Source organism: Pontibacter actiniarum (assembly GCF_003585765.1).
Classification (GTDB): domain Bacteria; phylum Bacteroidota; class Bacteroidia; order Cytophagales; family Hymenobacteraceae; genus Pontibacter; species Pontibacter actiniarum.
In genome coordinates this window covers 4,596,203-4,653,873 of the sequence record NZ_CP021235.1, presented here as the reverse complement: position 1 = coordinate 4,653,873, position 57,671 = coordinate 4,596,203, and the positions used below count along the sequence as shown (strand labels likewise).

At 54.9% G+C, this 57,671-nt stretch carries 47 protein-coding genes (2 of these 47 running past the window's edge); 23 read left to right on the top strand and 24 right to left on the bottom strand.

The features are described from left to right. Positions 1-36, top strand: partial view of an efflux RND transporter periplasmic adaptor subunit gene (locus CA264_RS20215; protein WP_036777641.1) — the end only. The gene continues 1,143 nt to the left of window position 1, outside the view; 36 of the gene's 1,179 nt are visible here — the last part of the coding sequence; its start codon lies beyond the left edge, outside the window; it ends in the stop codon at positions 34-36. Then, on the top strand, positions 33-3,110 hold the full coding sequence (locus CA264_RS20210) for an efflux RND transporter permease subunit (protein WP_211233416.1): 3,078 nt from the start codon (positions 33-35) through the stop codon (positions 3,108-3,110). The genes CA264_RS20215 and CA264_RS20210 overlap by 4 nt, the downstream gene beginning before the upstream one ends. A 265-nt stretch (positions 3,111-3,375) precedes the next feature. Here the strand turns inward: CA264_RS20210 and CA264_RS20205 are convergent, their stop codons facing one another. Continuing rightward, entirely contained in the window at positions 3,376-4,698 is a 1,323-nt protein-coding gene (locus CA264_RS20205; RefSeq protein ID WP_025609222.1) for a site-specific integrase, read from the bottom strand. A 312-nt stretch (positions 4,699-5,010) separates the two neighbouring features. Between CA264_RS20205 and CA264_RS20200 the strand changes: the two genes are divergently transcribed. Further along, a complete protein-coding gene (locus CA264_RS20200; RefSeq protein WP_025609221.1) occupies positions 5,011-5,892 on the top strand; it encodes a hypothetical protein in 882 nt (293 codons plus the stop codon). Positions 5,893-6,164: 272 nt separating this feature from the next. On the opposite strand, the gene CA264_RS20195 is transcribed toward CA264_RS20200, so the two are convergent. The 5 genes from CA264_RS20195 to CA264_RS20175 all read right to left on the bottom strand — a co-directional run bounded on the left by CA264_RS20195 (position 6,165) and on the right by CA264_RS20175 (position 13,244). Next, entirely contained in the window at positions 6,165-7,577 is a 1,413-nt protein-coding gene (locus CA264_RS20195) for a TolC family protein (protein WP_084196299.1), read from the bottom strand. A 19-nt stretch (positions 7,578-7,596) separates the two neighbouring features. Then, a complete protein-coding gene (locus tag CA264_RS20190; protein WP_025609218.1) occupies positions 7,597-10,695 on the bottom strand; it encodes an efflux RND transporter permease subunit in 3,099 nt (1,032 codons plus the stop codon). Further along, on the bottom strand, positions 10,692-11,753 hold the full coding sequence (locus CA264_RS20185; RefSeq protein WP_036777636.1) for an efflux RND transporter periplasmic adaptor subunit: 1,062 nt from the start codon (positions 11,751-11,753) through the stop codon (positions 10,692-10,694). Before CA264_RS20185 ends, CA264_RS20190 begins: the two co-directional genes overlap by 4 nt. A 501-nt stretch (positions 11,754-12,254) precedes the next feature. Beyond that, a complete protein-coding gene (locus CA264_RS20180) occupies positions 12,255-12,791 on the bottom strand; it encodes a hypothetical protein (protein ID WP_025609216.1) in 537 nt (178 codons plus the stop codon). 111 nt (positions 12,792-12,902) lie between these two features. Continuing rightward, complete coding sequence (locus CA264_RS20175) at positions 12,903-13,244, bottom strand: hypothetical protein (protein WP_025609215.1); 342 nt, start codon at positions 13,242-13,244, stop codon at positions 12,903-12,905. Positions 13,245-13,691: 447 nt separating this feature from the next. Here CA264_RS20175 and CA264_RS20170 point away from each other — a divergent pair, with 447 nt between their 5' ends. After that, on the top strand, positions 13,692-14,105 hold the full coding sequence (locus CA264_RS20170) for a BrxA/BrxB family bacilliredoxin (protein ID WP_025609214.1): 414 nt from the start codon (positions 13,692-13,694) through the stop codon (positions 14,103-14,105). 75 nt (positions 14,106-14,180) lie between these two features. Here CA264_RS20170 and purD read toward each other — a convergent pair whose 3' ends face one another. Next, complete coding sequence (gene purD / locus CA264_RS20165) at positions 14,181-15,470, bottom strand: phosphoribosylamine--glycine ligase (RefSeq protein ID WP_025609213.1); 1,290 nt, start codon at positions 15,468-15,470, stop codon at positions 14,181-14,183. Positions 15,471-15,649: 179 nt separating this feature from the next. Beyond that, a complete protein-coding gene (recQ, locus tag CA264_RS20160) occupies positions 15,650-17,830 on the bottom strand; it encodes a DNA helicase RecQ (RefSeq protein ID WP_025609212.1) in 2,181 nt (726 codons plus the stop codon). 66 nt (positions 17,831-17,896) lie between these two features. Between recQ and CA264_RS20155 the strand changes: the two genes are divergently transcribed. After that, positions 17,897-18,868, top strand: coding sequence for a KpsF/GutQ family sugar-phosphate isomerase (locus CA264_RS20155; RefSeq protein WP_025609211.1), 972 nt, complete (start codon positions 17,897-17,899; stop codon positions 18,866-18,868). Position 18,869: 1 nt separating this feature from the next. After that, positions 18,870-19,946: a mannose-1-phosphate guanylyltransferase gene (locus CA264_RS20150; protein WP_025609210.1), complete on the top strand. Its 1,077-nt coding sequence runs from the start codon at positions 18,870-18,872 to the stop codon at positions 19,944-19,946. A 111-nt stretch (positions 19,947-20,057) separates the two neighbouring features. Here the strand turns inward: CA264_RS20150 and rlmB are convergent, their stop codons facing one another. The 4 genes from rlmB to CA264_RS20130 form a co-directional block, all read right to left on the bottom strand. Further along, the gene (gene rlmB / locus CA264_RS20145; RefSeq protein WP_025609209.1) at positions 20,058-20,900 is read right to left on the bottom strand and encodes a 23S rRNA (guanosine(2251)-2'-O)-methyltransferase RlmB; all 843 of its coding nucleotides are present in this window, start codon (positions 20,898-20,900) and stop codon (positions 20,058-20,060) included. Further along, the gene (locus CA264_RS20140; RefSeq protein WP_237151148.1) at positions 20,873-22,108 is read right to left on the bottom strand and encodes a GWxTD domain-containing protein; all 1,236 of its coding nucleotides are present in this window, start codon (positions 22,106-22,108) and stop codon (positions 20,873-20,875) included. Before CA264_RS20140 ends, rlmB begins: the two co-directional genes overlap by 28 nt. A gap of 94 nt (positions 22,109-22,202) precedes the next feature. Next, positions 22,203-25,154 carry a glycosyltransferase family 117 protein gene (locus CA264_RS20135; RefSeq protein WP_025609207.1) on the bottom strand — a complete coding sequence of 984 codons (2,952 nt, stop codon included), beginning with the start codon at positions 25,152-25,154 and terminating at the stop codon, positions 22,203-22,205. A 123-nt stretch (positions 25,155-25,277) separates the two neighbouring features. Then, entirely contained in the window at positions 25,278-25,865 is a 588-nt protein-coding gene (locus CA264_RS20130) for a T9SS type A sorting domain-containing protein (RefSeq protein WP_036777632.1), read from the bottom strand. A 527-nt stretch (positions 25,866-26,392) separates the two neighbouring features. Here CA264_RS20130 and CA264_RS20125 point away from each other — a divergent pair. Both CA264_RS20125 and CA264_RS20120 read left to right on the top strand, forming a co-directional pair. Next, entirely contained in the window at positions 26,393-27,916 is a 1,524-nt protein-coding gene (locus tag CA264_RS20125; RefSeq protein ID WP_084196298.1) for a T9SS type A sorting domain-containing protein, read from the top strand. A 111-nt stretch (positions 27,917-28,027) separates the two neighbouring features. Beyond that, positions 28,028-28,600, top strand: coding sequence for a YceI family protein (locus CA264_RS20120; protein ID WP_084196297.1), 573 nt, complete (start codon positions 28,028-28,030; stop codon positions 28,598-28,600). On the opposite strand, the gene CA264_RS20115 is transcribed toward CA264_RS20120, so the two are convergent. Next, the gene (locus CA264_RS20115; RefSeq protein ID WP_025609203.1) at positions 28,597-29,346 is read right to left on the bottom strand and encodes a biotin--[acetyl-CoA-carboxylase] ligase; all 750 of its coding nucleotides are present in this window, start codon (positions 29,344-29,346) and stop codon (positions 28,597-28,599) included. The two genes, CA264_RS20120 and CA264_RS20115, sit on opposite strands and share 4 nt — an antisense overlap. Before the next feature lie 50 nt (positions 29,347-29,396). On the opposite strand from CA264_RS20115, the gene rsfS reads away from it, so the two are divergent. The 5 genes from rsfS to CA264_RS20090 all read left to right on the top strand — a co-directional run bounded on the left by rsfS (position 29,397) and on the right by CA264_RS20090 (position 34,194). Continuing rightward, positions 29,397-29,771 carry a ribosome silencing factor gene (rsfS, locus tag CA264_RS20110; RefSeq protein ID WP_025609202.1) on the top strand — a complete coding sequence of 125 codons (375 nt, stop codon included), beginning with the start codon at positions 29,397-29,399 and terminating at the stop codon, positions 29,769-29,771. Between the two features lie 69 nt (positions 29,772-29,840). Beyond that, on the top strand, positions 29,841-31,964 hold the full coding sequence (ftsH, locus tag CA264_RS20105; protein ID WP_025609201.1) for an ATP-dependent zinc metalloprotease FtsH: 2,124 nt from the start codon (positions 29,841-29,843) through the stop codon (positions 31,962-31,964). A gap of 11 nt (positions 31,965-31,975) precedes the next feature. Then, the gene (locus tag CA264_RS20100; RefSeq protein WP_025609200.1) at positions 31,976-32,629 is read left to right on the top strand and encodes a LutC/YkgG family protein; all 654 of its coding nucleotides are present in this window, start codon (positions 31,976-31,978) and stop codon (positions 32,627-32,629) included. Continuing rightward, on the top strand, positions 32,613-33,383 hold the full coding sequence (locus tag CA264_RS20095; protein WP_025609199.1) for a UDP-2,3-diacylglucosamine diphosphatase: 771 nt from the start codon (positions 32,613-32,615) through the stop codon (positions 33,381-33,383). Before CA264_RS20100 ends, CA264_RS20095 begins: the two co-directional genes overlap by 17 nt. Next, positions 33,373-34,194: a hypothetical protein gene (locus CA264_RS20090; protein ID WP_025609198.1), complete on the top strand. Its 822-nt coding sequence runs from the start codon at positions 33,373-33,375 to the stop codon at positions 34,192-34,194. Before CA264_RS20095 ends, CA264_RS20090 begins: the two co-directional genes overlap by 11 nt. On the opposite strand, the gene CA264_RS20085 is transcribed toward CA264_RS20090, so the two are convergent. Together CA264_RS20085 and CA264_RS20080 are read right to left on the bottom strand one after the other, a co-directional pair. Beyond that, positions 34,195-34,527, bottom strand: a complete 333-nt coding sequence (locus CA264_RS20085; RefSeq protein ID WP_025609197.1) for a DMT family transporter — start codon at positions 34,525-34,527, stop codon at positions 34,195-34,197. It abuts the gene before it with no gap. A gap of 99 nt (positions 34,528-34,626) precedes the next feature. Next, positions 34,627-35,496: a GNAT family N-acetyltransferase gene (locus CA264_RS20080; protein WP_025609196.1), complete on the bottom strand. Its 870-nt coding sequence runs from the start codon at positions 35,494-35,496 to the stop codon at positions 34,627-34,629. Between the two features lie 174 nt (positions 35,497-35,670). On the opposite strand from CA264_RS20080, the gene CA264_RS20075 reads away from it, so the two are divergent. Further along, positions 35,671-36,828: a zinc-dependent alcohol dehydrogenase gene (locus tag CA264_RS20075; protein WP_025609195.1), complete on the top strand. Its 1,158-nt coding sequence runs from the start codon at positions 35,671-35,673 to the stop codon at positions 36,826-36,828. Positions 36,829-36,864: 36 nt separating this feature from the next. On the opposite strand, the gene CA264_RS20070 is transcribed toward CA264_RS20075, so the two are convergent. After that, the gene (locus tag CA264_RS20070) at positions 36,865-38,289 is read right to left on the bottom strand and encodes a lipopolysaccharide biosynthesis protein (RefSeq protein ID WP_025609194.1); all 1,425 of its coding nucleotides are present in this window, start codon (positions 38,287-38,289) and stop codon (positions 36,865-36,867) included. 340 nt (positions 38,290-38,629) lie between these two features. Between CA264_RS20070 and CA264_RS20065 the strand changes: the two genes are divergently transcribed. From CA264_RS20065 to CA264_RS20055, 3 genes are all read left to right on the top strand, one after another. Further along, positions 38,630-40,081, top strand: a complete 1,452-nt coding sequence (locus CA264_RS20065; protein ID WP_036777626.1) for a PSP1 domain-containing protein — start codon at positions 38,630-38,632, stop codon at positions 40,079-40,081. Next, entirely contained in the window at positions 40,074-40,559 is a 486-nt protein-coding gene (locus CA264_RS20060; RefSeq protein WP_025609192.1) for a gliding motility lipoprotein GldH, read from the top strand. The genes CA264_RS20065 and CA264_RS20060 overlap by 8 nt, the downstream gene beginning before the upstream one ends. Positions 40,560-40,737: 178 nt before the next feature. Then, complete coding sequence (locus CA264_RS20055) at positions 40,738-41,838, top strand: endonuclease/exonuclease/phosphatase family protein (protein ID WP_025609191.1); 1,101 nt, start codon at positions 40,738-40,740, stop codon at positions 41,836-41,838. A 78-nt stretch (positions 41,839-41,916) separates the two neighbouring features. On the opposite strand, the gene CA264_RS20050 is transcribed toward CA264_RS20055, so the two are convergent. Next, the gene (locus tag CA264_RS20050) at positions 41,917-42,108 is read right to left on the bottom strand and encodes a cold-shock protein (protein ID WP_025609190.1); all 192 of its coding nucleotides are present in this window, start codon (positions 42,106-42,108) and stop codon (positions 41,917-41,919) included. A 430-nt stretch (positions 42,109-42,538) separates the two neighbouring features. On the opposite strand from CA264_RS20050, the gene CA264_RS20040 reads away from it, so the two are divergent. Next, the gene (locus CA264_RS20040) at positions 42,539-44,527 is read left to right on the top strand and encodes a hypothetical protein (RefSeq protein ID WP_157593752.1); all 1,989 of its coding nucleotides are present in this window, start codon (positions 42,539-42,541) and stop codon (positions 44,525-44,527) included. Positions 44,528-44,623: 96 nt separating this feature from the next. Here CA264_RS20040 and CA264_RS20035 read toward each other — a convergent pair whose 3' ends face one another. From CA264_RS20035 to CA264_RS20025, 3 genes are all read right to left on the bottom strand, one after another. Then, on the bottom strand, positions 44,624-45,499 hold the full coding sequence (locus tag CA264_RS20035; protein ID WP_025609186.1) for an SDR family oxidoreductase: 876 nt from the start codon (positions 45,497-45,499) through the stop codon (positions 44,624-44,626). Positions 45,500-45,612: 113 nt separating this feature from the next. Beyond that, complete coding sequence (locus CA264_RS20030; RefSeq protein WP_025609185.1) at positions 45,613-46,461, bottom strand: SdiA-regulated/phytase-like domain-containing protein; 849 nt, start codon at positions 46,459-46,461, stop codon at positions 45,613-45,615. A 221-nt stretch (positions 46,462-46,682) separates the two neighbouring features. After that, positions 46,683-50,633 (bottom strand): AAA domain-containing protein, encoded by a 3,951-nt coding sequence (locus tag CA264_RS20025; RefSeq protein ID WP_025609184.1) that lies wholly within the window; start codon positions 50,631-50,633, stop codon positions 46,683-46,685. Between the two features lie 472 nt (positions 50,634-51,105). On the opposite strand from CA264_RS20025, the gene CA264_RS20015 reads away from it, so the two are divergent. From CA264_RS20015 to CA264_RS19995, 5 genes are all read left to right on the top strand, one after another. Next, positions 51,106-52,188, top strand: coding sequence for an alpha/beta hydrolase family protein (locus tag CA264_RS20015; protein ID WP_025609182.1), 1,083 nt, complete (start codon positions 51,106-51,108; stop codon positions 52,186-52,188). Positions 52,189-52,250: 62 nt separating this feature from the next. After that, the gene (locus CA264_RS20010) at positions 52,251-52,730 is read left to right on the top strand and encodes an NUDIX hydrolase (RefSeq protein ID WP_025609180.1); all 480 of its coding nucleotides are present in this window, start codon (positions 52,251-52,253) and stop codon (positions 52,728-52,730) included. Between the two features lie 69 nt (positions 52,731-52,799). Then, positions 52,800-53,639, top strand: a complete 840-nt coding sequence (locus CA264_RS20005; RefSeq protein ID WP_025609179.1) for a class I SAM-dependent methyltransferase — start codon at positions 52,800-52,802, stop codon at positions 53,637-53,639. 113 nt (positions 53,640-53,752) lie between these two features. Beyond that, positions 53,753-54,046 carry a Bor family protein gene (locus CA264_RS20000; protein WP_025609178.1) on the top strand — a complete coding sequence of 98 codons (294 nt, stop codon included), beginning with the start codon at positions 53,753-53,755 and terminating at the stop codon, positions 54,044-54,046. A gap of 47 nt (positions 54,047-54,093) precedes the next feature. Continuing rightward, on the top strand, positions 54,094-54,279 hold the full coding sequence (locus tag CA264_RS19995) for a hypothetical protein (protein ID WP_025609177.1): 186 nt from the start codon (positions 54,094-54,096) through the stop codon (positions 54,277-54,279). A gap of 6 nt (positions 54,280-54,285) precedes the next feature. Here CA264_RS19995 and CA264_RS19990 read toward each other — a convergent pair whose 3' ends face one another. From CA264_RS19990 to CA264_RS19980, 4 genes are all read right to left on the bottom strand, one after another. After that, positions 54,286-55,230: a ComEA family DNA-binding protein gene (locus CA264_RS19990; protein ID WP_025609176.1), complete on the bottom strand. Its 945-nt coding sequence runs from the start codon at positions 55,228-55,230 to the stop codon at positions 54,286-54,288. A gap of 8 nt (positions 55,231-55,238) precedes the next feature. Continuing rightward, positions 55,239-55,397 carry a hypothetical protein gene (locus CA264_RS21990; protein ID WP_162912100.1) on the bottom strand — a complete coding sequence of 53 codons (159 nt, stop codon included), beginning with the start codon at positions 55,395-55,397 and terminating at the stop codon, positions 55,239-55,241. A gap of 5 nt (positions 55,398-55,402) precedes the next feature. Then, the gene (locus tag CA264_RS19985) at positions 55,403-57,055 is read right to left on the bottom strand and encodes a sodium-dependent transporter (protein ID WP_025609175.1); all 1,653 of its coding nucleotides are present in this window, start codon (positions 57,053-57,055) and stop codon (positions 55,403-55,405) included. Between the two features lie 155 nt (positions 57,056-57,210). Then, a protein-coding gene (locus CA264_RS19980) for an SDR family oxidoreductase (RefSeq protein ID WP_025609174.1) crosses the window boundary here: on the bottom strand, positions 57,211-57,671 show its 3' portion. 451 nt of this gene lie beyond the right edge of the window; 461 of the gene's 912 nt are visible here — the last part of the coding sequence; its start codon lies beyond the right edge, outside the window; the stop codon is at positions 57,211-57,213.

Sequence of the window (57,671 nt, the reverse complement as noted above, 5' to 3'; positions counted from 1 at the left end):
GAGCTGTTCGGAACCGAGTTTGGAGGTGGCAAATGATGCGCTGGCTGGTTTCTACGTCGCTGCAGCTCCGCGTGATTGTGGTAGCGCTGATGCTTGTGCTGTTGTATGCAGGGTATAACAGGCTGAGCAATACGCCTATGGATGTGTTTCCAGAGTTTGCCCCACCCTACGTGGAGGTGCAGACTGAAGCGCCTGGCTTGTCTACGCCGGAGGTGGAAGCGCTTGTAACCATTCCGCTGGAAAATGCCCTAAACGGTACCCCGCAAATGCAGAAGCTGCGCTCCAAGTCGGTACTGGGGCTCTCGTCGGTGGTGCTGTACTTTGAGAAGGGCATTGATGTGATGGAGGCGCGGCAGCATGTGCAGGAGCGCCTTTCGCGTGCGGCGGTTACCCTTCCGGCAGTGGCCCGCCCGCCTGTGATGCTCTCGCCGCTGTCTTCTACCAGCCGCATTCTGAAAGTGGGCGTTTCATCGGAGAAGCTCTCGCAGATGGAATTGACCACCCTTATCCGCTGGAACGTGCGTCCGCGCCTGATGGCCATACCCGGTGTGGCCAACGTGGCCATCTGGGGCCAGCGTGATAAGCAGTACCAGATCCTAATCAATCCTGAAAGGCTGCGCCTTCATAATATGACGATGGCCGAAGTGCAGCAGGCGGCAGCGGGGGCGCTGCAACTGGCCGGTGGTGGTTTCATGGATACGCCGAATCAGCGTCTGGCCATTGCTAATACGCAAAGTATAAACGAGGTGTCGGAGCTGGCGCGCGTGCCTGTCTCTACCAAAAGCGGGAACATCATCCGTTTGGGAGATGTGGCGGATATTACCATCGGCAATCAACCACCCATCGGTGATGCCATCATCAACGACGGACCAGGCCTGCTGCTGATCGTAGAAAAGCAGCCGGGAGCCAACACGCTTGAGGTAACACACAACGTAGAGGCTGCGCTGGAAGCCATGAAACCCGGCTTGCCGGACATGGAACTAGACTCCACGATTTTCCGACCTGCCAGCTTTATCGAAATGTCTCTAGCGCACCTGAACACCGCGTTGCTGCTGGGCTGCCTGCTGGTGGTGCTCGTGCTGGCCTTCTTCCTCTACGACTGGCGCACAGCCCTTATCAGCGTAACGGCGCTACCCTGCTCATTGGTGGGTGCGGCGCTGGTGCTACACTATACTGGCAAAACGCTGGATACCATGGTGCTGGCAGGACTTATTATTGCCTTGGGCGAGGTCGTGGACGATGCCATCATCGACGTGGAGAATATTGCCCGCCGGTTGCGCCTGAACAGATTGTCTGCCGTGCCAGAGCCGGCTTTTAAAGTGGTTTTGGATGCCTCGATGGAGGTGCGCAGCGCGGTGATCTACGGAAGTATGATCGTGGCGCTGGTGCTGCTGCCGGTGTTTATGCTGCCGGGGCTGTCGGGGGCGTTCTTTCAGCCGCTGGCACTATCCTACATTGTGGCGATACTTGTCTCGTTGCTGATCGCCCTGACCCTGACCCCGGCGCTTTCTTTGCTGCTGCTACCTAATGCACCGCTTCGAGAAAAAGAGCCGCCTGCCGCCAGATGGCTCAAAACAAAGTATAGAAGCTTCCTGCCGTCCATGCTGGCGCACCCGAAGCGTATTATAGCCACGCTGGCTATAACCCTGAGTGCCTCCGCCATGGTGGTGCCTTTTCTGGGAGAGGAGTTTTTGCCGCACTTCAAAGAGTATGATTTTCTGATGCACTGGGTCGAGAAGCCAGGGACCTCGCTGGAGGCCATGAAGCGCATCACCGTAAAGGTGAGCAAGGATCTGCGGGGGATTGAGGGCGTGCGCAACTTTGGGGCACATATCGGCCGAGCCGAGGTAGCCGACGAGGTGGTGGGCCCGAACTTCACGGAACTCTGGATCAGCGTGGACCCAAACGTGCCGGACTATGATGCCACCGTGGCCGAGATTCAGCATACCATCGACGGCTACCCCGGGCTTTTTCGGGATGTGCTTACCTACCTGCGTGAACGGATCAAGGAGGTACTCACCGGTACCAGCGCTTCCATTGTCGTGCGCCTTTATGGCCCGGACCTCGACAGGCTCTTCGCAAAAGCCACCGAGATAGGCAACGAGGTGAAGGGCATTGATGGCGTGGTGGACCTGAAAGTGCAGCAGCAAACACGGGTGCCCCAGATACAGGTGAGATTTAAACCTGCCGCCGCGCTGCAGTTTGGCGTGTCGCCGGGCGATGTAACCCGTGCGGTGTCTACCCTGATGCGGGGCACCAAAGTGGGCGAGGTATACCAGGAACAAAAGGTATTTGATGTGGTGGTATGGGGCGAGGTTGCTATCCGCAACGATATTAACGCCTTTCGGAATTTACTGGTGGACGTGCCGAACGGGGCCAAAGTGCCGCTGCGCGATTTGGCAGACATTCAAATAGTGCCGGCGCCCAATGAGATCACCCGCGAGAACTCCTCCCGTAAAATAGACGTGACCTGCAACGTGAAGGGCCGCGACCTGGGCAGCGTGGCCCGCGACATTGAAACTAAGATTGCAACGATGGACTTTGAGCAGGGCTACCACCCCGAGCTGCTGGGCGAGTATGCCGAGCAACGCGAATCCTCGAATACCCTTCTCAGTATTTCGCTTAATTCCATGATCGGTATCTTCCTGGTGCTGTATGCCGACTATAAATCATTTCGGCTGGCCGGGCTGGTGATGGGCAGTTTGCTGTTTGCGCTTACCGGTTGCGTCATCTCGGTTCTGCTGAGCGGAGCCGTTTTGTCGCTGGGTTCGATTGTGGGCTTTGTAACCGTACTGGGCATTGCGGCCCGAAACACGATCATGCTCATCAGTCATTACCGCCACCTGGAGCTAAAGGAAAACATTCCGTTTGGCCAAGAACTGATTTTGCAGGGTGCCCAGGAGCGCATCATGCCCATCATCATGACAGCCCTGACTTCGGTGCTGGCGCTGTTGCCCATCATTGTAACCGGCAACCGTTCCGGTCAGGAGATCGAGTTCCCGATGGCCGTTGTGATTGTTGGCGGGATACTGACCTCAGCCATCCTTAACCTGCTGTTTATGCCTGCGTTATACTTCCATTGGGGCAGAAAAAAGGAAGCTGAAGTCTAAACTGCAGCGCATTTAAAACTTGCACTACCCCTAATCTCTGTGTGACTATTTTACCCTATTTAAAAATATGATGTTAATTCTCCCTTATACTCGCCGCTCCAGAACGGACATACAGAAGGGAAGTGCAGGAAAAGCGAAGGACTGTGCAGATAGCAAATTGAACCATTATCTGTTTATCATAACACAAGTTATGATAAACAGATAAGTCAAAAGCGTAGCACGCTACATTACCTTTAACCTCTTACTTTACATAAGCAATCAAGCTTTATACATCTTTATTATTGTTATCAGCCACTCTAAAATCAGTAAGCCGCGCTGCGAATTGCTTCTTCACATCATCCTCAAAACTATCCAAATAGCTTTCTGTGGTCTTTAAATTAGAGTGCCCCAGAGACTCTGATATCAACTCTATAGGTGCTCCTGCACGTTTCAGAACCGTTGAAAACGAATGACGGGCCGTGTACGTACTTACGTTCTTTTCAATGCCAACCGTGGCGGCAACGCGCTTTATGTATTTGTTTATAGTTTTGGTGGCATGCTGAATCCTTGCCCGCTCCCTTTCCGCTGACAATCCTGGTTCAAGAAAAGGAAACACATAGTCATCACTATAGGTTGGCTTGTTGCCCCATCTCTCGATGATCTCATCAATCTCCGTAGTTCTCATGGCCGTGATGGCCTTAACATTCTGGCGGCTGGTCCGCTCCGTTTTGGCCCTGATAAAGGTTATTTTCTCTTGGTCGAGTTGCTTGTATTTCAGCCGGGCTATATCCTTCACGTTTATCCCGTTGCACAGGTAGGAGAAGATCCACAGGTCCCGCGCACGCCTTTCATTTTCGGTAAAAGGCTCATAGGAGAATATTTTTTCGATGTCTGCCAGCGTCAGGGCCTTCTTCACATTGCGGCCTGAGGGTATCTGGTATTTTCTCTTACCAAACGGGTACAGGTCCATGTTCACCTCCCCTGCCGCTATAGCGTTGTTGTAGATGGCCCGAAGCGCCCGCAGGTAGATGCCGATGGTGGTTATAGAACTGCCGTTCTGAAGCATCCACTTTTCATACCCCGACAGGAATTCAACAGTAATTGAGGCATAAGCCAAGGGCTTCCGTTTCTTCAATAGGTTTTCCTTTTTCTCGATTGCTTTAGCTCTAGACAAACCCTTATTTCTGGATAAAGGCTCCTTCAGCAAGTAAGCCAGCAGTGAGAGGCTCGCGCTCTCATAGCTACTGGCCGTCCCTACCCTGCCTTCCTCAACCAGCCTTTTGACTTGCTGCTCGAAGGCTGCAAAGAGGTCGTTCTTGACGGCAGCGTTCAGATACTTCTTCTCGAAATGCTCAAAGGTAAAGACTTCAAGGTCGCGAATGATACTGATGGCCTTCTGCTCTATTGCCTGAAAAGCTATCTGAAGCTCCTTAAATTTCCCTTTCGGCTTTTCCGTCTGAACTTTTGAAAACTCTGCCTCGCTCAAAGAGTAGCCCGTATTATAGTATTTACGTTGCCTTTGATGAGTAAGCCTTAGCCTTACCGGGAAGGAGCCATCTTTTAAAGCCCTTCGTGTATCCAGCATGATGGAAGTAAGTACAGGTATCATGTGTGTGCAAATAATTTATGTACACACAATTTGCACACAATCCATCAAAAAGTCAACTAAGATAGCTAACCATGACAAAACACAAACTGCTTATTTTGGCTTATAAGGCACATTTAACTAATACATAAAACTAGCAATAAACTGTATCGTTATGACTACGAATCAGAAGGTTAGGGGTTCGACTCCCTTCGCGACCACCTTAAAATCAGCCACTTACAGGTAAAACTGCTAAGTGGCTTTTTTTATTTGCATACATTTCTTGAATTATTTCGCAGTGCCGCTACTAAACTATAAGACACTAATTGCATAAGATTGGCCAAGACTAAAAATAACAAACCTAATGCATCCACTATTGAAGATGGACAAATAGAATCATCATGGCTACCTTACTTCTTCCAAGTTTGGTGGATAATTCCAATTGCGATAATACTAGCTTTCGCTATGGTTATAGTATTTACTAGACCAAGTTTTAGTAGCTTTTTTGATTTCACTCAGACAGGTCCTATTGGAGATACCATTGGAGGAATCACCGCTCCCTTTTTCAATTTACTTGCTGCGATACTCATTTTTATCTCCTTTCGTGCTCAGGTAAAAGCAAATAGCATTCAGTTCATTGCGCTGAAGGAAGAGAGAGAGAAGTCACGAAAGAGTGAGCAACAGCAACAACTTACTCAAGCTTTAAGCAAATTTGAATTCGAATTTAATTCAATTCAATTCTCTTACTTTCTTACAAAACTTACTTTTAATAGGGATGGGCACCCTGAAATCGACCGTTATGAAAGGCAAGATAAAGGAGCAAATGCCTTAAACATAATAAGTAGCATAATTCTAGAAGATGTTAGGACTTGGGAGAATTATAAAAGTGGTTTCACTAATAGCGTTGGCTATCTTGGAAGAAGTGAAGACACGTATTATGATTTTGAATGGGGGGTTCTAGAAAACTCTCTCAGAGAGGTGACATATGTATATTCAATACTTGCAACACTCATTGAGAACCTAAATAATTACGAATTTAACGATAGAGTATACTACTTTAATCAAACCAGAGCTTTTCTTGCTTCTAAGGCGGTTGCAGAAATGGCTGGTTTACTGGAAGCGTTGGAAAAGGCAAATAGGTACGAAGATTTTGCTCAAGAGTATCGTACTCAACTATCATCTGCATTGAGATTCTTAAACATAAATAGAAGCATTTGATCTTATCTCACTGCCACATGTATTTTGGCACTTTGCGTCAAGTGTACAACTTGTCATTAAATTTAATACTAAAATATTTATCAGTGCTACATACATCTATCTTCCTTACCTAACCTATAACATGATTAGTAGTAATTATTGTAGCTATTGGGTAACACAACTCCATTGACTTCTGAAATAAAAAAAAAAGTTAAACTAACAGAATGCTGGTTAATACAAAAAGCATCGGAGCAACTGAAAACTACATTGCCTAAGTAACTATTAAAGTACAACTACTGCTCTATTGCCTCCTGTGCGCTGGCACCGGTCATTGCCTGCAAATCCGATAAAGCCAGGCGGTACCCTAGCCGGGCGGCATACAGGTCGGCTTCTGACTTGGCCAGGGCTGCCTGGCTTTCGAGCACGTCCTTTTTCAGGATGAGGCCGGCATCGAACCTGTCTTGCTTCAGTTTCAGCTCCTGCTCCCGGTACTGCACGGCTTGCCGGGCCACGGCAACCAGCTGCCGGGCCTGTTGCACCTTCCGGTAAGCCTGCTCTACCCGGCCTGTTACGTCCTCACGGGTGTTCTCCAGGTTCAGCTCCGCCTGCCTTTGCTGCGACTGACGCTGCTTTAAAACAGCTTTTCTCCTCCCGAAGTCAATGATGTTCCAGTTAGCCTGCACCCCGAAAAAGTAGTTATTCTCAGGCAGCACGTTCAGTATACTCTGATGCGTATAGCCCCCGATAGCATTCACATTCGGGATGTAGTCTTTTTTGGCTGCATTCACACCATAAGCGGCTTTTTGGGAGGTATGTTCGGCAATGCGCACATCGTAGCTGACCGTTTGCGCCAGTTGCAGGTACTCCTCCAGCGGCTGGAGCGGCACCTCTTCCTCCTGCACGCCGTCCAGGCGCAGACCGGTATCCGTTGGCAGGCCCAGCAGCTGGTTCAGGTCATAGGTATAATCCGCAACCTGGTGCTGTATAACCAGGAGCTTTTGCTGCTCGTCGGCAAGTGCTGCCTGCAAGCCTATTTTGTTCACCTCATCCGTTTTGCCGGCCAGCAGTGCACTCTCTACATCATATAGTTTCGCTTCTGTCAGCTGGATGTTCGCCTGTGCCTCCTCCTGCTGCTTTTGCGCAAGCAGCAGGCCGTAAAACAGCTGCTCCACCCCTTGCTTTACCTCCTGCGCAGCCTGAGCCGCCTTTGCCTCTGCAATCTTCACATCGGTTTGCGCTATTTTTACGCCCGTTCGTATCTTTCCTAACTGCGTGATGGGCTGCATAGCCAGGGCACTCGCCATGATCAGGTTGTGCTTGCTTTCCAGGATCGGGATATCGGTTTGGGGAACAAAGATGTTACTGTTCGGGTAAACCCCCAGTGCCCCCATCGGCAGCACCACGTCTTCGGTAACGCCATTGTAGGTGTAGCCCCCCGTAGCATAGACCAAAGGATACTGCCTGCTCTGCGCCTCCTTTACTTTTTGCTCGCTTTCCTCCACTTGCTCCCGGGCAATGCGCAACAGGCGGTTCTGCTCCAGGGCCAGGTCCTGCGCCTCCTGCAGCGAGAGAGTGCGGATATCCTGCGCGGCGGCCACATTTGCTGCCGCAAGTACAAGTATAAAGCAGCTGCACAGGCGCTGACGAATAAGTCTAAGACCTCTCCTACTGTGTTTGATGAAAGAGATGCGAAACGGTTTAGGCATGGTTTGTTCTTTCAAGGGTTTAATGACTGGCTTCGGCAAGAACTTGTTTGTCCTGCGGCTTAATAAAGACGACGAACAGCACCGGCACCACCAGCAGGGCCATCACCATCGAAAACACAACCCCTACGGCGATCACACTGGCCAGCGGGCTCCACAAAGGCGAGCCAGACAGGATCATGGGCAACACCCCGATAGCGGCGGCCATAGCCGTCAGGAAGATGGGGCGGAGGCGGCGCTTGCCTGCCTCTGCGGCTGCCGTAGGGATGTCCATCCCGTGCCGGATGAGCTCGTTGGCATAGTCTACCAGGATAATGGCGTTGCGCACCACAATACCCGACAAACTGATCAGGCCGATAAAGGCGGTAAAGCCAAAGGGGTTGCCGGTGATAATCAGCCCCAGCAAGGCCCCAAACAGGCTCAGCGGGATAGAGGCCATCACGATCAGCGCCTCCTTCAGGTTGCGGAACTGGAACAGCAGGATCATGAAAATGGCCACCAAGCTAATCCCCAGTGCCACCACCATCTGACTGAAAGTAGCTTTCTGGTTCTCGATCTCGCCGCCGTACTCGATGCGGTAGCCCGCCGGCAACGGCAGTTCGGCTATTTTAGGCTGTATGTCTTTCAGTATCTCGGAGGCCAGGGCATCAGGAGCCACCTCGCTCTGCACCGTTAGCGTGCGTACGCCGTTGCGGTGCACGATGCGGCCGGTTTGCCATTGCGGCTGCAGGTTGGCTATCTGCCGGACAGGCACACGCGCCCCGGTAACCGGCGAGGAGATAAAGGTGTTCTCCAGGTTGTTGAAGTTCTGGCGGCTCTCCTCATCCAGGCGCAGTACAATGTTAACGGGGTTGTCTCCCTCCCATAAAACAGAAACCGGTGTGCCCGCAAAGCCTGTGTTGATAGACGAGGCCACGTCATAGGTGGTAAAGCCCAGGCGGTTGGCCTCACTTTTCAGCGTCAGCCCTACACCGTAGTAGTCTTCCCGGAAGTTGGTGTACACTTCGGCGCTCCCCGGTGCGTCTTCTATAATCTCCTGCACCTGGTTTCCGATGCGCTTCAGCTCCCCCAGGTCGTGGCCCACGATGCGCACCTCTACGGGTGTTACCGTTGGGGCTCCCTGCTGCATCAGCCGCACACGCGGGCGGCCTTCCGGCACCAGCTCATCCACCTGGCGCCTTAGTGCGGCGGCAAGCTCCTCTGTTTCCTCGTTGCTGTGCGTGTTAACCAGTATCTGCCCAAAGTTGGTTACCGGCGGCTCCGGCGAAAAATTGTAGTAGAAGCGGGGGGCGCTCGTACCGACAAAGGTGGCATAGTCCGCCACACGTTCATCCTGCTTCAGCACATCCTCTATTCTGTTGACGGCCCGCTCCGTTTTCGCAAGCCTGGCTCCGGTGGGCATCCATACTTCCACCACAAACTGGGCGCGCTCGGCTGCCGGAAAGAACTTCTGCTTCAGGAGTGTGTACATGCCCCCGGCCGCCGCCACGGATACTATCGCACCGAAAATAACCGTGCGGCGGTGGACCATGCTCCAGTCCAGCGACCGGTTGTACACGTGCTGCATCCTGTCGAGCAGGGACACCTTCTTTTTCCGGTTCTCCAGCTGCTCCTGCTCAGGCTGCGTAGGCTCGTGCAGCCCTTTTTTGATAAACTTGTAGCACAGGTAAGGCGTCAGGAACATAGCCACCACAAAGGACGAGGCCAAAGCAATGGTGACGGTGACAGGCAAGGCAAAAATGAATTCCCCGGTAGAGCCGGTCAGGATAACCATCGGCAGAAAAGCGGCAATAATGGTGGCTGTAGCGGTAAGCACAGGCACTACCAGATCGCTGGCGCTGCGCCAGGCCGCCGTCCAACGCTCCACCCCCTCATCCAGCAGCTCCACATAGTTGTCGGCTATTACAATGGCATCGTCCACCACCATGCCCAGCACCACGATCAGGGCCGCCAGCGACACCTGGTGCAGCTCTATGCCAAAGGTATGCAGCAGGGCAAAGGTTACGGCAACGGTTACCGGTATGGCCATGGCGGCCACGGCGGCAATACGGAACGGCAACAGCAGCACCGTCACAACCACAACGGCAATAATCGCCAGGAAAAACTCCCGGATAAAGTGTGAGATGCTTTCGTCTACCACCTCGGGCTGGTCTACAACGGTGGTGAGCTGAACAGAGCTCGGCAGGTTCCGGGAAATCTGCGCCAGCTTGGCCTTGATGGTTTCGCCGAAGTCCACGATGTTGTTCCCTTCCTGCATCTCTACCGAGATCATCAGGGCCTTGTGTCCGTTTACACTAATCTCGGTGGTAGGCTCGGCATAGTCGCGCCGCACGTTGGCCACGTCTCCCAGGCGAATCACCTGCCCCGTTTGGGAGGTTCCCACCACCTGGTTCCGGATCTCCTGCACCGAAGTATAAGTGCCCTCTGCGTAAAGCGGCACTTCAGCACCTTCCGTTTTCACATTGCCGGTCGGGCTAATGGCGTTCTGTGCCTGTAGCACCTGCACTACCTGCGGCAGCTTCAGGCCGTACTGGGCCAGCTTTTCGGACTGCGAGGTAACCACAATCTGCTCCGGCTGCTCACCGTAGCGCTTAATTTTCGACACGCCCTCCACTGTTCGCAGGGCATCCTCTATGCTGCGGGTATACTCCTTCAGTTGGCTATAGCTCAGGCTGTCCGACTCCACCCCTATCAGCATGGCAACGGTATCCCCGAAGTCCGTGTTCACAATGGGCCCCTGCACCCCGCGTGGCAGGGCCAGGGCTTTGGCCACGTTCATCTCATGCCGAAGCTTTGACCAGAACACGTCCGGCTCCTCCACCCACTCCTCCAGCTCTACGTTTATCACCACGGCTCCGTCGCGGGTAGTCGAAAAGGTCTTTTCTTTGTTTACCTCCGCAAACTGAAAGAGGTACTGCTCCAGCTTGTTCGTGACCTGCTCTTCTACCTGAGCCGAGTTGGCCCCCGGGTAAAAAGCCAGCACCAGGCCTGCCCGGATGGTGATTTTCGGGTCTTCGCGGCGCGGCATGTTCAAAAGCGAGTTCAGGCCTACCAACACCACCAGGAACAAAACTGTAAGCGTTATCTGCGGATACCGTAACGAGGATTTGATGATGTTCATGCTTGTACCCTTTCAACAATTCTGATTGGTGCCGCATCGTTCAGGCGCTGCTGGCCGCCTGTCACCACGAGGTCGTTTTGCGTTAGGCCGGAGGTGATTTCTATGTTGTTGCCAAAAAAGCTGCCCACCGTTACGTTGCGCCGGAAGGCCTGGTTCTTCTGCCGGTCCACCACAAACACGTAGGTGTTGCCGCCTACATCGCGCAGGATAGCCTCACCCGGGATTACCAGCACTTGCTCTGTACGGTTAGAGGCAACCGTTGCCTCGGCCACCATGCCCGGACGGATCAGGTGCTTCGGGTTTGGCACGTTTATCTTGACGGTGTAAGCGCGGGAAGCAGGGTCTGCCACGGCCCCGATCAGCGCGACCTTACCGGAAAAAGTAGAGTCCAGGGCCGGTATGGTTACCTGCGCCTCCTGGCCCAGGGCCACCTGCCCCACTTCCGCCTCCGGCACCGAAGCCCGCACCTGAATCGGTTCTATACTTACCACCGAAAACAGCGGCAAGCCTTGTGATATGATCTCTCCGGGATCCGTACCGCGCCGGGCCACTACGCCGGAGATGGGTGCGTAGAGCTTTGTTTCCTGTAGGTTTTTGACCGCCAGTTGCTGCCTTGCCTTTACCTCCTGCAACGCTGATACGGCCTTTTGGTAATCAGCTGGGGCTATGCTGCCACGCTCGTGCATAATGGTCAAACGCTCATACTCGTCCTGCACCCTGCTCAGGTTGGCGTTGGCAATGTCTACGGCCAGGCTGTAGTCTCTGGGGTCCAGGCTGGCGATCAGCTGCCCTTTCTTTACCCGCTCCCCTTCCTGCACCGTTACCCTGTTCACCTTCCCGCTCACCATAAAGCCCATGTCCACAGCCGTTTCGGCCTCGGCAGAACCGCTTAGCCGTACCTGGCCACTTTCGTCTGTGCTTTTAACAGGCGTTACCACCACCGGAACAGCTGCAGCAGCTTCTTTTTCGGCATCGGTTGGCTCTTGCTGCCTGTCGCAGGACAGCAGCAAGGGCAGCCACAGGAATAGTAATAAAGCGCGAATGGAGAGGTGTTTCATGCGTGCACTTCAATATATTGTTTAAGAGTCTTTCTACGGACTACGGATAACGTATTGTTATCTTTTCTTTGCCCCAGGCACAAACCTCTGAATTACTTTCAGCTGCTCGGCAAGGCGCCGGCGCAAGAACACAACTACCCTGAAGCACTGCTTTGATGGCATTGCCACACATCTAAAGGCGAAGCGGCGGCAGGCGCGTGTTAGGTAGGGAAGGGATAGGGGCAGCAGTAGCAGTGTAAGCCTTCTCGCTTACAACCACATACATACTCCTGACACAAAAAGTTGGATTGCGGAGAGAACTGGTGGCCTCTCCTCAGCTTCGAGAGAGATGACACCTGTTTGCTTGGGTGTTCTGGTGTACCAGCGCGCGTGTAGAACTTACTGGTGCAGCGGTTAAAGAAGGCAGGCAGATGATGCAAATGGTGTTACAGGTGCTTTCGGGGGCCATGCTTCTATAACAGGAGCGGCACGGGAACGCCATTCCCCAGCCCGGTGAGCCCCCTATCCTACTGCGACAGCCGCAGTTAGTTTCAGAAGCTCCTCCTCCACGCGGGGAGACAGAATTGTGATAAAGATCTCGGATAGAGTGGGGTTAAGAACGGGCTTGTCATCCATCAGCGCAATAACCCCCAGGCGGTTTTCGTCAGGGTCACTCAGGGCGATGCCCATATAGCTCTCGATGCCAAAGCGCTTCAGCTCCTCGTCGTCAGGAAAGTACTTTTGTACCCCGTACGGGTAATAGCAAATCTGGTGGAACAGTGTGCTCTCGCAGGGAGAGCCTTTTACTTTGTAAGTATACACAGGCAAGACAGCGCCCTGATAGGTAAAGCCAAGGGTCTGTATTTCGTCATACGCATCAGAGGTAACCCGGCCAATGAGGGCATGCTTTACTCCCAGGCTACTGCTAATAAAACGGCAGGCATCATTGAAGAAATCATAGCCGACGTAGCTGTTTGTAAAGCCGATTGCTTTGTCCAGAGCGTACTCTTCTTCTGTGGTCCAGGCTTTTTGGGAAGTATAGGTTGCGCGGTGATTCATATCTAAGCTTCAAATATGACAACGCAAATTACAACCTTCCTGGCTACACCTTGTACTTTTCCAGTTAAATACCTAGACCTAGGTATACAGCAGCCTACGGCGGGAGCACAGCTAAGCAGCCATCTCTTCCTGCAGCTCATAGAGGCTTTTAAACTGCAGGAGCTGCTGCAGAACATGCTCCGGCAGGTTTAACTTAATATGGTCCTGCTGCAACTCCTCCCAGGAGTAAAACAGCTTCCAGGTCTGGGTGCCCCGGTACCTGATGAGTTCGTCTTCGGACAGGGGGCGCTCATAAAACGCCCGCAGCTCCACATCCTCCTCCCGCATCGGCACCTCCACTACATCCGAGTCGCTGTTGAGCACTTCAATGACCTCTGCGTTACGCTCTTTACTCGCAGGTAAGTAAAAATAGCGTGCACACACACTGCTATGGTAAGGGTGAAGCATAGACATAGTAATCCGTCTTTAAACATTCCGTTGCTAACACGTACTTTATCAGCCGCATAGCTACTCAAAAACCTTAGGCGCGAAGCAGGCAATACCTTTCATTAATGCAAATGAGCCTGGCTGTTGCCGTGTACCTGCTCCCTGTTGGAAGCTGCACTTCGAGCGTTTCATCTACAACAAAACTTCCTTACAAAAGTGCTATTAAACACCTCTAGGCGCACAGCCTGTTTTATCTCCTTAACGCCTTAGTATGTTATACAATTCACACCTTGCAGTTGTTGTGCCATATTAGAAACTTCATAAAACGTTCATACAAAATGTTTCTTTTGTCTCCTAAGCTCTGCCAGCGTTTTCAGGAGCTGCGCCTCATCCCCGCATCTGCGTGCAACTTTTGTTGCCCAGATTTGTTAACTTTGCAACACATTAAAAATTTAACCCAACGTAAAAATGGCAATGTACCCTGAATATATGGTTGCCCCTATCCGTGAGGACCTTACCTCAGCGGGTTTTGAGCAATTAATGACTCCTGAAGAAGTAGAGCAGGCAGTAAAAACGAATGGCACCGTACTGTTAGCGGTAAACTCTGTATGCGGCTGTGCCGCCTCCAAAGCACGCCCTGCGCTTAAAATGGCCGTGGCAGCTGCTGACAAGAAGCCAAGCAAGCTGGTGACGGTATTTGCCGGCATGGAGCAGGACGCCGTGGCAAAAGCACGTGAGCACATGCTGCCTTACCCACCGTCTTCCCCGTCTATCGCGCTGTTTAAAGACGGAGAGCTGGTGCACATGATCGAGCGTTACCACATCGAGGGCAACGAGCTGCACCGCATCGTGGATAACCTGAAAGGGGCGTTCGAGGCTTACTGCTAAGCCAGAGCCGCTATAAAAAAGGGAGGGCCGACAGATGATTCTGTCGGCCCTCCCTTTTTTATAGGCATTCGGCACTTATACGCTCAGTTTGCGCAGATCAAAGCCAATGTCGCGGCGGTAGTAGCGGTCTTGCCAGGTAATGGCCTCAGCGGCGGCATTTGCCTTCTCCAGGGCCTGCTCCATGGTATCGCCGAGGGCGGTTACGGCAAACACACGGCCGCCCGTGTTCAGCAGCTTCCCGTTTAACTGCTTTGTGCCAGCGTGGAACACCAGCACCCCTTCCGGCACGTTCTCCAGCCCGGAAATCTCCTTGCCCTTCTCATACCCCTCCGGATAGCCGCCAGAGGCAAGTATAACGGTGGTAGCGGTGCGCGGATCTATCTCCAGTTCAAACTCTCCCAGCTTGTGCTCGTGCAGCGCCTTAAACAGCATAAACAGGTCCGATTTGATGCGCGGCAGGATCGCCTCCGTCTCCGGGTCACCGAGACGCACGTTGTACTCAATCACATACGGATCGCCGTTCACGTTCATCAGTCCGATAAACAGGAAGCCGGTGTAGTCCAGCTGGTCTGCCTGCATACCGCGCAGCGTGGGCTCTATCACACGCTCCTTCACTTTCTGCATAAACGCCTCGCTGGCAAACGGAACCGGCGAAATAGCCCCCATGCCACCTGTGTTCAGCCCTGTATCTCCCTCCCCGATGCGCTTATAGTCTTTCGCCTCCGGCAGCAGCACGTAGTCCTTTCCATCGGTAAGTATAAACACTGACAGCTCAATGCCCTGCAGGTACTCTTCAATCACCACTTTGCTGCTGGCGTTGCCAAAGCGCTTGTTGCGCAGCATGGCATCCAGTGCATCAAACGCCTCCTCGTAGTCCTGGGCTATGATCACACCCTTACCAGCCGCCAGGCCGTCGGCCTTGATCACGGTCGGGTAGCTCTGCGTCTTCAGGTACTCCACGGCGTCCTTGAACGTGGCCTCTGTAAAGGTCTTGTAGCGTGCCGTCGGGATGTTGTGGCGCTGCAGAAAGGCCTTGCAGAAATCTTTGCTCCCCTCCAGCATGGCACCAGCTTTTTTAGGCCCGATCACCAGGATATGCTTCAGGTACTCCGAGCTCTGGAAGTAGTCGTGTATTCCCTCCACCAGGGAGTTTTCAGGGCCCACCACCACCATCATAATGTTGAAGTCGGCGGCGAACTTGCCCAGCTCCTCAAAGTCATGGATATCTACGGCAGCAGTAGTACCGAACTTGGCGGTACCGGCGTTGCCCGGGGCTACAAACACTTTATCGCAGAACTCGCTCTGGCTTAGTTTCCAGGCTATGGCATGCTCGCGGCCGCCAGAACCTATCACAAGTACGTTCATATTCTTGGGTTATCGATTAACGGGTAAATATCAGTAACAGGCACTGCTGCGAAGTTAAAGATTTATACTTGCACGCCCACCAAATTACGGTTTATACTTCACGATTTATACTTGCCTACGGCTAAAAGAAAAGCGGCCGGGGGTAACCGGCCGCTTGGGTGCTTTATGCTGCTGCAGCGTTAGTTGGCGTACTCTGACAGGAACTTGATGCGCATCAGGCGCAGGTCCTCCTCTGAGTAGTCGTCGGTGCCCAGCTCTTTCACGGCAAGGGCAATATTGTCCGTGCTGGCGTTCATGAAGTAGTCGTAGATCTCCTCCTGGCGCTCCTCATCCAGTACATTGTTAATGTAGTAGTTCAGGTTCAGCTTTGTGCCGGAGTAGCAGATGTGCTCAATCTCCTCGATCAGCTCCTGCATCGTCAGGTCCTTGGAAGCGGCAATCTCCTCCAGGTCCACCTTCTTGTCGATCTGCTGGATGATGTAGATCTTGATCTTCGACTTGTTAACGGTGGACTTCACCACCACGTCGGCAGCCGTCACGATGTCGTTCTCCTCCACATACTTGCTGATCATGTCCAGGAACGGCTTACCGAACTTCTGCACCTTGCCCATGCCCACGCCGGCAATATGCGCCAGCTCATCGCGGGTGGTGGGGTACACGGTGGCCATCTCTTTCAGCGACGGGTCCTGGAACAGCACGTACGGCGGCAGGTTCTTCTCCTTAGCCAGCTTTTTGCGCAGGTTTTTCAGCATATCGAACAGCACCTCGTCGTGGCCCGCTGAAGCCTGCGACTGCTCGTTCTCCTCGTCCTCCTTCACTTCCTGTTCGTAGTTATGGTCTTTGGTGAGCTGGATCGGGTGCGGGTTCTGAATAAAGTCCTCGCCCTTCTTCGTCAGTTTAATCACGCCAAAGCTGTCAATGTCCTTCTCCAGGAACTCCGAGAGCAGGATCTGGCGCAGCACGGAGCTCCAGAACTGGGCGTCGTGCTCCTTCCCGGCCCCGAACACTTCCAGCTTATCGTGGTCGTAGCTGGTTACGTACTGGTTGCGCAGGCCTGTCAGCACATGCGTAATATGGTCTATGCTGAAGCGCTGGCCGGTTTGCTGCACTGCCTTCAGCGCCAGCTGCACCTCCTGCTGCGCCTCAAAGCGCTCTTTCGGGTGCAGGCAGTTGTCGCAGAAACCGCAGTCTTTCTCAAAGGTCTCCCCGAAGTAATGCAGCAGCTGCTTGCGGCGGCACACGGCCGAGTCGGCGTAGGCGGCCATTTCCTGCAGCAGCAGCTTGGAGTTGTCGCGCTCCGTTACCGGCTTGTCTTTGTTAAATTTCTCCAGCTTAATGATGTCATCATAGCTGTAGTACATCATGCAGTTGCCTTCCATGCCGTCGCGCCCGGCACGGCCCGTTTCCTGGTAGTAGCCTTCAATCGACTTCGGCGTGTCGTAGTGGATCACAAAGCGCACATCCGGCTTGTCAATCCCCATACCGAAGGCAATCGTGGCCACAATCACGTCGGCGTCCTCGTTCAGGAAGGCATCCTGGTTGGCCATGCGCACGCTGGCATCCAGGCCGGCGTGGTACGGCAGGGCCTTGATGTCGTTCACGCGGAGCAGCTCCGCAATTTCCTCCACCTTTTTGCGGCTCAGGCAGTACACGATACCGCTTTTGCCCTTGTGCTTCTTCACATACTGAATCAGCTGCTTTTTGGTGTTATGCTTCGGCCGCACCTCATAGTACAGGTTGGTGCGGTTAAAGGACGATTTAAATACAGAGGCCTCATCCATCTGCAGGTTTCGCTGGATATCCAGCTGCACCTTTGGCGTGGCAGTGGCGGTCAGGGCAATAATAGGCAGGTTGCCGATCTGGTCGATGATCCCACGGATGCGGCGGTACTCCGGGCGGAAATCATGCCCCCACTCCGAGATGCAGTGCGCCTCATCAATGGCAACGAAGGAAATGTTGGAGGCGTGCAGGAACTCCACGGTCTCCTCTTTCGTAAGCGACTCCGGCGCCACGTACAGCAGCTTTACCTCCCCTGCCAGGGTCTCCTTCTTTACTTTATTTGTTTCTGATTTAGAAAGCGTTGAGTTTAGAAAGTGGGCGTTTACGCCAAAGGCGTTCAGCTGGTCCACCTGGTTTTTCATCAGGGCAATCAGCGGCGAAATAACGATGGCTGTGCCCGGTAAAGAAAGAGCAGGAAGCTGGTAACACAACGACTTGCCCGCGCCCGTAGGCATAATCACAAAGGTGTTCTTGCCGTTAATAATATTATTTATTATCAGCTCCTGATTCCCTCTGAATTGATTATACCCAAAAACTTCTTTTAATTTGTTCTTGAGATTTACCTCTTGTTGAATAGACATGTAATCTTGCAAAAATTTAATCTTGTTGCAACGCACTCCAAACGAGTGCCCTAACACAAATTTAACTTGAATCTCCCTAATAATATAGCTCTTACCGCAAAAAAAGTACTGAACGCCGAGGCCGAAGCAATCGCCAGACTGGCAGATTTTATCGACGAAGAGTTTGAAAACTGCGTCAAAGCTATCCTGCAGCTGAAGGGGCGCGTAGTGGTGACCGGCATTGGCAAGAGCGCCAACATCGCCCAGAAGATCGTGGCCACGCTCAACTCCACCGGCACGCCGGCCCTGTTTATGCACGCCGCAGACGCCATCCACGGCGACCTGGGCATGATTCAGCCCGACGACTTCGTCATCTGCATATCCAAGAGCGGTAACACCCCTGAAATAAAGGTACTAGTTCCTTTGCTAAAGCGCAAAGGTTCTAAGCTGGCAGCCCTTGTTTGCAGCACCGATTCTTACCTGGCCCAGAGTGCCGACTTTGTACTTAACGCCAATGTGGAGCGCGAGGCCTGCCCGCACAACCTGGCCCCCACCACCAGCACCACGGCCTCGCTGGCCCTGGGCGACGCCCTGGCGGTAAGCCTGCTGGAGGCACGCGGCTTTAGCAGCTCCGACTTCGCGACGCTGCACCCCGGAGGCTCCCTGGGCAAGCGCCTGTACCTGAAGGTGGAGGATATTTATACCCAAAACGAGGCACCTAGCGTAAAGGAAGACGCAACGCTCAAAGAGATCATTATCGAAATCTCCTCGAAGCGCCTGGGGGCCACAGCCGTGGTTAAAAAGGACTCGGAAGAGCTGGTCGGCATCATCACCGACGGTGACCTGCGCCGCATGCTCAACAAGTATGAGGCGATACAGGCGATCACCGCCACTGACATCATGACGCCGGCACCGCTCACCGTTGAGCCCGACTGCTACGCCGCCGAGGCCATGGCCATTATGCAGGATAAAAGTATAACGCAACTCATTGTCACAAAATCAGGTAAATTCGAGGGCTTCGTGCACCTCCACGATTTACTCAAAGAAGGACTCGTATAACATGGATAAAAACACCTACGTGGTTATTATGGCCGGCGGCATCGGAAGCCGCTTCTGGCCATTCAGCCGTACGAATTACCCCAAGCAGTTCCACGATGTGTTAGGAATCGGCGAAAGCATGCTGCAGATGACTGCCAAGCGCTTCGCGGACGTTTGCCCCCCTGAGAACGTGTTTGTGGTAACCAACAAGGATTATGAGGCCCTGGTAAAGGAGCAGCTGCCGCAGCTGACTGATAACCAGGTGCTGCTGGAGCCAATCGGCCGCAACACCGCCCCCTGCATCGCCTACGCCTCCTATAAAATCGCGCAGCTGAACCCGAACGCCAACCTGGTGGTAACACCGGCAGACCACGTAGTGCTGAAGCAGGATGTGTTTACCGAGGTGATTAAAAACGCCGTGGCCGCCGCCTCTCAGGACGACATCCTGATTACGCTGGGCATCACCCCAAGCCGCCCTGACACGGGCTATGGCTATATCCAGTACATCGATGAGGAGAACGCGAAGATCAAAAAGGTAAAGACCTTTACCGAAAAGCCGAACCTGGAGCTGGCGCAGATGTTCCTGGACAGCGGTGACTTTGTATGGAACTCCGGTATCTTTATCTGGAGCGTGAAGAGCATATTAAACGCATTCCAGCAGCACCTTTCTGAGATAACCGAAATTTTTGATGAGGGCACGGGCGTTATGAACACGCCGCAGGAACAGAACTTCATCACCAAGGCTTACTCCCATTGCCGCAACGTGTCCATCGACTACGGCATTATGGAGAAGGTGGACAACGTGTATGTTTTGCTGGCGGATATTGGCTGGTCTGACCTGGGCACCTGGAACTCGCTCTACACCATAAATGAGAAAGACGAGAACGGCAACGTGGTGGACGGCGAGGTAATGCTCTACGACACCAAAGACTGCATCATTAAAACCCCGAAAGAGCGCCTGGTCGTACTACAGGGGCTGGAAGACTACATTGTGGCAGAGTACGACAACGTGCTGATGATCTGCAAGAAAACAGAGGAGCAAAAGGTAAAGGAGTTTATGGCCGACGCCAAGTCCAGGAAAGGCGTGGACTACATTTAAACGCTGCCAACGCTGCTTCTTGATAAACGACGAAGGACAAAAGAGGAAAGACCATAACAGCCTTTCCTCTTTTGTCCTTCGTCGTTTTAATCCTTTATCTTTTTCTCAGGCCTACATCGGCTCCAGCTTGTTCAGGCTGGCGTAGCCTCCGTCCCTCAGACGCTGAATCATGGCTTCGTACAGGATGATGCCTGTTGCCACGGATACGTTGAGGGAGCCGATCTGGCCCATCAGCGGGATACGCAGCTTCACATCGGCACGCTTCAGGTACTCCGGCGAGATACCATCCTCTTCGCTACCCATGATAATGGCCGTAGGGCCAACCATGTCCACGGCATAGTCTGACAGCTGGTGCTCTGTTTTCTCGGTACAGGCCACCACCTGGAAGCCGTACTCTTTCAGGTACTCCAGGGTATCTTTCAGGTTTGGCTCACGGCACACCGGCACAATGTTCAGCGCACCGGCAGAGGTTTTCATGGCATCCGCGTTGATTTGCGCCCCGCCGCGGCTTGGGATCACGATGGCATCCACGCCCATGCACTCGGCGTTCCGGGCAATCGAACCGAAGTTGCGCACGTCCGTTACGCGGTCAAGTATCAACACGAGTGGGTTTTTGCCCTGCTCAAACAGCGACGTGATAATTTCGTTGAGAGGCTGGTAAGTAATAGGCGAAATAAAGGCCACCGCTCCCTGGTGGTTTTTGCGAGTGAGGCGGTCCAGCTTCTCCACCGGCACCATCACCACCGGTACTTCAAAGCGCTTGGCCTGGGCTACAATCTCATCCGTGGTGGAGTTGCGGGAACCGCGCAGCAGGAAAACCTTCTCCAGCTCTTTTCCGGCCGCAAACGCCTCCAGTATTGGGCGCGAGCCAAAAATCATCTCGCTTTTATCTTCTTTGGGTGTTCTGGGGCCACCGTGGCGGTTGCCTACAAATTTGTCTTTCCTGCTCTCCATTTTGCAACTGTGCTGTACCAGCTGTCCTCGTACTCGCGGCGCCGTATCAGCTCATAATAATTTTCGGTAAAGTTATTCTCTTTTTTTGTAAAAACGAACTTGATGTACGGCGCCGTTTCAGACTCGCGGTAAACCCAGGTGATATTCGGCCCCACTTCGCTCACGCTGCTGGGCCTGCCGTAGATGAGATATATCATGCCGCGGTCGGTGGCCCAGCCTGCCTTGTGCGCCGTAAAGAGCTTATTCGCCATCTCCACCCGGCTGTAGTATGTCCGGATCAACTCCCGGCCCCGCCTCTCGCTACCCCCCACCTGCAGCCAGAAATTGTCCACGGCCGCCTTGGGGTCGTCGGCCTGCAGCAAGGCCTCCCGCTCCTGGGACGTCGTCAGGTAGATCAAGGGCGGGATCAGCTCCTCCGCCTTCGTTATCTGCGGGTAGTTGCCCGACAGTGCCAGCACCCCCTGCGAGGAGGCGGAGCCGGGCTTAAAGAGGTACAGCCCCTCCTCCGTAAAGCGCAGTGTATCGGACGGGCCAACGGTACGGGAGCTAACGGCCGAAATGGTGCGCGGCACAGGCGGCTTCTGCATGCTCATGGGCGGCGGCGCAGGCCTGAAGTCCAGTTCGAAGCGCTCTACCCGCAGCAGGCTGTCGCCGTTGCCGTACTGGCGCGCCAGCAGCTTGTCCGAGGTGGTGATAAAGTTCTGAAACAGCGGCTTGCCCGACTTGGCATGCACCAGCCGGAAGTCCTTCTGCATCATCTCCTGCCGCAGCGGCACCTTAAACCTCACGCCCATCCGCTCCTGCCCGGACAGCACCTGCCAGACCTGCAGGTGCAGCACGTTCGGCTCCTGCACAACGCGCGCCGGGAGGCCCATTTGCAGGTGCAGCTGCCCCTCTACATCCGTTATCTTCCGGTCGGGCATGTCGATGGAGTCCTGAAGCAAGGCGGCATCCCTTTCCGACAGGCCGGCCCTGACAGCGTACTCGTAGGAGGAGGTGGACTGCAGGATATCCAGCACCTGCTGCACATCCTCGAATTTAAAGAGCAGAAAGAGGCTGTCGTTCTTCGCGTAGTAGCTGTGCTCCATCGAAATGTCAGGGACTTCCTGCTGCACCCGGACGGGCTCCAGTCTGTTCGTGCCACGGTAGCCCCCGCAGCCTGATAGCACACACATCACCAGACAAAGCAGCAAGTATAAATACCTCATTGTAAAGCAGCTATAGTTTTATCCCAGGAAAAGAAAAAAGCCGGATGGCGCAAGGGCGATCCGGCTTTTTGTACTGATAATGAGGCTATTTTGTTTAGCGGCGCATGCGTTGTAAATACTGCATAAACTGCTGTTGCAACTGCAATGCTCTGTCCTGCATGCCCAGCTCTTCGGCTGTGCCGATCAGCTGCTGCAGAATCACCATGTTCACCTGTATCTCCTGGTCGAACAGGGCACCTTTGGCGAAGTAGTAATCCAGCGCCTTCTGCGAACCCTGCGCCATTAGCTCCAGCAGCTCCTTGGCCTTCTCCTCCTCGCCCAGGGCGGCATAGATCGGGATAAACTGCGGCGTGTAATAATCATACGGCACTGTGTCCAGCGGCAGCACCTCGAAGCAGTAGTCCACCAGCTCCTTGGCGCGCGCTTCGTTTCCGTCTTCCAGGTATGCCACGGCCAGCGTCGCGAACTTATCGCGGGCGTTAGCCGAGAAGCGGTAATAGTTGTCGTCGTAAAAGATATCCGGGTTGTCGAAGTTGCGGAACATGAACTTCTTCATCATGTTCTCATACATCACCTCTTTGTTCACCAGCCCCGGGCCATCTTCTCCCGCTCTCACAGGCACCACGCGGTAAGCCAGGCCCTCCAGCTGGAAGTAGCCTGACAGGCCAATGTAGTCGGCGCTGTTCACGGTGGTGGAGAAGTAGACAGGGCGCTTCCAGTCGTTGGTCGCCAGCAGGTCCAGCATCACCAGGTGCTTCTTCTCAAGCAGGGATTTGGTGATGGTCCACTGCATGCGGTCCACGATCTCGTTTTCGTAATCCTTGGCCACAAAGCCCATCTCCTTCACCTTCTCCTTGTCTACGTTGAGGAAGAAGTTGTGCGTTGGCATGGTGAGCAGCGTAGTGCCCGCGCCGTACTGCACCTGCAGGGCCGGGTGGTTCTGCTTGATCAGGGCAATGTACTGGTCCAGGTCGATACCGGCCGTTACCTGCGGGCGCTCCACATACGGCAGGAAGTCGTTTGTGCCCTGGCGGTAGTTCTCTTCCCCCAGCGTCAGCGGCCACGGATCGGACAGGTAAGACTGCTGCTTCATCTGGTCGATGTACCAGTCGGTGTTCAGGTAGCTCAGCACGGCCACGCGCACATCCGTACGGTATCCTTCCACCTCCTGGGCATACCAGAGCGGGAAGGTGTCGTTATCGCCGTTCGTAAACAGGATCGCGTTCGGAGCGCAGGAATCCAGCAGGTTTTTGGCAGAATCCACGGACTGGTAGCGGTCAGAGCGGTCGTGGTCGTCCCAGCCTTCGGCAGCCATAATGCCCGGTACCGCCAAGCAGGCGACAGTCGCCACGGCAGCACGGGTCGTTGTGTTTTTAAGCCCTCTGCCCAACAGGTCGGCCAGCCCGAGCACTCCCAGGCCAATCCAGATACTGAAGGCGTAGAAAGAGCCTGCGAAGGTATAGTCGCGCTCGCGCGGCTCCACCGGTGGCTGGTTCAGGTACAGCGCAATAGCGATACCGGTAAAGAAGAACAGCAGGCCCACGACAAAGGCGTCGCGCTCATTCTTGCGCACCTGGTAAATCAGGCCAAGTATGCCCACCAGCAGCGGCAGCAGATAGAAGCAGTTGCGGGCTTCGCTCTCCAGCACACGCGGCGGCGCGTTCGGGTCGTCTTTGCCAAACCACAGCACGCCGGCGTTCTGCACATCGCTCTCACGGCCCACGAAGTTCCACAGGAAATAGCGCCAGTACATGAAGCCCAGCTGATAGTTCAGCATAAAGCTCAGGTTCTGGCCAAAGGTCGGCACCTGGCCCTCGCGCAGGTTCACCCATTTCTTATAGGCCTCTATGTGCCCCGGCTGGTCGCTGTAGATGCGCGGCAGCAGCACTTTATCTTTAGAGTCATACACCGGCTCCACCTTGTTGCCGGTAATAATGTACTTGTCTTTCCCTTTTACATAGCGCGGGGCGCCCTCTTCCTGTGCCACCGGCTGCGCATTGTACTGCGGGCCGTACAGCAACGGGCGGTCTCCGTACTGCTCACGCTTCAGGTAAGCCACAAAGGTCAGGATGTCGTCCGGGTCGTTCTCGTCAATTGTCGGCTCGTAGGAGGAGCGGATCGGGATCATCAGGTAGGAAGAATAACCTATCAAGACGAACACCAGCCCGAGCAGCGCCGTGTTGAGCACCCGGATGTTGTTTTTGATGGAGTAGCGGATGCCGAAAACAATGGCAGCGATAAACAGCACCAGGAACACGATGATACCGGAGCTGAACGGTAAGCCAAAGTCGTTTACAAAGAGCACCTCAAACCAGCCGGCCACAGAAGGCAGCCCCGGGATAATGCCCCAAAGTATGGCTACCACAATCAGGGCACTGATGGCAAAGGCTATCACGCCGCCCCAGAAAGAAGGCTTGTAAAGTCGGAAATAATAGATGAAGCCCAGTGCCGGAATGGTTACCAGGTTCAGTAAGTGCGCGCCAATAGAAAGGCCCACCAGGTACGCGATCAGGATCAGCCACTTATCTGAGTGCGCCTCGCCTACCTTAGCCTCCCAGCGCAGGATGGCCCAGAACACGATGGCTGTAAAGAACGAGGACATGGCGTACACCTCGGCCTCCACTGCCGAGAACCAGGCAGAGTCGGAGAAAGTATAGGCCAGCGCGCCCACGGCACCGCTGCCTATCACCAGGATAATGTTACCTGTGGTGGGCACTGCGCCCTCCTTCACGAGCAGCTTGCGCGCCAGTATGGTAATGGTCCAGAACAGGAAGAGCACGGTACCCGAGCTGCACAGCGCCGACAGCAGGTTTACCCACCAGGCCACTTGCGTAACATCGGAGGCAAACATGGAGAACAGCCTGCCCATCAGCAGGTAGAAAGGCGCTCCCGGCGGGTGAGGCACCAGTAGCTTGTAGGAACAGGCAATAAACTCACCGGCATCCCAGAAGCTGGCCGTCGGCTCCAGCGTAAGCACGTAAACGGCTGTCGCGATCAGAAACACGACCCAGCCTGCAATATTATTTATCTTCCGATAGTCCGTCATAGCTATAGTTGATTCAGCCCCGAAAATAATAAATATTGTAAAGCGGCCGGCGATTTTTAGAAGTTTATAATGAAAAAGCCGACCAACTGGCCGGCTTCCTATACTTATAGCAAACGATAAAGCTTATTTCTGCAGTACAAGCCGCTTCGTTTCCACCGTTTTATCGTTTACGAGCAGGCTGTAAAAGTACACGCCGGACGGCAGGCTGGTCAGGTCCAGCTTCACCTCGGCTTTCTCGGCCGGGCCGATTTCCTGTACTGTCAGCACTTTGCCTATCGTGTTGGAGATACGGATTTTATAGTTGTCATTGCCCGGCAGGTTCAGCGCCAGAATGGTGCGCCCGCGCGACGGGTTCGGGTAGGCGTTGATCGACGGCAAAGAAGCCTTCACATCGCTGCCCGGGGCAAAGGCCGCCAGCGTAATGTTGGCATACATGCTCTTGCTCTGCTTCACCTCCACCACATGAAACGCCTGGCTCACCGCCGAAGCATAGATCTTGGAGCAGGTGTGGTCCTCTTTCTCCACAAAGTTCGGCCTGGCGTTGTTGGCCGACAGCGTCAGCTGCGCCACCTTGTCAGGCATCAGCTTCCAGACAGTGGTTCCCCCTTTGTAAGTCGGGTTAGTACCTGCGGCCAGCCGGTCGCCGGCAAAGCTCGCCAGGTGGGAGCCGATCAGGGTGGTCACTAATATAATTCTAGTAAAAATTCTCATACTCAAGCGCTTTTATGTTAAAGCAATCGCACTACTTCTATAGTAAGCATACCAAAGATAGATTAAAATGCCGTAACAGTAAATTAAATTTTTAAAATATTTGTGCATGAGGCAGATAGGCCGCAGCATCTTCTTCCCCTACCCTTTGCCTATCAAATACCGTTCCCCCTTTAGAAGCTTCCCTGCTGCGTTGGACTCCTTCGGCTAGCCGACCTGCATGCAGCAGCCAACAAGCGCACAGCCATATTTATACTTTTCAAATACAAACACTCGCATTATAAACTATAATACCTATATAGAAATTAAGGTATTGTCATAATTACCCTACAATTCACCCACAAGAGCAAAGTTGCAACACAGGGAGCGCAAAACAAGCCTCAGTACAAGTATACAAAAGTTTAAACAATCCAAGAAAAGCATTGCACTACCCGAAACCCTATTTATAATGTGCAACTACAAGCACGTGGCTCCGTTAAACAAACTATATACAAAAATTGGATTACTTCACAGTTTTAATACAGATCAACATGAAACGATATATACTTTTATTTACGCTTATTTTTTTCACGACGGGTTGGGCCTGGGCCCAAAGACCAGTGCCAACAGGCGGATGCACACAGGAGTTTGATTGCTACAGGTTCACCTACCACGGTGCCACAGCGGTAGAGGGAGACCTGATGCAGCTTAAGTTCAGCCTGCAGGTGCGCTGCGACGAGCTGGCCTACGTTGCCTTTGAGCTGCCGGAAGGAGCCCGGGCGGCATCACCGGCCAGCGTGTACCACGGCAACGCCCCCGCCTACCGCGTGCGGAACGGGGTATCCAGCGAGCAAGGCCCAAACGAGGTTGAGACCCCCTTCAACGCGATTCAGTTTAACGCCAAGAGCAATTACGCCCTTTCAGGGGGCCAGGTAGACACCTTTGCCTTTAACCTGACCCAGGCCGATTTCCAGGCGCTCTCCACGATGCGCGTTCGCGCCACGCTGCGCAGCGAGGCCCTGAAAGGAAACGAGAACAACATCTCAGGCAGCCAGCAAGTGGTGTTCGACCTGAACGCCTGCAGCCCGCCCACCAACCCCGGCGCCTGCGTTATTCAGCTGGAGGAGGCTTCCTTTGCCTTTGCGGGCGCTACTGATAACGGCGACGGCACCACCACCGTGCGCCTGCGGATTGCAAACAAGCTGCCCGCCGACGTGAGCAGCGTGATGATTGAGACGATGGAAACCACGGCCGATCTGGGCGTTGCCGGCATGAACAACGGAGGCGTGTACAAGACCGCTGATTTCCAGTACAAGACAACAATTGACCAGGAGGCAAACCTGATCGTTTTCCAGGGGCAGCAGACAAACGGTTATGCCAACGGCACCGCCGACGTATTCGCCATTATCGTCCCGACGGACCTCTATGAGCTGTCGCCCTATTTCCAGATGACCGTGAACGCGGGCGGCACCTTAACCAACACCGGCCTGAACACCATTAGCTGCGAAGATGAGCCAATTACCCCACTGCCGGTAGAGCTTGTCTCCTTCGAGGGCAAAGCCACCGCCAGCGGCATAGCCTTAACGTGGACCACGGCATCCGAAGAAAACAACGACCGCTTTGAGGTGGAGCGCAGCAAGGACGGCAACAGCTTCTCCGCGGTTGGGGAGGTACAGGGCGCCGGCAACTCCAGCGTTACGCAGCGCTACAGCTTTACGGACGCCTCGGCTGACGCAGGCCAGCACTACTACCGCCTGAAGCAGGTGGACTACGACGGCCAGTTTGAGTACAGCAAGGTAATTGCCGTAGAGCGCGCGGCACTGGCCGGGGCCAGCATGGAGGTATATCCTAACCCCGCCACCAGCAACTACATTCGGGTGGCCACACCGGGCGGAAGCGACGCTATACTCCAGATCATGGACAGGAATGGCCGAACGGTGCACACGCAGCGCCTTGCGCCAGAGGAACGGGAGGTGCAACTAACGGTCTCCGACCTCAACATCCCCAAAGGGCTGTATTATGTGCACCTGCAGAACGCCTCCGGAAAACAGACACAGAAACTCATCATACAATAAGCCACAAAAAAACGGCGGGAGGTGAATTACACTTTCCGCCGTTTTTCTTTAGTGAGCGCCACAACTTTAACACCCGACACCGGTTCAAGATAAATAGGATTACCTGGCATTATGAGAAGAATACTACCACTGCTCTACCTGTTGTTTTGCCTCTGCCACGGCATACAGGCGCAGCAGCAACTATACAATGGCACCGGCACGGTCACCTTTGCCGCGGGCGCGCCCCTCAGCCTGATCAAAGGCACATCGGCAAAGGCTGTTGGCACTGTAAGCCTGCAAAGCCATAAGCTGTACTTCGAAGTACCTGTTGCCTCGTTTCAGTTTGCCAACTCCATGATGCAGGAGCGGTTCAACGACAAGTACATGGACAGCAAGCGGTTTCCGAAGGCCGTGTTTGAGGGGGAGCTTACCGAAGCGGGGGGCCAGGTGGAGGCGCGCGGCACCCTGACCGTGCACGGCGTGAGCCGCCGCCGCAACATAGCCGGCACCCTGGTGCGGCAGGGCGACAGGCTGCTGCTGAAAACAGACTTCACCGTCAACACCTCCGACCACCACATCGCCGCGCCTAAGCTAACCGGGCAAAGTATGGCCGAGCAGATAAACGTGCAACTGGAGATGCTCCTGCTCCCGGTGCAGGGCAGCCGCAACCAGCTCTCCATTAACCACATTCGGCGCGTACGCTAAATAACGTGCGAAATCTCCTTAAAGCTGAAGTAGCGCAGCTCCCGCTCGATCTCCACGGCCAGGCGGCCGTCTTCATCCACCCCCAGAATCTGCCCCTGCACCTGCTGCTGCCCTATCTTAAACGGATGCACTTCCTGGTAACGGTACAGCACCTGCAGGTATTCGTACTTCAGGCGGGCCGTATGGCCGCCACGCAGCTGCAGGTAGCGCTTCTCCAAGTGCTCGAGCAGGCGCATCGTCACTTTCTCCAAATCAAAAGTGCGGCCACATACGTTAGCCATCGAGGTAGCCGTTGGATAGGCAAACTGTAACTGGTTCACATTTAAACCAATCCCGATAATACTGTGTTGTAGAGAGTGACTATTAATTGAGTTTTCTATCAGAATCCCGCCAAGTTTCTTATCTTCAAAGAATAAATCGTTTGGCCACTTTACCCGTGCCTGCTGCAGACCCTGTTCGCGCAGCAGGTCAAGCACGGCCAGCGAAACAGCCATGTTGAGGTAAAACTGCTGCCGGACGGGCAGGAAAGAAGGTGACAGAATTACAGAGAGGGTAATGTTCTGGCCAGGCGCGGCCTCCCAGGTGTTTCCCCGCTGCCCCCGCCCCTGCGTTTGCCGGTGCGTGATAACGGTGCAGCCTTCTGTGGCTTCATTTTTGATAAGAAGCTGTTGGGCCTCCGAGTTGGTAGAAGCACAGGCTGGTATAAAAAGCAGCTGCTGGCCAACAAACAGCGTAGTAGGCAACATATTATTAGAGGAGATTTAATACTTTTGTACATCAAATTTAAAGAGCACAAATGAAAGAAACCAAGGTTGAGGCTACTTCCGACATATTGGCAGAGCTTGTAGTGAAAGGTATGCAGGAGAGGAAAGCGTCCGATATCGTTGTGATGAACCTTAAATCACTTAAAAATGCCGTATCTGACTACTTCGTAATAGCATCCGCAAGCTCCGACACGCAGCTCGACGCCATCGCTTCCTCTATTGAGGAGGAGGTGCACAAAGCCGTCGGCCAGAACCCTTGGCAAACCGAGGGCCGCACCAACAAAGAGTGGGTGCTCCTGGATTATGTCGATGTAGTAGCACACGTTTTTTTGAAAGACAAGCGCGAGTTTTATGCCCTGGAGGAGCTTTGGGGCGACGCCAAGATAAAACACGTGGAATCTGTCTAACACCAGGGCCCTGGCCGAAACATTTGGCGCAGGCCCCCTGTTTTCCATACAATTGACATTTAAACATCAATGGCAGAAAAGAATAATAAAGGCAACAACAGAAAGAAAAAGCCGATCATCCCGAACACGCCACCGCGCCCTACCATGCAGCTGTGGATGTTGGCTGTGCTGATCCTGCTGATCTTCGGGTTAACCTACCTAAACAAGAGCAACTCTTCTATTGAGACCACGCAGCAGGACTTTGAAGAGATGTTGCTGAGCGGGGACGTAAAGAAACTCACCCTCGTAAATGGAAAAACTGTAGAGGTGTACCTTGAGAAGGAAGCCCTGCAGAACGAAAAATACAAGGCCGAACTAAACGACCGTGGCGTTCTCACGATGGAGGAGGGCCCCCATTATCACTTCCAGGTGATATCGGCGGAATCGTTTAAAGAGGACCTGGACAAACTACAGGCAGAGCTGCCCCGCGAGGAGCAGGTGCCACTGAAGCCGGAGCAACGCACCGGTTTTGCTGACTTCTTCTTCCAGTGGGGCTTCCTGATCCTGCTGCTGTTCGGTTTCTGGTTCCTGATGCGCCGCGTAACCTCGGGTGGCACAGGTGGCCAGATCTTCAACATCGGCAAATCAAAAGCGGCCCTTTTCGATGCTGAGAACAAGGTAAAGATCACGTTTAAGGACGTGGCCGGCCTGGAGGAAGCGAAGGAGGAGGTGCAGGAGATCGTGGAGTTCCTGAAGAACCCTAGCAAGTTCACCATCCTGGGCGGTAAAATACCGAAGGGTGCCCTGCTGGTAGGCCCTCCGGGAACAGGTAAAACCTTGTTGGCAAAAGCCGTAGCCGGTGAGGCCGACGTTCCGTTCTTCTCCCTGTCTGGCTCAGACTTCGTGGAGATGTTCGTGGGTGTGGGCGCAGCCCGTGTGCGTGACCTGTTTAAGCAGGCCAAGGCCAAAGCCCCTTGTATCATCTTTATCGACGAGATTGACGCGATTGGCCGCCACCGTAGCCGTGGTGCCACGCCAGGCGGTAACGACGAGCGCGAGAACACCCTGAACTCCCTTTTGGTGGAGATGGATGGTTTCGCCACTGACTCAGGCGTAATCATACTTGCCGCGACGAACCGACCGGACACGCTGGACTCAGCCCTGCTGCGCCCAGGCCGTTTCGACCGCCAGGTAAGTATCGACAAGCCGGATATTAACGGCCGTACCGAGATTTTTGCAGTGCACCTGAAGCCACTAACCCTGGCTGCGGATGTGGACGCCCGCAAGCTGGCCGCCCAGACACCAGGCTTTGCCGGTGCCGAGATCGCCAACGTGTGTAACGAGGCCGCCCTGATTGCGGCGCGCCGTAACAAGAAAGCGGTAGACCAGCAGGACTTCAACGATGCGGTAGACCGTGTCATCGGAGGCCTGGAGAAGAAGAACAAGATCATCTCTCCGGAGGAAAAGAAAATCGTGGCGTACCACGAGGCTGGCCACGCCATCGCGGGCTGGTTCCTGGAGCACGCCGATCCGTTGGTGAAGGTGAGCATTGTTCCACGTGGTGTAGCCGCCCTGGGATACGCGCAGTACCTCCCGAAAGAGCAGTTCCTGTACACGACCGAGCAGCTGATCGACGAGATGTGTATGGCCCTGGGTGGCCGTGCCGCTGAGGAGCTTGTGTTTGGCAAAATCTCCACGGGTGCTTTAAGTGACCTGGAGCGCATAACCAAAATGGCCTATAGTATCGTAACGATGTACGGCATGAACGATAAGATCGGGAATGTGTCGTTCTACGATTCGAAGCAGACGGATATGGCCTTCAACAAGCCGTACTCTGAAGCTACCGCTGAGACCATAGACCAGGAGGTGCGCAAGATTATTGATGCCGCCTACCAGCGCACAAAAGACCTGCTCAGAGCTAAAGGCCGTGAGCTGGAGATTGTGTCGCAGGAGCTTCTGCAGAAGGAGATTCTCTTCCAGAGCGACCTGGAGCGTTTGGTTGGCCCGCGCCCGTTTGATGCCCTGACAACGTACCAGGCGCATACTTCCGGCACAGACCGCAGCCAGACCAAAAGCGAGGTAGAGCAGACGCACCCGGTAGAAGTAGGCCAGACCAAACACCCGGAGCAAGAGGAAGGCAACGTACCCGGCACGCCGCTGGGCAACGGAAGCACCCCTGCTGAACAAGACAATGTAAATTCGAGAACAGCTTGAGCAAAACAGGCATGTACGAAGCAAAATCAAAAGAAATAGTATTAAGGAAAGTAAGAGAGGCGCTGGCTAAGTCGGCGCCTTTTCTGCCTCCTACCCCAGACTTCTCCTCCCCACTTCACCCTGTAGTGCCTGTGGAGGACCTGTCGGTGGTGTTTGCGGAAATGTTCATCAAGAACGCAGGCGTCTTTATCTACTGCGACAATGAGGAGGATTTCTTCGACCAGCTTTACGTCTATAAAAAGGAGCAGAACCTGCAGCACCTGTGCGTGTGGGAACCAAACCTGCAAAACGCCGTCCACCAGGCGGGCATAGACTTTACCGCAGACGAGGAGAACTTTGTGCAGGGCACGGAAGCCAGCCTGACCACCTGTGAGGCGTTGATCGCCCGCACAGGCAGCGTGCTGGTCAGCTCAGCCAACGCCGGAGGCCGCCGCCTGAGCATTTACCCTAGCACGCACCTGGTGGTGGCCAAAGCAAGCCAGCTGGTGCCCGATATTAAAGACGGGCTGCAGCGCGTGCGCAACAAGTACAAAGAGAACTTCCCATCGATGCTCTCCATGGTGAGCGGGCCAAGCCGCACCGCCGACATTGAGAAGACATTGGTAATGGGCGCCCACGGCCCCAAACAGTTAGTCTTATTCCTGATTGATGACCTTCCGCATTAACGAGCTTGCACCAGGCAAAAAAGTATACTTCGCTTCCGATTTCCACTTAGGCGTACCCAACGCCGAGGCCAGCCTGGCCCGCGAGAAGAAAATTGTGCGGTGGCTGGACACGGTGAAGCACGATGCGGCAGCCATACTTCTGCTCGGTGATATTTTCGATTTCTGGTTTGAGTATAAGCACGCCATCCCGAAAGGCTATGTGCGGCTGCAGGGAAAGCTGGCCGAGCTAACGGATGCCGGCATGCCGGTGCTCTTTTTCACGGGGAACCATGACATGTGGATGTTCGACTACTTTCCGAAGGAGCTTAACATTCCGATCATACGCGAGCCTATATCCACCACGCTCGGCGGCAAGACCTTTTACATCGGGCACGGCGATGGCCTCGGCCCCGGCGACCACACGTACAAGCTGCTGAAAAAGGTGTTTGACAACAAAGTGTGCCAGTGGCTGTTTGCCCGCGTCCACCCAAACCTGGGCATCGGCGTGGCCAACAGCTGGTCCAGGAGGAGCCGTATCAGCAACGTGAAGAAAGACGAGGAGTTTTTCGGAGAGCGGGAATGGCTGGTGCAGTACTGCACCGAGGTAGAACAGCGGCAGCACCATGATTACTACGTGTTCGGGCACCGCCACCTGCCACTGGAGCTGCCTATTGGGGAGCAGGCACAGTATGTGAACCTGGGAGAGTGGGTAAACTTCTGTACCTACGGGGTGTACGATGGAGATAAACTGGAACTGAAAACCTTTGAAGGCTAAGCAATTTATACTTGTTCTATGGCTAACCCTGCTGCCGCTGCTGACACAGGCACAGGATACGCTGGTGGTGGCTGCCTATAGCCACAGTATAGCCCTTAGCTCCGCAACCACGATTTCGCAGGACCGCAACGGCAACGTATACCTGCTGGACGAGCGCCTGAACCTGCTTCGCCTGGACCCGCTTGGCCAGCCGCTGGACACCTACTCCCCCCCTGCCCGCGGGCGCGTAAGCAGCATCCACGCCTGGAACCCCATGAAGATCCTGCTGTTCTATGAGGGCAGCCAGCAACTGGTACTTCTGGACCGCTTTCTCCGCCCCATCAGCACCACCGATTTACTGAGCATCAATTACAACGGCACAGCCAAAGTAGCGGCCCCTGCCGCAGACGAAGGCTTCTGGCTTTTCGACGAAACAAGCCAAACTCTGAGCAAGCTGAACCCCAACCTGCGCCAGGTAACGGTAGAAACACCGCTCAACCTGCTGCTGGACCGCGAGCAGTTTGATGCACGCCAGCTGCGCGAGTACCAGAACCTGGTGTACCTGCTGGATTACAACAGCGGCATTTTTGTGTTTGATAACCTGGGCAACTACAAAAAGCGGCTTCCCTACACCGGCCTTCGCCACATCGGCTTCCGCAACAATGAGCTGTACTTTGTAAAAGAGGGCAGGCTGCACTTCCTGAACCTGTACACGCAGCAGGAGCGCGTGCTGGAGCTTCCATCGCAGAAGAATTACCTTACCGCCCTGGTGAGTGCCGACCGGCTTTACCTGTTCACCCCCACAGCCGTAGACGTTTACCTGGCCGAGTAATTAACTCTCGGAGCCGGAGAAAACCTTAAGCCCCACCACGCCTGCCACAATCAGCAGAATACAGAAAATGCGGATAAGATCGCGCGGTTCGTTCAGGAAAACGATGCCGAGTATGGCTGTGCCCGCCGCCCCGATTCCCGTCCAGATAGCGTAAGCCGTGCCTAAGGGAAGTGTCTTCATTGCCTGGGAGAGCAGAACAAAGCTCAGGATCATCACCACCACCGTTACCGCACTCACGCCTAACTTTGTAAAGCCTTCGCTGTACTTCAGGCCAAAGGCCCAGCCAATTTCACAGATCCCCGCCAAAACCAGGTACACCCATGCTGCATTCATAGTATAGAATTGTTAAGTATAGGGCGCAAAGGTATGAAATATGAATGGCAGGTGCACAGGCCATCCGTAGCCAGCGAGTTTGCCCCGCAGGCGGCTCCTTTACACGATGGGCAGCAGCATCTCGTACTGCTGCAGGACCACCCTAAGGTGCCGCCGCTCCAGAAAAGAGACCATACCTGTGGCGGTGCGCTCCACGTTGATGAACATGATGGCAGGAGCCTCTGTGAGCCGTACCGCCTCCCGCAGCAGTGCAGTGCCCACTCCCCTTCCGCGCCATAGCGGATCAACAGCCAGCTGCGCCACAGCCCCGTTCAGCGTAAAGAACGAAATGTACCCCACCACCTCCTGGCTCTGGTTTCTTGCCTCCAGCGTCAGGCTCTGCTCCCCGCTACGCTTAACGGCCTCAAAATTGTTTTGCCAGGAAGGCGCCGTATCCCGGAAGCACCGGTAGGTCTTTAGGTCGGGTTTTACGGCAGGGCTAATTTGTACGCCTTCCGGGGCCTCAACCGACAGCAGCAGATCTTCTTTCTGTGCCCGGAAACAGTCGAACGAGCGGGTCACCTCAAAGCCCATGCTGCGGTAGCTCTTAAAGGCGGGGGCGTTGTCCTGTATCACCTCCAGCAGGCACTGCTCTATGCCGCTTTCGCGCAATTTGGGCAGCATATATCGGTAGAGCTGCTGCGTAAGCTGATGCCCCCGGTACTGCGGCACCACGCCCGTGCCTGCGTTATAGGCTGTTGGCTTGCCTTGCCACTCCCCCAGCCCCGTCAGGATAAACCCAACCATCTCGTCACCCACATAAGCGGCTACGCTAAAGTTAGCCTCAATGCCCTCCCTCCTGATTTTTAACTGAAACTGCTCTTCGTTTAGCTGTATCGGCACCACATAGTCGGCAAAGGCCTTGAGAAACGTTTCGCGTAGCTGCGGCAGGTCTTTTTGCGTGAGAAAGGAAAAGCGGAAGTCTGGCATTGTGCGTTGCTTTAAGTTTGATGTGCAGTGTTTACGATAAAACTAAGCATTTGCCTCTATCCATGCCATACTTTTAAGCGGAGGCTGCCTTTACAGCCACAACTGTTTCACTACTAACCCGTTAAAACATACAATTATCAATATACGCCACAGAAAACCTAAACCAATAGCACTATGAAAGCTGCTGTATTCCACAAAATAAAAGACATCCGGGTAGACAACGTGGAAGCCCCACGCATCCAGGACCCACGCGACGCTATTATCCGTGTCACCTCCACGGCCATCTGCGGCTCAGACCTGCACATTTACAACGGTATGATCCCGCAGGTGCAGAACATGGTGATGGGGCACGAGTTTATGGGCGTGGTAGAGGAGATCGGCCCCGCGGTTAAAAACATCAAGAAGGGCGACCGGGTGGTTGTACCGTTCCCAATCTCCTGCGGTACGTGCTTCTTCTGCCAGCACGGGCACTTCCCGCACTGCGAAAACTCAAACCCCGACCACTACGGCCCCGAGGGCGGGCTGACGGACCAGAAGGGCGGCGCGCTCTACGGCTACACCGACCTGTATGGCGGCTACGCCGGGGGCCAGGCCGAATATGTGCGCGTGCCTTACGCTGATGTGGGCCCGCGCAAGGTCAGCGACCAGTTTACCGACGAGCAGGTGCTTTTCCTGACGGACATTTTCCCGACGGGCTTTTCGGCAGTGCACTGGGGCGAGGTAACCGGCGGCGAAACAGTGGCTGTGTTTGGTTGTGGCCCGGTGGGGCTGATGGCGCAGAAAGTAGCCTGGATAAAAGGCGCTAAACGCGTGATCGGCATCGACCTGGAGGACTACCGCCTTGAAATGGCCCGCAGGTCCGCCAACTCGGAAACGCTCAACCTAAAAAACGTGGATGTAATCGAGGCTATCCGTGACATGACAGGTGGCCGGGGCGCCGATGTATGCATAGACGCAGTGGGAATGGAAGCCGACAAATCCCTGCTGGACCGCGCAGCCAGTGTGGTCCACATGGAAAAAGGAACCATCAACGCCCTGAAGATGTGCCTCAGCGCCGTACGCCGCGGCGGCATTGTGTCGGTGGTAGGCGTTTATGGCTCCCCCTATGACAATTTCCCGTGGTACCAGATCTTTGACAAAGGACTGACGCTCAAGACAGGTCAGGCGCCGGTTCAAAAGTTTATCGATGAGCTGTATGGCTGGGTGGACCAGGGCCGCATTAAGCTGGATGACATTATTACCCATACCTTACCCCTCGACCAGGCCTCACACGCCTACGACATCTTCTGTAACAAGCAGGACAACTGCGTAAAGGTGGTGCTAAAGCCCTAGGCAAAGTACACCGCCTATAGTTTGGAGGCAGGAGCACTACAAAGCTCCTGCCTTTGCTTTATTCAGGCGCCAGAGGCCACTACCGGCAAAGGCCAGGATCAGCAGGCTGATGAGAGCCTTTAACAGTGGGCCAGCATCGGCCAGGGCGTATACCGCCAGCAGCAGCACGATGGTCAGCGCCAGCCAGCGCCAGGGGTAATAGGGCACATTGCTGAGCGCCCGGTACTCTTTCAGCAGAAAGCCACTGTAGCCTAAGTAAACCAGTGCGGCAAAAGTGGTAAAGGCTGCGGCCTCGATTCCGAACACCGGTATCAGCAGCAGGTTCAACAGCACGTTCCCGACGCCAGCCACTAAAGAAATCTTCCAGAGTTCCTTTGTCTTCTCCTGGAACGACAGCCTGTTGACCACCGCCAGGTACATCGGCCTGTACGTGTAGCCCATCAGCATGATGATTGCCAGCGGATAAGCCCCCTGCAGCGTCTCGTTCCTGATCAACAGCTCAAACACCTCCTTCATCCAGAGCGACCCGAGCGCGGTGGCGCCCAGAAACAGCACCTGCAGCGAAAAAGTCATCCGGCGCGCCTCCAACAGGCTTTCCGGATCCCCCTCCTTGGAGAAGTAGCGCATGTAAAACGGGGTAGCCGCCTCCACCACCGCGTTAGACGCCGCAGAAAAGTACAGCCCAAAGCTGGAGGCGATGTTGTAAAAGCCAATGCGCGGCAAGGGAACCCTCAGGGCATCCAGCATGAGCTTATCAGAGGCATCAAGCAAGAAGAAGGAAAAATGGTGCGGAAGCAGCGGCAGGCTCACTTTGAGGCTGCTCCTGATGCGGTACAGCTTAAACTTAAAGATAGGCCAAAGCCCCTCCTGCACATACACAGGGTAGAACAGCAGCACGAACCCCGCCACCGACGCCAGGAAGGTCGCATAGAACCACCCCATGTAGCCCAGCCTCAGGAAAGCGATAAAGTAAATGTTGAGCGCTACGGTTACGCCCCCGGTTATAAAGGAGTAGGCGGCCACCGGCAAGGGCCGCTGCCTCATGTGGTACAGGAAGTTTCCGAAAAAAGACGTATTGCTAAGCAGCACCACCGGAACCAGGTTGAGCAGTATGAGCTCCCAGCGGTTGGCTTCAGCCTCATCCGGGATCACGGCGTAAAGCAGCCCGACCAACGGCACGCTGTACAGCGCCGACCACAGGAGAATGAAACCGTGCAACTGCCGCCACACCCACTTAAAGCGGGTAGGGTGCCTGGTAAACGTGTTCCCCATAACCACACTCAGCCCCAGCGACTGGAACAGCCCCAGGGCTCCGACATACGCCGTCACCACGCCAGCCACGCCGTAATCCGTGGTGGTTAGGTAGGGCGTGATGATGGGCAGGGCCAGCACGCCGGCAACACGCGGTACTTGCGCAGCCAGGCCATAGAGCGCCGCATGAGACAGTAATTTTCGAAGCATCCCCTAAAATTATACTTTAATTTTAAGCCTGCCGCAAGGCCGTTCTTTTTTCCTCAGGGCTCGTATTCATTGCCTGTTGCAGGCACCAAATTTTACGTTACCTTGTTGCCTTACTTGTACTTTTAGGGGCCACAAAAGCAAAAGCCTAAAAAATTAGTATATTTGTTAATTAACGAAATTCGAAAACAAGAATAGCCTAGCTATATAAGGAGATATAAAAGTGGGATGTAGTTCATGTTCTAGTGGCGGATGCAGCACCGGCGTAAGCGGCTGCAAAAGCAACGGCGGGTGCAGCACAGGAGGCTGCAACCGTTTAAATGTGTTCGACTGGCTCAGCGATATGGAAATACCCACATCGTTTGAGGAGTTCGACATTGTAGAGATACGATTCAAGGGGGGCCGAAAGGACTTCTTCCGTAATATAAATCGCTTAGACCTGACCACCGGCGATGCCGTGGTGGTAGACGTGCCCAACGGGCACCACATCGGCTTTGTGTCGCTGAAAGGCGAGCTCGTACGCCTCCAGATGCTCAAGAAGAAGGTGGATAACAACGAAGAGATTCGCAGCATCTACCGGATCGCCACTGAGCGCGACATGGAGAAGTTTAACGAGGCCCGCGACCAGGAAGGCACCACCATGTACCGCAGCCGTGAGATTATTCACCAGCTCGGGCTGAAGATGAAGCTGTCCGATGTGGAGTACCAGGCCGACAAAAGCAAAGCCACATTCTTCTACTCGGCCGATGACCGCGTTGACTTCCGTGACCTGATTAAAAAGCTGGCCGAGGAGTTTAAGATACGCGTGGAGATGCGCCAGATAAGCCTGCGCCACGAGGCCGGCCGCCTGGGCGGCATCGGGTCGTGCGGGCGGGAGCTTTGCTGCTCTACCTGGCTCACCGACTTTAAGAGCGTTTCGACCACGGCGGCGCGCTACCAGAACCTCTCGCTGAACCCAAGCAAGCTCAGCGGCCAGTGCGGGCGCCTGAAGTGCTGCCTTAACTATGAGCTGGAGACGTACATGGATGCGCTGAAGGATATCCCGACCGTAAACCGGCCGCTGCAGACACAGCAGGGAGATGCCATACTTCAGAAAACAGACATCTTTAAGCGCATGATGTGGTTTGGCTACAAAGGCGACAACAACTGGTACCCGGTACCGGTAGAGCGCGTGCAGGAGATTCTGGAGCAGAATGCCAAGGGCGTGGCGGTGGACATGCTGCTGCCGGAGGCACAGGAAGAACCAAAGCAGAACGAGTTTGTAGCGCAGGTAGAGGGCAACCTGGAGCGCCTGGACGATAAGTTCAAGAGCAAGAAGAAGAAGAAAAAGAAGAAGAAGAAACCAGCGGGCGCTACTGGCCAGGAGGCACAGCAGCCGCAGGAAAAAGCTGCGGAGGCACCTCAGGCCAGAAGAGAGAAGCAAGAGAGGCCGGCGCAGGCAACCGAGGGAGGAGAGCAGGAGCAAAAGCCGCGCCGCCAACGGCCACCCCGCAACAAAAACAGAAACAAAGACGGCAGAGAAGACCGGGAGCCGCGTGAAAACAGAGAGCCGCGTGAAGCACGGGAACCACGCGAAAACAGAGAGCCACGCGAAGCCCGGGAACCGCGCGAGCCAAAGGAGCGCCGGGAGAAGCGTGAGCCAAGGCCTCCGAGGGCTGAGGGGCAGGCGGGTGCCGCTACTCCTGAACGAGCCGCACAGGCCGATGGAGAACAGCGCCCGAAGAAGCGCTCACGCAAACCTTTTAGAGGCAAGAAACCTGACCAAGGCAACAAACCACCACGCACCGATGCATAGACTTTTAGGAATGTGGGCAGCAGCAGTTTTGCTGCTGCTTGCTTCTTGTGACCCGGCCCGGGTATATGAACAGAACGTAGACTTGCCGGAAGGAAGCTGGCAGATAGACAACGCGCCTGTCTTTGAGTTTGAGATACAGGATACAACGCAGGCATACGATGTGTTCTTCAACATCCGCTATAACCTGCAGTACGACTATTACAACCTGTACCTGCGCCACCAGCTGATAGGCCCGGACAGCACACAGCTATCCGCCAAGTTGCACGAGGTGCTGCTCATGGACTCTAAAACAGGCAAGCCGCTTGGCGATGGCTCCAGTGACATCTACGACCTGCAGGCACTGGCCCTGGACAATGTAACGTTTAGCAAGCCAGGCACATACAAGCTAAAACTAACGCAGTACATGCGCCGCGACCCGCTGCCCCACATCATGGCGGTGGGCATTCGTGTAGCCAAAGATAGCGCCTCCGCCAAGTAGCGTAGCAGGAGCCCAGCATTTATAATAGCCCCGGCAGCCCTTAGTGGCTTCTGCCGGGGCTATTATTTTTAGCACAAGTATAAGTTCATCTGGATAAGCGAAAAAACGTACAAAGGAGCATAGGCAACAAATGCTCTCCTGCAAGAGTATTCAGAACATTCTAAAGCACCCAAACTAAATGGAGTTCACACTTATATTGCTAGGTTGTATTTTCACCCTTTTCTCTTTCCTGCCACTCATCTCCTCGCCTGCCTGGTGGATCAGAGTGCTGGACTTTCCCCGCCTGCACGTAGCCGTTTTACTGAGCATTGTAATGGCCGCCTATGTGGTAAGCTATGAGCTACAGGAGCCACTTGAGTATGTTATGGTCGCCGTCTGGGCGCTGGCTATCCTGAACGAGCTACGCTACATCATCCACTTTACACCGCTCAGGCGGGTAGAGGCACTCCGCACGGAACAGGCAAAGCCAGCCAACGCCTTCACGCTGATGATCTCAAACGTGCGTATGGTGAACAACAAGTATGATAAATTTCTGGAGCGGGTGCTGCAAGAGGACCCCGACATGGTGATCATGAACGAGCCCAACCAAAGCTGGCACGACAACGTGTGCCAAGTGATGGACGAGCGTTACCCTTACGCCATTAAAAAGCCCCTGGAAAACACCTATGGCATGTTGTTCTGGAGTAAGCACAAGCTGCACGATAGCGAGATCAGGTATTTGGTGGAGGAGGGCATCCCATCGTTTTACACCGTGGTGGAGTTGCCGGGCGGCAATAAATTCTGCCTGTTTACGGTGCACCCCCAGCCGCCACGCCTGATGCTGAACACGGAAACGCGCGAAGCGGAGCTGCTACTGGTGGCGAAAGAGGCGAAGAAGGCCCCCTACCCTGCTGTTGTAGCCGGCGACCTGAACGATGTGGCCTGGTCTAACACCACCAAGCTCTTTAAAGAGACAAGCGGCATGATTGACCCGCGCGTGGGCCGTGGCTTCTACAACACCTACAACGCCCACGTCCCCATTTTCCGCTACCCGCTCGACCACGTGTTCTACGATCCTGTTTTCAGGTTAGTAAGCCTGCGCCGCCTGCAGAAGTTCGGCTCAGACCACTTCCCGATGGTGATTACGCTCAACTACGAGCCACAGCATGAAAAAGAGCAGGAGCACCCGCATGCCGACCAGGAGGACAAGCAGGAGGCGAACGAGCTGATACAGGAAGGCCTGGAGAAAGGCGAAGAGCGCAACCAGGAGAAGCACCACGAGCAGGAGAAAAGCGAGTAAACAAAAAACCCGCTCAGCAAACTGAGCGGGTAAAAGACTTTTTTGACAATGCCTTATGGCTATTGATAGCGCTTTAACCTAGATTCTCTCTACGTTGATAGCGTTCAAACCTTTTTTACCATCTTTAACCTCGAAAGATACACGGTCGTTCTCGCGGATTTCGTGGATCAGACCTGACTGATGCACAAAGATGTCTTGGTTAGTATCATCTTCCACGATGAAACCGAAACCTTTAGATACGTTAAAGAATTTTACTTTACCTGTCTTCATTATGATAACAATTAATAATGAAGCAAAGGTAAGTATATCTTGCAAATAAGTAGCAATCATCAAAAGAAATTAATAACAAAAACACCGTCAGGGACTTACCGGCTCAACCTGGGCGCGCCGATTTTTGTTTTTGCCTGTGTTTTGCCTGCCTTTCGCCCTTTCCCGCCCCTCCTGAGCCGGCCCATGAGGCACCCCGCCCAATTGTAATTTCTGAACGCGACACTATAAATATAGCAATAACCATGTGCCGTGGGGTTCGTATAGCTAAAACGTTCTGCTACACGTAAAAAGGCCTATAATCACGTAATCTTTAGGTATAACGGCAACAAAAATTCTGAGCCTGTTCTTCTCACTCCTTCAGGCTCGGTCTCACTGGTAGCAGAATAAACAAACTTAATAAACGTCAACTATAAACAAGGAGATCAGAACTATGAAAGACAACGAGAAAAACCAGAGCTCGAGCCAGGACAGTAACCAGTCAAGCAGCTCATCCAGCAGTTCAAATCCAACGTCATCAACATCAAGTAATACATCCGATAAATCAAGCAGCGACAGCGGAAGCAGCATGAGCGGATCAGCCTCCAGCTCATCCAGCTCTTCGCCAAAGAGCAGCACATCAAGCGGAAGCAAAACCTCCGGCTCAACCTCCAAGTCGTCGAGCACCAAAGCCAAGGCAGGCTCGTCTAAGAAAGAAGGAAAGTCATCAGGCTCCTCCTCTTCTAGATCCTCCTCAGGCAGCTCCGACTCTTCGTCGAGCTCAGACCGTAACAGAAACCTTTCGGAGTACGGCAACTATGGCTCCATGACCAGCGGCTCTTCGCAAAATTTCCAGGGCTCTGACCAGGGAGGCAACAGCGGTAACCAGAGCGGCTACGGCAGCCAGGGAGGCTACGGCTATGGATCGCAGAACAGCAACTACGGCGGCCAGAGCGGCTATGGGTACCAGAGCGACTACGGGTCATCGCAGCAAGGCGGCGGCATGAACAGTGGCTACGCTATGCAAAGCGGCTATAACCAGCAACAGAGCAACTCCGGTGACCAGGGCGGTTACGGCAGCCAGGGCATGAGCGGTGGCGGCTATGGCTCCTCCCAAAGTATGAGCGGTGGCTACGGCTCACAGAACAGCTACAGCCAAGGCTCAGAAGGTGGCTTTAACTATGGCAACCAAGGCGGCATGGAAGGTAACCGCACCAGATACCAGGACCAGGACTATGGCCTGACCCGCGGCGGCATGCAGGGCGGTGCTGAGAACAGACAAGGCGACATGCAGGGCGGCCAGGTATACGGCGGCGCGCAAGGCGGCTTCGGCATGCAGGGTGGCTCTTCGGAAGGCAACTCGCGCAGCATCGGAGGCGGCTACGGCAGTGGTGGAAACTACGGCTCGTACAGCGGCGGCAACCAGGGCTACGGCGCATCAAACATGGGCGGCAACAGCTACGGCACACAAAGCCAGGGAGGCCGACAATCCAGCTACGGCGGCTCCGGCTCTATGAGCGGTGGCTCCGGCCGAGGCCAGGGCAATGACTATGGCATGATGAATGACCAGGGCGGCATGGGCCGTTACAGCCAGCAAGGCGGCCAGGGTGGCTACGGCTCACAAGGCGGCAACTATGGCTCGGCTTCGCAAAGCTACAGCCAGGGCAACTATGGCCAGGGAGACTACGGCCAGCGCGGCGGCGGCTACCAAGGCGGCTACGAGCAAGGCAACTATGGCCAGGGCGGCTACAGCGGCCAGCAAGGCCAAGGCTACGGCATGTCTGGCTCCGGCTCCGGCAGAAGCAACAGGCAGGGTGGCTACGGCGACAGAGACCGCTACGGCTCCATGGGCTACGGCTCCAGCAGAGGCATGAGCGAGTACGACAGAGACAACCGCGGCTCGCAAAGAGGCTGGGATTCCCAAAGCTCTATGCAGGGTGGCTACGGCAGCCAGGGAGGCTACGGCTCCAGAGGTGGCTCTTATAACGATGAGTACAGCTCAGGCCGCTCAGCCAGATACGGCTCCCAGGGCAGCGACTACGGCCAGGACTACAGCGCCGGCTCTAGCTACGGAAACTCCGGCAGATCCTCCTCTAACAGAGGCGGTGGCTATGGCGACAGTAACTCCGGCCGCGGCATGAGCGGTGGCTACGGCTATGGCTCAGGCAGCAGCAGCCAGGGAGGCTACGGCTCCAGCAGCTCTAACCAGGGCGACTACTCCAGCCGCTACGGCCAGAGTGGCTACGGTTCCGGTGGCTACAACCAGGGCGGCTACGGCGGCGACCAGAGCCGTTACGGGTCAATGGACAGCGGCACGTCCTACTACAGCGACAACCGTGGCTCCAGCTCCCGCGAAAACTACCGCGGCTACAGCGACAACGACTCTGATAACGATCAGGACCGTTACAACACTCGCCGCAGCGACCGCTACCGCAATCTGTAACAGCGTCAGCTAACATACTCCAATAAAAAGCCCCTCCTGAAGGTTTTCAGGAGGGGCTTTTCTTTATCAGCAAGTATAAACCGTAAGGGTCTGTTGTTATGCAAAGGCCTCTTTGTGGTCTTCCAGGAACTGACGCATGGTGTGCGGCTTTCGCCCGGTTATTTCCTCCACAGTGCCGGTTACTTTGCTGGCGTGCCCGGCCCGTTGCACCCTGTAAAGCTCCAGCAAGGCATCAGCCATCCATTCGGGGGTGCCCTGGTCCACCATGGTCTTTTTGGCGGCTGGCTCCGGCACATCTGTAAACTCCACCCGTTTGCCCGTTACCTCGCTCATCAGCTGCGCCACCTCATAGTTAGACAGCGCCTCGGGCCCGGTTAAATTGTACGCCTTGCCTGCATGCCCGTCGCTGGTGAGGGCTTCTATCCCCACAGCGGCAATGTCGCGGGCGTCTATGTAGCTTACTTTCCCATCGCCGGTGGGCTGGTAGAATTTCCCCTCCTTCTCCACGCTCTCCGCATTGTAGTTAATGTAGTTCTGCATGAAAGAGGCCGGCCGCAGAAACGTATAGCTAATCCCGCTGTTTTCCACGTATTTCTCTATTTCGCGGTGCCAGCGCCCCATCTGTATGCCCGGCTCTGCCTCTGCGCCAAGCGCCGATAGTTTGACAATGTGCTTCACGCCTGCTTTTTTGGCTTCATCCACCAGTGTTTTGGCCATCTCTACCTGGTCGTGGGCAAAGGGCGTGATCATGAACACCTTGTCTGCGTGCGTGAACGCCGCGTGCAGCGACTCCGGCTCCTCAAAGTCCATCTCCACTATTTCTACATCGGGCAACCTCTTCAGGTTTTCACCCTTTATCACCGAGTGTACACCGGCACGTACCCGTATGTCGCCGTCCAGCATCGACAGTTGCTTCACCACCTCTCTGCCTACCGTACCTGTGGCTCCTGTAACTAATATTGTTGTATGCATAAATTCTAGTTCATGGTATGTATATCCCTAGTACGGCTGTTTGGAGGTTGATGATTACGGATTAAGGCGTAATAGGCACAGAAAATACCGTAGTAGGCCATCTAAAGGCCTCCTTATTCACCTCCGAGCGTTAACCGGAACAGTTTGCCGCTCTCGTTGGTGATAAGCAGCCGATTGGTACCGGTGTAGAGAATGGCTTCGGCCTGGCCTGTTTTACCTATTGGCAGGCAATAATGCTTCCCGCCCAGGCTCACCTGCCCGTTCTGCACCTCAAACAAGTATACTTTGCCGTAGCCAAGTATGGCAAACTGCCTCCCATCGGGCGACAGCGCGGCTGCTGTTGTCATGGCTCTGACCGGCATCTGCTCCTGTAGCCTCGCGACGTGTGTACCGGGTGTGGCAGGCAAAGTATAGCGTTTTAGCTGTTTGTTCTTCCCCCGGCTTTTGGAAAAGAGGTAGAGGGAATCCTGGTAGTAGAAAAATGCCTCCAGGTCGAAGTGCTGGTTGCCCTCCTCAGGCGGGAAGGCTGCCTGGTCCTCAAAAGAGAAATAGATTGTGCCAGCCGGGGTGTAGCCGGGTTTCTGCAGGATGTGGATCTGCAGGTCGCGGCGGCTGTTCTGGTTGTTGCCGAAGTCTCCCACATACAGGTATTCCCCGCTCTCGGCCAGCTCCTCCCAATCCTTGTTCTGGAGCGCCAGCGGCAGCGTTTGCAGCAGCTCGCCTTCTAAATTAAACCGATACAGTTCTGCCGGTGTGCCGCTGTCGCCGTGGGTCCAGAAGGTAGAGCTATCGGAGGCATGGGCGAGGCCGGAGCTTTCCTGTATCTGGCCGTCCAGCTCTGCCACCCGCTCCAGTTTATACTTAAAGCCCGGCTTCTCGAAACCGCCGTTGCGCCGGTCCGGGCCGCATCCGCAGAAAAGGCTTTGCAGATACACGTAAACGGTAAATATCTTGTAGAGCAAGGGTGCTTGACGTTAGAAAGTGAAAGTATTAGAGGGTATGTACGGAGGGATGGTACAGAAAGTATACAAGCGAGGCCCCTCTGGCACAGGTGCTCCTGGTGCCTCTCCTTTCAAAGGTACCTATCGTGTCGGCTAACATTCGCCTTCGCAAGTATGGGTCTGTATTGAATAGTAGACCCAAGCGAACGCTTGCGCCAGGACAACGCCCCAAAGCCGCCGCCTTAGCTTTTCACTTTTCTGGCTTTCAGCTCGCTGATCGTTTTCTCCGGCTTTTCCCAGAACTGCCGGCTATACACGCTGCGGTAAGGCCAGTGGCGCTGCCGCAGCAGCAGCGGAATGTCGGCATGGGAGTGGCGCACGGAGAGGGCGCTGTAGTAGAGGTCATCGTCTGTGAGCACGACACCCTGGTAGGCCGCCTCCTTTACCAGTGTCAGGTCGGCAAAGGGCACTTCCTGCTTCAGGTGCGGCAACTGCTGCGCGAGCATGCCTTTGAGCAGCGGCACATGCGCAGGGATGCTTTCTCTCCTGGGCTGATACTCAAAATACCGACGGCTGACCTGCTGCGCATAGTGCAGGTAGTCTTTCAGCAGCCTTGGCCCAGCATGCAGCGTATGCTCTACCTGCAGTTGCTCCGCCCTGATGCTGCTCACCACCACCACCTGCTGTTTGGCGCGGGTAACGGCCACGTTCAAGCGATTCTCTCCGCCGGACTGGTTCAGGCTACCAAAGTGCATGGCCATCTTGCCCTTCTCATCCGGCGCGTAGCCCACCGAAAGTATAATCACTTCCTTTTCGTCGCCCTGAATGTTTTCGATGTTCTTGACCAGCACAGAGGCCGGCACGGTGATGCTCTGCGCCTGCGCGGCCTCCTCCAGCAGGTCCTGCACCAGCATTTGCTGCGCGTAGTTAAAAGTGATGACGCCCAGCTCCTCCTTCCCTGCCTGCAGGTACTGCAGCACCAGCTCCACCACGCGCTGCGCCTCCGGCAGGTTTTGGTTCTGCTGCCACAACCCGTGCACCTTTACAAAAGTGATGGCAGGCTGGCGGGCGTTGGCATCCAGCAGCTCCGGAATCAGCTCCAGCTTGTTTTTATAGAAATAGCGGTTCGAGAACTCGATCAGCTCAGGATAGCGGCTACGGTAATGCTGCGTCAGCATGGTCTGGGGCAGGTACAGCGCGCACAGCTCCAGCAAAGACTCAGCCGACAGTTCCTCCACCTGCTCCTCGCCCTCGGCCCCGCTCCAGCGGGCGCGGTAAATATCCGATGGCTTTAGCTGCTGTGCATCACCGGCCACTACCACTTGCTTGCCGCGTAGCATAGCCGGTATACCGGTTTCGGCGTAGCACTGCGAGGCTTCGTCAAAGATTACCAGGTCAAAGCAGCGCTCCAGCGGCAACACCGCCGACACCGTTTCGGGCGAGGCCAGCCAGCAAGGCACCAGGTCCAGCATCTCCTCCGAAAAAAGCTCGAACAGCTTGCGGAGCGGGTACAGGCTGCGCTTCTTGCTTACCTGCGCGTACAGGCGGCGATACGTGACCGGGTTGCCCAGGCGGTTCACCTCAATGTCTTTGTAAGCCTGCTCCCGCAACCGCGACAGCACGATCTCCTGGCTCAGCTCCTGTTTTTTCAGCAGCAGCTGCTGTAGTTCCTCCTCCACACGCTCCAGCTCCCCGTTGCTCGGCATGCGCAGCTCCGGGTGCTGCCCCTCCAGCTCATGCAGCCAGGCCAGGTACAGGCTGTTCAGCAACAGCGCCTCACCCTCTTTCGCCGTTTTTATGCCCTGCTCCAGCAGCAGACCGGCCACCTCGCGCTCTGCCGCGGTAAAAGAAACCAGCAGGCCGTCAAAAGCCACCAGGTGCTCAAACACCTCCGGTAACTCCTGCAGCAAGGCCGCCTGGTACTCCTTATCCTGCGTCAGGCGCTGCACCTGTGCCTCGGTAAGCCAGTTTAGCCACTTTTTATACGTCTCTTCGGCCTGCGTTATACTTTGCACCAGGCTTTGCAGGTGCTCGGGCAGCTGCACCACCCCCAGCAGCTTTTCGTGCAGCACCTTGCCTCGGTGCAGCTCCCGGAGCAGCTTGTGCACCTGTATCGCCTGCTCCATTACCTGCACCCGCTGCAGTACCTCGTTAGGGTGCTCGGTTATCTTTAGTCCGGATTTTATACTTGCGTTGATGCCCTGCATAAGCTCTTCGGCCTGCCGGCGCAGCACCAGGCGGCGTTGCAGTTCGCCCACGCCGGCCTCGTCCAGGGTGAGTTTATACTTTGCCAGCGCTTTCTTCAGCGTCAGCTTTTCGGGGGAGAAGTACCAGCTGAGGCGCTGCAACAACTGGCCCTGCTGCTGCTCATAGGTCGCCACGGCCGCTTTCACCGCGGCAACGTCTTCTGTGGCAATGGCAGCATCAGGGGCCGGGCACACCAGGTAGAGTGCTTTCAGCCGCAGCACTTGCGTCTGCAGCTCTTTCGGCTCCGTGGGCCGCTGCAGCAACGGCTGAAGCGCCTGCAGCACGCCCTCCTGCTCCAGCAGCTCCTGCAGCTTCTGTATACGCTCCAGCGACTGGCTGTACTTTGGCAGCTCCTCCAACCCAAAGGCATAGCCGCTCAGGTCGGTGATGTGCTGCTTCAGCGCCGCATGCTCCCCGGGCAGCGCCTGTATTACCTTCTCCAGCTCCTGCCGCTCCTGCCAGGTGTAGTCTTTCATGTTGCGGCGCTCCTGCCACACAAATTCCTCCTTTTGCCACGGGATGGCCTGCTGCAGGTACTGCCGGAGGCGCGGCAGGAACTCAGCCACCGTTTCGGCGGTCAGGTTTTTAAAGTATGAGTGGAGGGGGATGTGCGGCTGCTGCAGGCTGCTGCGCAGGTACAGCTCTTTGGGAGACCAGCCGCTGCGGCCCGCATCGAAGAGGGCTGCTTTAAAGCTCTCGAGCTTCTCCAGGCTCTTGTTAATGCCCCGGCTCACCTCCAGAAAAGTGCGGTCTGTGTAGATGCTGTTGAGTGCCAGGTTCTGCTTTTTGTACGCGTCCAGCTGCTCCACCTGCTCCCGGAGCTGTGCGAAAACGGCTTTGCGGTCGGCGTTGATGTCGTGCAGGAGGGCGGCAAAAGGGCCTAACCCCTGTTGCGACAGCCTCCGGTGCACCACATCCAGGGCGGCGCGCTTTTGGCTCACCACCAGCACTTTCTTGCCCCGTGCGGTAAAGTCAGACACCAGGTTGCAGATAAGCTGCGATTTGCCCGTGCCCGGCGGCCCCTGCACCACCACCGACTGCCCCTGCTTTACCGCCTGCAGCGCCGCCTCCTGCGAGGCATCCATGGCAAAGGCGGTAAAGGTGTGCTGCGCCTGCGTATTCAGGTTGATATGCTCCTCGGGCGTGCCGAACAGCTGCTCCATTTCCTGCAGCCCGTCCTGCTCCAGCAGTGCATCGTAGTCGGAGAGTAGAAAAGAAGCCGCCTGCGGAAATATCCCCAGCACCGCCTCCTGCTCCAGGTGCAACTGCCCCGGCTTCAGCGCTGCCTCGTAGTCTGCTTTTTTATAGTCTGCAAAGGGCTTTAGCTTTTCGGCGAAGAACTCGCGGCCCGCGTTTATACTTAGCTGCTGCTCCTTGAGTAGCTCGTATACTTTGGTGCGGAACTCCAGCGGGTGCTGCGGCAGCGTACTCAGGTCCAGCTCCAGCAGATCCTCGGCCAGCGGCGTGCCCATGTAGTGCGCGTACGCCAGCAGAAAGCTTTGGTTAAACTGCGGCGGCTGCACCTCATCCGGCTGCAGCTCCCACTCCTGTGCTGCGTTTACCTGCAGCCGCACCGGGAAGAACAGCAGCGGGCAGCGCACGGCGGTGCCGTCCGAAAAACTGCCGTGCACGAAGGGCCAGCCCAGGTACAGCTCCTTACTCCCGCGCTCCTCCAGAATCATCTCGGCCTTGCGCTTTATAAAGCGCAGCCTGCGGCTCACGGCGGCCACCGGCGCGTGCCGGCTATCAGCGTAAGGGCTCAGGCTGATCCGTTTCCTGCCGCTCAGCAGCTGCTCCAGCACCTTAAAGGCAGGTTTACCGTTCAGGAAATCAACAGCCTCTACATCCAGGTGCAGCTCGCGGTACAGGCGCAGCAATACCAGGGCTCTGTTGCTGGAGCCGAGATTAAGTAGCCTGCGCCGGTAGTTTCTGAGGATATCTTTCATGGTGTACTGCCCCGTTAACGAAAGAAGTTAGCGGAAAGTCTAAGCGAATTAAGCAAGTTAGCAGGATTTGGCCAGAGTTGGAAGTGAGCTCCAAAAACAGCGGGGCTGGTTCTTCTGTGCTTTCCTGCCGTGGCCTTGCGGGTGAAAGCCGCTTCAAGCGTAACCAAACCAACAGCGTATGTTGCAGGCACAGGGCCTTTAAAAATGGCGTGCGCCCCTTGTTCAGCTACGCCGCCTGCCGCAGCGGCTTTACCTGCAGGCTTGGGCATGGCGCCCGCCTTAAAAGCTGGCAAGGCCCGATTACAGCGAACCGGCTGCTTGTTGTAACTGCCCGCACAGGCCTCTGCTCCACGGGAGCTGTGGCGTGCGCGCTGCCTTCTCTCCCAAAGTGCGGTGCAACATTTTTATCATAATGCAGTTCTTGTAGAAGTACAACCAAAGCATACCTTTGCGCCTGCTAAAACAACTATAAATGAAAACCCGCTTTCACTCTTTTATACTCCTGCTGCTACTGTGCCTGGGGCTCTTCTCCTGTAAACAGGAGGACAAGCCCATCCCGCCGATTGAGCGCATGGAGCAGTACTCTACCGTAAAGAAGTACCCGGGCAAGGTGAGCACCGAGAGCCTGGCTGCCTGGAAAAAGGCCCTGCCCGAAGTACAGGACGTACGCATTAAGTCTACTGCAGACGGGCAGGTAGAGCCAGCCTTGTTTTATACTTCTGAGTCCAGCAGGAAGAAGCCGCTGCTGGTGGTGCTGCACAGCTGGAGCAACACCTACCTGCAAGTGCCCTCGCTGCCTTTCGCGCTCTGGGCCAAGAAGTATGACTGGGCCTTTATCCAGCCCAACTTCCGCGGCATTTTCGATAACCCGGAGGCAATGGCCTCTGATGCGGCCATTCAGGATGTGGTGGATGCCGTAGAGTACGCCAAGCAGCACGCCAACATCGACACATCGCGCATCTACCTGCTGGGAGCCTCTGGCGGTGCCATGACCTCCCTGGTTTCTGCCGGCCGCCACCCTGAGCTATGGGCTGGTGTAGCCGCCTGGGTGCCCGTTTTTGATGTGCCCGACTGGTATGACTTTAACCTCTACTACCCGCACCGCAAGTATATCGCCCAGATAGAAACCGCTCTGGGGGGGAAACCCCTCCCGGGAACAGCAGCAGAGGCCGAAGGAAAAAAGCGCAGCCCGAGCACCTACATCCGACAGGCGAAGGATGTGCCCATCCTGATAGCGCACGGTATAAACGACCTGCTCGTGCCGCCCAGCCACTCCATCCGCGCCTTTAACGCCCTGGCGCACCCCTCCGACACCATTTCGCAGGAGCAGATGGCGTACATCGTAAAGGAGCAGAAATTACCCGAGAGCCTGGAAGGCAACTACAGCGACGAATATTTTTCGGAGGCAGACCCAGAGGTCGTGTTCACCCGGGAGTCCGGCAACGTAAAGCTGCTTCTGTTTGTGGGCGTGCACGATATGGCCTACAACCCCACCCTGCTCTGGCTAAACGAGCAGCGGAAGCAGCTAACACAGGACACCACCAAGGTGCAATAAATCCTTGTCGCCACATATCAAGTATAAATCTATGACTAGCTTTGTACTTGACACGTTAGCAGATGACATCAAAAACTCCCCCTGACGCAGGTAAACCCAAACTGGAAACAGTAGACCAGGTTTCTTCGGGCGGCGTGGCTTACCGTATGGCGGACGCAGGCGTAGAAGTGGCGCTGATATCGGTGGGGACGCCTGTGCGGTGGCAACTGCCAAAGGGCATCGTGGACGCGGGTGAAACACCCGAGGCAACAGCCCTGCGCGAGGTGCGCGAGGAAGCCGGCATCCAGACCAGGCTCCTCCAGAAAATCGAGACGATAACCTACTGGTACGTGGGCGACCGCGGCAAGCAGCGCGTGCGCTTTCATAAGTTTGTCCACTTCTTTCTGCTGGCTTTCGAGTCCGGCAGCGTTGCGGATCACGATCATGAGGTAAACGAGGCGCGGTGGGTACCACTGGCGCAGGCCCAGGAGATGCTTGCCTTTAAAACGGAGAAACAGGTGCTGGAGAAGGCGGAGAAACTGATACACGGGATGGAGCAATAAGGCCGCAGTAGCGCGCCGGCCCTCCCTCTGCCGATGACATATTTTTACTTAGTACAACAAGCAAACAGAATGGTAGCAGTATCAAACGAACAACCCGAAGAGAAGTACCTGCACGGCTACTCTCCGGAAGAGCAGAACCGCCTGTACAAGCAGGCAAGGTTCATGGAGAATAAGATTTACTCCGACATCGACTTTTCCACTGTCACGAAACTGTTGGAGGTAGGCTGTGGCGTTGGGGCTCAGTCTGAGATTTTGCTGCGCCGTTTCCCCCACCTGTTCCTGACGGGCGTTGATTACTCTGAGAAACAGATTGCCCAGGCACGAAAGTACCTTTCTACGGTACTGTATGCCAAAGACCGTTACGAGCTGCTGCAGGAAAACGCCATGGACATGAGCTTTACGTCGCAGGCAGATTTTGACGGTGCCTTTCTGTGCTGGGTGCTGGAGCACATTCCGGAACCGGCACGGGTGCTGTCGGAGGTGCGCCGCGTACTAAAGCCCGGCAGCCCGATCGTAATCACGGAGGTGCTTAACTCCAGCTTCTTTGTGGAGCCCTACTCGCCTAACGTGCTGCAGTACTGGATGCGGTTCAACGATTTGCAGTATGACTTAAGCGGCGACCTGTTTGTGGGCGCCAAGCTCGGCAACCTGTTGCAGTCAGTGGGCTTCCAGCGCATCACCACTGAGACCAAAACCTACCACCTGGACAACCGAAACCCTGCCAAGCGAGCCGAAATGATTGGCTTCTGGACGGAGCTGCTCTTAAGCGGGCTGCCGCAGTTACTGGAGGCCGGCTACGTGGATGCCGATCTGGCAGAGAAGGTGAAAGAGGAAATGCGCGCGGTGGCCAAAAGCCCGAACGCGGTGTTCTTCTATACTTTTATACAGGCAAAGGCCTTTACCTCGTAGCACACAGCCTGGCGCAGGACACACTATCTTTTCACCAATGGTCTATTAAGTATTAGAATTTATATATATTTGCCCTGTATTAAATTTTTGTACTTTTAGCACAATTCATTGTTATGAAAAGAAATCTTACGCTATTTGGAGCTGCCTTCCTTATGTCTACTATGATGACATCCTGCTACACCTACACCTTCTCTGTTGGAAAAGGTGCTCAGTCAAATGTAGAGGTAAAGAAAAAGAATCATTATGTAGTTTATGGTCTGGCTCCCATCAGCACATCAAACCCTGCTGAAATGGCCGGTGGTGCTCAGGACTACACGGTTAAAGTGGAGCACTCATTTGTGGACGGGTTGATAAACGGGCTTACCTTTGGCCTTTACAACCCAACTACCACCACCGTTACAAAATAATCAAAAAGGGCGGAGGCATACTTCTCCGCCCTTTTTTACTGTATAACATGAAAGCCATTGTCTTTGGAGTCTTTCTTCTCCTATTCGCCGCCTCTGCAACTTCTTTGCTTACCTTAGATAAGCAAGTGCTGTCATCGTTTGACCAAGGTGCGCTTACCGGAAGAGTAATTGTTTTACTAGTAGGCTTGAGCGGCACCTTCTATTCAGGCAAAAAGCTGCTAAAGAAAAACTAATCCTTCCTACAGCGCCAGGTACGGCTGCAGCTTTTCGTAAAGTTCCGCCGTTACCAGCTTTACCTGCCGCACATCCTCCACCTGCCCATACGTGCCGTGCTGCTCCCGGTAGGCCACAATAGCGCGTGCCACGTTGGAGGAAATGTACGGGTGCGCCTTTAGCTCATCAGCGGTAGCCGTGTTCAGGTGTAGCTGATTGGGCGCGTAGCCTTTCGCCACAAACGTATACTTCTGCAGGCTATCCACAACCTCGGGCTGCAGCCCATACACCTCCTGCAGTTGCGCCATGCTATAAAAGCCACCCAGGCCACTCCTGTACTTTACAATGCGGGACGATAACTTGCTGCCGATGCCCCGGATTTGCTTGAGCTGGGTAGTATCGGCGGTATTGACGTTGAAAGGCGCCAGGATGAACTTCTCGCGCGCAGGGCGACTGCTGCTCCAGTTTGGGTTGGCCGTGGGCTGGCGCCCGGCGTAGGCTCCCGGTTTATACTTGTTCGGCCGCTCCTCGGGCAACTGTATGTACGGGTACAGCCGCTGGAAAACAGAATCCGGAAGGCCGTAGATTTTGCCTAGCTCGGCTTTGTAGGTCAGGTCGCCTACTTTGCTGCGGTAGTTGAGGATGCGCTGCGCCAGGTACCTGGGCAACCCGAAGGCCTGCCACTCCTCCACCGTCAGCTGGTTGGGGTTAAAGGGGCGAAGCGCCACAGTTGCCACGCCGTACTTCGCTTTCGGCTCAGGTTGCTTTGCCTCCAGCTGCGCCACCAGGCTATCGAGCAGCTGGCGGTCCTGCGCGGAGGTAAAGCCGCCGCTCTCCGAAGTATAAACCCAGCTAAAAAGAAAAGGTGCTGCCGTAAGCAGCACCAGTAAGGTGAGAAGCACCAGAAACGCGTTTACCTCGCGCTGCGAAAAGCCAAAGTTCCTGCGTATCCAGTGCCTTAATTTTTTCATGTATCGTTCTACGGTCTTACCTGCCGCTCCGGTTCATCGTCGTTATCGATGTACGAATCCGGCTCCGGTTTCGGCGGTGTGTTCACCACGCGAAAGAAAAAGTAGATCATTAAGCCCGTTACCAACAGCATGGTGGTAAGCATGACAACTAGTGCAGATGTATTCATGGTGATTAAATTCTTCCTTCTCTAACTCTTTTTTTGTAGGCAATGTACACCAGCAGCGCGATGCTCAGGAATACGGTTACCAATAGTATACGCGAAGCGTTCACGAAGAACAGCGTGTCCTGCAGCTGCTGAATTACGGCCGGGTCTGTGGCCTCAGCCAGCTGGCGCTTCAGGCTTACGTTCTTAAGCTTGTTGATGATGGAGCCATCGTCCAGCACCCACTCTCCGGCAAAGGCTTTGCCCCAGTCGCCGCCCTTCGGCGTAACCAGCGAGCCAACAAACACCCACAGCAGCAACAGCGGCGTGATGAACTTGATGATGAAGCGGTAGATACCCGGCACCTTGATATCGGCGCCAGAGGTAATTTCGCGCCAGCCTTTGTTCATGCCAAACACCCACGCAAACAGAATTGTCTCGAAGAGGGCAAACACCACCAGCGACACGGTACCTGCCCAGTAGTCATACTCATCAAAAACGCCATACTTGAAGAACAGCACCGTAGGCATGCCCAGGATGAGCACGATCAGGCCGAAAGACCAGGCCGCAGACTTACGCTTCCAGTTAAACTCGTCCTGCAGGAAGCCGATCCAAGGCGTACCCATGGCCAGGGAGGAGGTAATGCCGGCGAAAAACAGCAAACCGAACCACATAAAGCCAGCCACGGCACCGATCACATCGCCCCACTGGAAGAACAGGTACGGCAGCGTTTTAAAGCCAAGGCCCAGGCCACCCAGCTGTACAAGTTCTGTTACGCGGTCAATGCCCAGGTAACCGATAGAGATCGGGATCAGGATGGAGCTGCCCAGCACAACTTCCACAAACTCGTTCATCCAGCCCGCTGACATGGCGTTCAGGGCGATATCGTCTTTAGAGCGTACGTAGGAAGCATAGCAGTGCACCGTACCCATACCCACTGACAGGGTGAAGAAAATCTGACCGGCAGCGGCAAGCCACACGGTTGGCGACCACAGCTGCTCATAGTTCGGAGTCCAGAGGAAGTTGAGGCCTACGGCGCTGTCGTTAATGGCACCGTTCTCACCGGCTGACACCGTAAAGCCTTTGTAGGCCAGAAACGCGCCGAACACGATCAGCATTGGCATCCCCACTTTTGCCACACGCTCCACGCCTTTTGCCAGCCCCTGCGACAGAATCCAGGTGTTCAGCAGCAGGCACAGCACGAAGAACACAACCGGCTCGAACGGTATGCCCAGCGTAGACTTGCCAATGGACACGTACTCGTTAAAGAAAGCGGCCACGCCATCCTGATCCAGGTCAGCGAAAGTGCCGGCCAGCGAGTGCATCACATAAGAAAGCGTCCAGGACTCCAGGTAGCAATAGTAGGAGGCAACGGCAATGTTTGTCCAGATACCGAACACGCCAATGTATTTCCAGAGGCGGTTCTTGTGCATGGTGTCCACGATGAAGGGTGTGGAGTGGTGCCCGAACTTTCCTCCGAAGCGGCCCATAGACCACTCTATCCAGAGGAGGGGAATACCCATGACCAAAAAACAGACAAGGTAAGGGATGATGAAGGCGCCGCCGCCATTTTGTACTGCCTGCACCGGAAAGCGCAGGAAGTTTCCGAGACCTACGGCATTACCGGCCATCGCCAAAATCAGACCGACGCGCGAGCCCCAGGATTCTTTGTTAGCACTCATAAAAAAGGGTAGAAGTGTTTAGTTTAGTTAGATTAAGGTATTAAGGTCGTAATTCACTGAAATTTAGGCACACAATATAGGTAATGCTTAGGACAGCACCATTAAAAATCAGATATTTTTAATGTTTAACCTGCATAGCAGGCGCTTCGGTACAGCTACCGTGACACAGGGGCTTGCTCCGCCACCACCCGGATGCCCTCCGCGAAGGTATGCGGGCGGTACCCCAGCTCGGTTTCCGCCTTGCGGATGATAAAACCGGTGCGCGCCGGTCGTTTGGCCGGCTGCGTAAAGGTGCTGCCGTCTGCTTTGTCCACCAGGGATTTATCCAGCGCAAAAAAGTCGGCTACCTGCATGGCCATGTCGTAAGGGGTCAGCATTTCGCTGCCCGAGATATTGTAAACGCCTTCTGCGTCGTGCGCTGCGGCCAGCCAGCAGCCCATGGCCAGGTCCTCGGCCAGCGTGGGCGTGCGAAACTGGTCCGTCACCACCCGGATCACTTTGCCGGCCTGCAGGCTATCGCGCACCCACAGCACAATGTTGGAGCGGCCCTGGTCGTTCACCACGCCGTACACCAGCACCGTGCGCAGGATGGCCCACTTGCACTTTGCCTGCTTCA

Coding starts and splice junctions, on each gene's coding strand:
- CA264_RS20210 (WP_211233416.1), top strand. CDS start 33: ATGATGCGCTGGCTGGTTTCTACGTCGCTGCAGCTCCGCGTGATTGTG.
- CA264_RS20005 (WP_025609179.1), top strand. CDS start 52,800: ATGGTAGCAGTATCAAACGAACAACCCGAAGAGAAGTACCTGCACGGC.
- CA264_RS20075 (WP_025609195.1), top strand. CDS start 35,671: ATGAAAGCTGCTGTATTCCACAAAATAAAAGACATCCGGGTAGACAAC.
- CA264_RS20175 (WP_025609215.1), bottom strand. CDS start 13,244: ATGTCTATGCTTCACCCTTACCATAGCAGTGTGTGTGCACGCTATTTT.
- CA264_RS20140 (WP_237151148.1), bottom strand. CDS start 22,108: ATGAGGTATTTATACTTGCTGCTTTGTCTGGTGATGTGTGTGCTATCA.
- purD (WP_025609213.1), bottom strand. CDS start 15,470: ATGAACGTACTTGTGATAGGTTCTGGCGGCCGCGAGCATGCCATAGCC.
- CA264_RS19985 (WP_025609175.1), bottom strand. CDS start 57,055: ATGAGTGCTAACAAAGAATCCTGGGGCTCGCGCGTCGGTCTGATTTTG.
- CA264_RS20185 (WP_036777636.1), bottom strand. CDS start 11,753: ATGAAACACCTCTCCATTCGCGCTTTATTACTATTCCTGTGGCTGCCC.
- rsfS (WP_025609202.1), top strand. CDS start 29,397: ATGAAAGAAACCAAGGTTGAGGCTACTTCCGACATATTGGCAGAGCTT.
- CA264_RS20190 (WP_025609218.1), bottom strand. CDS start 10,695: ATGAACATCATCAAATCCTCGTTACGGTATCCGCAGATAACGCTTACA.
- CA264_RS20125 (WP_084196298.1), top strand. CDS start 26,393: ATGAAACGATATATACTTTTATTTACGCTTATTTTTTTCACGACGGGT.
- CA264_RS20050 (WP_025609190.1), bottom strand. CDS start 42,108: ATGAAGACAGGTAAAGTAAAATTCTTTAACGTATCTAAAGGTTTCGGT.
- recQ (WP_025609212.1), bottom strand. CDS start 17,830: ATGTCTATTCAACAAGAGGTAAATCTCAAGAACAAATTAAAAGAAGTT.
- CA264_RS20135 (WP_025609207.1), bottom strand. CDS start 25,154: ATGACGGACTATCGGAAGATAAATAATATTGCAGGCTGGGTCGTGTTT.
- CA264_RS20035 (WP_025609186.1), bottom strand. CDS start 45,499: ATGCATACAACAATATTAGTTACAGGAGCCACAGGTACGGTAGGCAGA.
- CA264_RS20040 (WP_157593752.1), top strand. CDS start 42,539: ATGAAAGACAACGAGAAAAACCAGAGCTCGAGCCAGGACAGTAACCAG.
- CA264_RS20000 (WP_025609178.1), top strand. CDS start 53,753: ATGAAAAGAAATCTTACGCTATTTGGAGCTGCCTTCCTTATGTCTACT.
- CA264_RS20150 (WP_025609210.1), top strand. CDS start 18,870: ATGGATAAAAACACCTACGTGGTTATTATGGCCGGCGGCATCGGAAGC.
- CA264_RS20015 (WP_025609182.1), top strand. CDS start 51,106: ATGAAAACCCGCTTTCACTCTTTTATACTCCTGCTGCTACTGTGCCTG.
- CA264_RS20115 (WP_025609203.1), bottom strand. CDS start 29,346: ATGTTGCCTACTACGCTGTTTGTTGGCCAGCAGCTGCTTTTTATACCA.
- CA264_RS20170 (WP_025609214.1), top strand. CDS start 13,692: ATGTACCCTGAATATATGGTTGCCCCTATCCGTGAGGACCTTACCTCA.
- CA264_RS20130 (WP_036777632.1), bottom strand. CDS start 25,865: ATGAGAATTTTTACTAGAATTATATTAGTGACCACCCTGATCGGCTCC.
- CA264_RS20055 (WP_025609191.1), top strand. CDS start 40,738: ATGGAGTTCACACTTATATTGCTAGGTTGTATTTTCACCCTTTTCTCT.
- CA264_RS20080 (WP_025609196.1), bottom strand. CDS start 35,496: ATGCCAGACTTCCGCTTTTCCTTTCTCACGCAAAAAGACCTGCCGCAG.
- CA264_RS20180 (WP_025609216.1), bottom strand. CDS start 12,791: ATGAATCACCGCGCAACCTATACTTCCCAAAAAGCCTGGACCACAGAA.
- CA264_RS20060 (WP_025609192.1), top strand. CDS start 40,074: ATGCATAGACTTTTAGGAATGTGGGCAGCAGCAGTTTTGCTGCTGCTT.
- CA264_RS21990 (WP_162912100.1), bottom strand. CDS start 55,397: ATGAATACATCTGCACTAGTTGTCATGCTTACCACCATGCTGTTGGTA.
- rlmB (WP_025609209.1), bottom strand. CDS start 20,900: ATGGAGAGCAGGAAAGACAAATTTGTAGGCAACCGCCACGGTGGCCCC.
- CA264_RS19995 (WP_025609177.1), top strand. CDS start 54,094: ATGAAAGCCATTGTCTTTGGAGTCTTTCTTCTCCTATTCGCCGCCTCT.
- CA264_RS20120 (WP_084196297.1), top strand. CDS start 28,028: ATGAGAAGAATACTACCACTGCTCTACCTGTTGTTTTGCCTCTGCCAC.
- CA264_RS20100 (WP_025609200.1), top strand. CDS start 31,976: ATGTACGAAGCAAAATCAAAAGAAATAGTATTAAGGAAAGTAAGAGAG.
- CA264_RS20070 (WP_025609194.1), bottom strand. CDS start 38,289: ATGCTTCGAAAATTACTGTCTCATGCGGCGCTCTATGGCCTGGCTGCG.
- CA264_RS20065 (WP_036777626.1), top strand. CDS start 38,630: ATGGAAATACCCACATCGTTTGAGGAGTTCGACATTGTAGAGATACGA.
- CA264_RS20195 (WP_084196299.1), bottom strand. CDS start 7,577: ATGCCTAAACCGTTTCGCATCTCTTTCATCAAACACAGTAGGAGAGGT.
- CA264_RS20205 (WP_025609222.1), bottom strand. CDS start 4,698: ATGATACCTGTACTTACTTCCATCATGCTGGATACACGAAGGGCTTTA.
- CA264_RS20025 (WP_025609184.1), bottom strand. CDS start 50,633: ATGAAAGATATCCTCAGAAACTACCGGCGCAGGCTACTTAATCTCGGC.
- CA264_RS20085 (WP_025609197.1), bottom strand. CDS start 34,527: ATGAATGCAGCATGGGTGTACCTGGTTTTGGCGGGGATCTGTGAAATT.
- CA264_RS20010 (WP_025609180.1), top strand. CDS start 52,251: ATGACATCAAAAACTCCCCCTGACGCAGGTAAACCCAAACTGGAAACA.
- ftsH (WP_025609201.1), top strand. CDS start 29,841: ATGGCAGAAAAGAATAATAAAGGCAACAACAGAAAGAAAAAGCCGATC.
- CA264_RS19990 (WP_025609176.1), bottom strand. CDS start 55,230: ATGAAAAAATTAAGGCACTGGATACGCAGGAACTTTGGCTTTTCGCAG.
- CA264_RS20095 (WP_025609199.1), top strand. CDS start 32,613: ATGACCTTCCGCATTAACGAGCTTGCACCAGGCAAAAAAGTATACTTC.